The organism is Mannheimia sp. ZY171111, assembly GCF_017750945.1.
Lineage (GTDB): Bacteria > Pseudomonadota > Gammaproteobacteria > Enterobacterales > Pasteurellaceae > Mannheimia > Mannheimia pernigra.
On sequence record NZ_CP046532.1, the window covers coordinates 634385 to 692055 of the forward strand.

General features: G+C 39.8%; 57 protein-coding genes and 1 pseudogene (2 of these 58 running past the window's edge). 17 read left to right on the forward strand and 41 right to left on the reverse strand.

Annotated features, from left to right (window positions below; translation table 11 throughout):
- From recN to rnr, 19 genes are all read right to left on the reverse strand, one after another.
- Positions 1–1511 carry the 5' portion of a DNA repair protein RecN gene (gene recN, locus GM698_RS03000; protein ID WP_209289635.1) on the reverse strand. The gene continues 169 nt to the left of window position 1, outside the view, so only the first 1511 of its 1680 coding nucleotides appear in the window; it begins with the start codon at positions 1509–1511; the stop codon falls past the left edge of the window.
- Positions 1512–1685: 174 nt separating this feature from the next.
- On the reverse strand, positions 1686–2606 hold the full coding sequence (lpxC, locus tag GM698_RS03005; protein WP_176807475.1) for a UDP-3-O-acyl-N-acetylglucosamine deacetylase: 921 nt from the start codon (positions 2604–2606) through the stop codon (positions 1686–1688).
- A 37-nt stretch (positions 2607–2643) separates the two neighbouring features.
- Complete coding sequence (gene ftsZ / locus GM698_RS03010) at positions 2644–3843, reverse strand: cell division protein FtsZ (RefSeq protein ID WP_176812245.1); 1200 nt, start codon at positions 3841–3843, stop codon at positions 2644–2646.
- A 30-nt stretch (positions 3844–3873) separates the two neighbouring features.
- A complete protein-coding gene (ftsA, locus tag GM698_RS03015; protein ID WP_176807477.1) occupies positions 3874–5133 on the reverse strand; it encodes a cell division protein FtsA in 1260 nt (419 codons plus the stop codon).
- 13 nt (positions 5134–5146) lie between these two features.
- Complete coding sequence (locus GM698_RS03020) at positions 5147–5938, reverse strand: cell division protein FtsQ/DivIB (protein ID WP_176810370.1); 792 nt, start codon at positions 5936–5938, stop codon at positions 5147–5149.
- A complete protein-coding gene (locus tag GM698_RS03025) occupies positions 5938–6849 on the reverse strand; it encodes a D-alanine--D-alanine ligase (protein ID WP_176807478.1) in 912 nt (303 codons plus the stop codon). The genes GM698_RS03020 and GM698_RS03025 overlap by 1 nt, the downstream gene beginning before the upstream one ends.
- 37 nt (positions 6850–6886) lie before the next feature.
- The gene (gene murC / locus GM698_RS03030; RefSeq protein ID WP_176809627.1) at positions 6887–8314 is read right to left on the reverse strand and encodes a UDP-N-acetylmuramate--L-alanine ligase; all 1428 of its coding nucleotides are present in this window, start codon (positions 8312–8314) and stop codon (positions 6887–6889) included.
- 86 nt (positions 8315–8400) lie between these two features.
- Complete coding sequence (murG, locus tag GM698_RS03035; protein WP_176807480.1) at positions 8401–9456, reverse strand: undecaprenyldiphospho-muramoylpentapeptide beta-N-acetylglucosaminyltransferase; 1056 nt, start codon at positions 9454–9456, stop codon at positions 8401–8403.
- 119 nt (positions 9457–9575) lie between these two features.
- On the reverse strand, positions 9576–10754 hold the full coding sequence (ftsW, locus tag GM698_RS03040; protein WP_176809626.1) for a putative lipid II flippase FtsW: 1179 nt from the start codon (positions 10752–10754) through the stop codon (positions 9576–9578).
- Positions 10754–12055 carry a UDP-N-acetylmuramoyl-L-alanine--D-glutamate ligase gene (gene murD / locus GM698_RS03045; protein WP_176809625.1) on the reverse strand — a complete coding sequence of 434 codons (1302 nt, stop codon included), beginning with the start codon at positions 12053–12055 and terminating at the stop codon, positions 10754–10756. Before murD ends, ftsW begins: the two co-directional genes overlap by 1 nt.
- A gap of 57 nt (positions 12056–12112) precedes the next feature.
- Complete coding sequence (mraY, locus tag GM698_RS03050; protein WP_176807483.1) at positions 12113–13195, reverse strand: phospho-N-acetylmuramoyl-pentapeptide-transferase; 1083 nt, start codon at positions 13193–13195, stop codon at positions 12113–12115.
- A gap of 23 nt (positions 13196–13218) precedes the next feature.
- On the reverse strand, positions 13219–14613 hold the full coding sequence (gene murF, locus GM698_RS03055; RefSeq protein ID WP_209289636.1) for a UDP-N-acetylmuramoyl-tripeptide--D-alanyl-D-alanine ligase: 1395 nt from the start codon (positions 14611–14613) through the stop codon (positions 13219–13221).
- Positions 14614–14651: 38 nt separating this feature from the next.
- Entirely contained in the window at positions 14652–16151 is a 1500-nt protein-coding gene (gene murE / locus GM698_RS03060; RefSeq protein WP_209289637.1) for a UDP-N-acetylmuramoyl-L-alanyl-D-glutamate--2,6-diaminopimelate ligase, read from the reverse strand.
- Positions 16152–16159: 8 nt separating this feature from the next.
- Complete coding sequence (locus GM698_RS03065) at positions 16160–18220, reverse strand: penicillin-binding transpeptidase domain-containing protein (RefSeq protein WP_176807486.1); 2061 nt, start codon at positions 18218–18220, stop codon at positions 16160–16162.
- A gap of 3 nt (positions 18221–18223) precedes the next feature.
- Positions 18224–18535, reverse strand: a complete 312-nt coding sequence (gene ftsL, locus GM698_RS03070) for a cell division protein FtsL (protein WP_176807487.1) — start codon at positions 18533–18535, stop codon at positions 18224–18226.
- Positions 18536–18546: 11 nt separating this feature from the next.
- The gene (gene rsmH, locus GM698_RS03075) at positions 18547–19488 is read right to left on the reverse strand and encodes a 16S rRNA (cytosine(1402)-N(4))-methyltransferase RsmH (protein WP_159629101.1); all 942 of its coding nucleotides are present in this window, start codon (positions 19486–19488) and stop codon (positions 18547–18549) included.
- A gap of 19 nt (positions 19489–19507) precedes the next feature.
- Positions 19508–19966, reverse strand: coding sequence for a division/cell wall cluster transcriptional repressor MraZ (gene mraZ, locus GM698_RS03080; protein WP_159629100.1), 459 nt, complete (start codon positions 19964–19966; stop codon positions 19508–19510).
- A gap of 213 nt (positions 19967–20179) precedes the next feature.
- The gene (locus GM698_RS03085) at positions 20180–20446 is read right to left on the reverse strand and encodes a hypothetical protein (protein WP_176807488.1); all 267 of its coding nucleotides are present in this window, start codon (positions 20444–20446) and stop codon (positions 20180–20182) included.
- 2 nt (positions 20447–20448) lie between these two features.
- Positions 20449–22812 (reverse strand): ribonuclease R, encoded by a 2364-nt coding sequence (gene rnr, locus GM698_RS03090; RefSeq protein ID WP_209289638.1) that lies wholly within the window; start codon positions 22810–22812, stop codon positions 20449–20451.
- A gap of 204 nt (positions 22813–23016) precedes the next feature.
- Between rnr and GM698_RS03095 the strand changes: the two genes are divergently transcribed.
- Entirely contained in the window at positions 23017–23334 is a 318-nt protein-coding gene (locus GM698_RS03095) for a zinc ribbon domain-containing protein YjdM (RefSeq protein ID WP_209289639.1), read from the forward strand.
- Positions 23335–23437: 103 nt separating this feature from the next.
- Here the strand turns inward: GM698_RS03095 and znuA are convergent, their stop codons facing one another.
- Positions 23438–24400, reverse strand: coding sequence for a zinc ABC transporter substrate-binding protein ZnuA (gene znuA, locus GM698_RS03100; protein ID WP_176807491.1), 963 nt, complete (start codon positions 24398–24400; stop codon positions 23438–23440).
- A 136-nt stretch (positions 24401–24536) separates the two neighbouring features.
- On the opposite strand from znuA, the gene ubiD reads away from it, so the two are divergent.
- Positions 24537–26000: a 4-hydroxy-3-polyprenylbenzoate decarboxylase gene (ubiD, locus tag GM698_RS03105; RefSeq protein WP_176807492.1), complete on the forward strand. Its 1464-nt coding sequence runs from the start codon at positions 24537–24539 to the stop codon at positions 25998–26000.
- Between the two features lie 89 nt (positions 26001–26089).
- On the opposite strand, the gene GM698_RS03110 is transcribed toward ubiD, so the two are convergent.
- Complete coding sequence (locus tag GM698_RS03110; RefSeq protein WP_176807493.1) at positions 26090–26914, reverse strand: AraC family transcriptional regulator; 825 nt, start codon at positions 26912–26914, stop codon at positions 26090–26092.
- 133 nt (positions 26915–27047) lie between these two features.
- Here GM698_RS03110 and GM698_RS03115 point away from each other — a divergent pair, with 133 nt between their 5' ends.
- From GM698_RS03115 to GM698_RS03125, 3 genes are all read left to right on the forward strand, one after another.
- Positions 27048–27893 (forward strand): cysteine hydrolase, encoded by an 846-nt coding sequence (locus tag GM698_RS03115; protein WP_209289640.1) that lies wholly within the window; start codon positions 27048–27050, stop codon positions 27891–27893.
- Between the two features lie 454 nt (positions 27894–28347).
- A complete protein-coding gene (rne, locus tag GM698_RS03120; RefSeq protein ID WP_176812239.1) occupies positions 28348–31281 on the forward strand; it encodes a ribonuclease E in 2934 nt (977 codons plus the stop codon).
- Positions 31282–31379: 98 nt separating this feature from the next.
- Entirely contained in the window at positions 31380–31907 is a 528-nt protein-coding gene (locus tag GM698_RS03125) for a hypothetical protein (protein WP_176812238.1), read from the forward strand.
- A gap of 67 nt (positions 31908–31974) precedes the next feature.
- Here GM698_RS03125 and lysM read toward each other — a convergent pair whose 3' ends face one another.
- A complete protein-coding gene (lysM, locus tag GM698_RS03130; RefSeq protein ID WP_159629093.1) occupies positions 31975–32418 on the reverse strand; it encodes a peptidoglycan-binding protein LysM in 444 nt (147 codons plus the stop codon).
- 236 nt (positions 32419–32654) lie between these two features.
- On the opposite strand from lysM, the gene GM698_RS03135 reads away from it, so the two are divergent.
- From GM698_RS03135 to GM698_RS03175, 10 genes and pseudogenes are all read left to right on the forward strand, one after another.
- Complete coding sequence (locus tag GM698_RS03135; RefSeq protein WP_159629092.1) at positions 32655–33092, forward strand: DNA polymerase III subunit chi; 438 nt, start codon at positions 32655–32657, stop codon at positions 33090–33092.
- Positions 33086–33535 (forward strand): GNAT family N-acetyltransferase, encoded by a 450-nt coding sequence (locus tag GM698_RS03140; protein WP_209289641.1) that lies wholly within the window; start codon positions 33086–33088, stop codon positions 33533–33535. Before GM698_RS03135 ends, GM698_RS03140 begins: the two co-directional genes overlap by 7 nt.
- 2 nt (positions 33536–33537) lie before the next feature.
- Positions 33538–34464, forward strand: coding sequence for a restriction endonuclease (locus GM698_RS03145; RefSeq protein WP_176812236.1), 927 nt, complete (start codon positions 33538–33540; stop codon positions 34462–34464).
- 38 nt (positions 34465–34502) lie between these two features.
- Positions 34503–34673, forward strand: a complete 171-nt coding sequence (locus tag GM698_RS03150; RefSeq protein ID WP_209289642.1) for a hypothetical protein — start codon at positions 34503–34505, stop codon at positions 34671–34673.
- A pseudogene (locus GM698_RS03155) lies at positions 34663–35206 on the forward strand (hypothetical protein). Before GM698_RS03150 ends, GM698_RS03155 begins: the two are co-directional and overlap by 11 nt.
- Before the next feature lie 34 nt (positions 35207–35240).
- The gene (locus GM698_RS10555; RefSeq protein WP_245189281.1) at positions 35241–35627 is read left to right on the forward strand and encodes a Fic family protein; all 387 of its coding nucleotides are present in this window, start codon (positions 35241–35243) and stop codon (positions 35625–35627) included.
- Complete coding sequence (locus GM698_RS10560) at positions 35587–35889, forward strand: Fic family protein (protein WP_245189282.1); 303 nt, start codon at positions 35587–35589, stop codon at positions 35887–35889. The genes GM698_RS10555 and GM698_RS10560 overlap by 41 nt, the downstream gene beginning before the upstream one ends.
- A gap of 1 nt (position 35890) precedes the next feature.
- On the forward strand, positions 35891–36061 hold the full coding sequence (locus GM698_RS03165; RefSeq protein ID WP_167325175.1) for a hypothetical protein: 171 nt from the start codon (positions 35891–35893) through the stop codon (positions 36059–36061).
- 81 nt (positions 36062–36142) lie between these two features.
- Positions 36143–37216 carry a hypothetical protein gene (locus tag GM698_RS03170; RefSeq protein WP_176812234.1) on the forward strand — a complete coding sequence of 358 codons (1074 nt, stop codon included), beginning with the start codon at positions 36143–36145 and terminating at the stop codon, positions 37214–37216.
- Positions 37217–37232: 16 nt separating this feature from the next.
- The gene (locus GM698_RS03175) at positions 37233–40097 is read left to right on the forward strand and encodes a valine--tRNA ligase (protein ID WP_209289643.1); all 2865 of its coding nucleotides are present in this window, start codon (positions 37233–37235) and stop codon (positions 40095–40097) included.
- Between the two features lie 69 nt (positions 40098–40166).
- Here GM698_RS03175 and GM698_RS03180 read toward each other — a convergent pair whose 3' ends face one another.
- The 8 genes from GM698_RS03180 to nudE all read right to left on the reverse strand — a co-directional run bounded on the left by GM698_RS03180 (position 40167) and on the right by nudE (position 47515).
- A complete protein-coding gene (locus GM698_RS03180) occupies positions 40167–40760 on the reverse strand; it encodes an SGNH/GDSL hydrolase family protein (RefSeq protein WP_176807505.1) in 594 nt (197 codons plus the stop codon).
- 135 nt (positions 40761–40895) lie between these two features.
- A complete protein-coding gene (gnd, locus tag GM698_RS03185) occupies positions 40896–42350 on the reverse strand; it encodes a decarboxylating NADP(+)-dependent phosphogluconate dehydrogenase (protein ID WP_176807506.1) in 1455 nt (484 codons plus the stop codon).
- Positions 42351–42458: 108 nt separating this feature from the next.
- Positions 42459–43151: an aspartate/glutamate racemase family protein gene (locus GM698_RS03190; RefSeq protein WP_209289644.1), complete on the reverse strand. Its 693-nt coding sequence runs from the start codon at positions 43149–43151 to the stop codon at positions 42459–42461.
- 9 nt (positions 43152–43160) lie between these two features.
- Positions 43161–43757: a hypothetical protein gene (locus GM698_RS03195; RefSeq protein ID WP_209289645.1), complete on the reverse strand. Its 597-nt coding sequence runs from the start codon at positions 43755–43757 to the stop codon at positions 43161–43163.
- Positions 43750–44469, reverse strand: a complete 720-nt coding sequence (pgl, locus tag GM698_RS03200; RefSeq protein WP_209289646.1) for a 6-phosphogluconolactonase — start codon at positions 44467–44469, stop codon at positions 43750–43752. Before pgl ends, GM698_RS03195 begins: the two co-directional genes overlap by 8 nt.
- 82 nt (positions 44470–44551) lie before the next feature.
- Positions 44552–46042 (reverse strand): glucose-6-phosphate dehydrogenase, encoded by a 1491-nt coding sequence (zwf, locus tag GM698_RS03205; protein WP_209289647.1) that lies wholly within the window; start codon positions 46040–46042, stop codon positions 44552–44554.
- A gap of 78 nt (positions 46043–46120) precedes the next feature.
- Positions 46121–46939 carry a 3'(2'),5'-bisphosphate nucleotidase CysQ gene (gene cysQ / locus GM698_RS03210; protein ID WP_209289648.1) on the reverse strand — a complete coding sequence of 273 codons (819 nt, stop codon included), beginning with the start codon at positions 46937–46939 and terminating at the stop codon, positions 46121–46123.
- Positions 46940–46969: 30 nt separating this feature from the next.
- On the reverse strand, positions 46970–47515 hold the full coding sequence (nudE, locus tag GM698_RS03215; RefSeq protein WP_159629080.1) for an ADP compounds hydrolase NudE: 546 nt from the start codon (positions 47513–47515) through the stop codon (positions 46970–46972).
- Between the two features lie 99 nt (positions 47516–47614).
- Here nudE and hslR point away from each other — a divergent pair, with 99 nt between their 5' ends.
- Positions 47615–48025 (forward strand): ribosome-associated heat shock protein Hsp15, encoded by a 411-nt coding sequence (gene hslR, locus GM698_RS03220; RefSeq protein ID WP_159629079.1) that lies wholly within the window; start codon positions 47615–47617, stop codon positions 48023–48025.
- 164 nt (positions 48026–48189) lie between these two features.
- On the forward strand, positions 48190–49083 hold the full coding sequence (hslO, locus tag GM698_RS03225) for an Hsp33 family molecular chaperone HslO (RefSeq protein WP_209289649.1): 894 nt from the start codon (positions 48190–48192) through the stop codon (positions 49081–49083).
- Positions 49084–49164: 81 nt separating this feature from the next.
- Here the strand turns inward: hslO and hisIE are convergent, their stop codons facing one another.
- The 11 genes from hisIE to hisC form a co-directional block, all read right to left on the reverse strand.
- Positions 49165–49800: a bifunctional phosphoribosyl-AMP cyclohydrolase/phosphoribosyl-ATP diphosphatase HisIE gene (gene hisIE, locus GM698_RS03230; RefSeq protein ID WP_176807513.1), complete on the reverse strand. Its 636-nt coding sequence runs from the start codon at positions 49798–49800 to the stop codon at positions 49165–49167.
- Positions 49801–49822: 22 nt separating this feature from the next.
- Positions 49823–50563 (reverse strand): methylated-DNA--[protein]-cysteine S-methyltransferase, encoded by a 741-nt coding sequence (locus GM698_RS03235; RefSeq protein WP_176807514.1) that lies wholly within the window; start codon positions 50561–50563, stop codon positions 49823–49825.
- Between the two features lie 88 nt (positions 50564–50651).
- Positions 50652–51425 (reverse strand): imidazole glycerol phosphate synthase subunit HisF, encoded by a 774-nt coding sequence (gene hisF / locus GM698_RS03240; protein ID WP_176809606.1) that lies wholly within the window; start codon positions 51423–51425, stop codon positions 50652–50654.
- Positions 51407–52156 (reverse strand): 1-(5-phosphoribosyl)-5-[(5-phosphoribosylamino)methylideneamino]imidazole-4-carboxamide isomerase, encoded by a 750-nt coding sequence (hisA, locus tag GM698_RS03245; RefSeq protein ID WP_209289650.1) that lies wholly within the window; start codon positions 52154–52156, stop codon positions 51407–51409. Before hisA ends, hisF begins: the two co-directional genes overlap by 19 nt.
- 66 nt (positions 52157–52222) lie before the next feature.
- Positions 52223–52798, reverse strand: a complete 576-nt coding sequence (locus GM698_RS03250) for a phosphoglycerate mutase family protein (protein WP_176809604.1) — start codon at positions 52796–52798, stop codon at positions 52223–52225.
- 71 nt (positions 52799–52869) lie between these two features.
- Positions 52870–53712: a BRO family protein gene (locus GM698_RS03255; RefSeq protein WP_209289651.1), complete on the reverse strand. Its 843-nt coding sequence runs from the start codon at positions 53710–53712 to the stop codon at positions 52870–52872.
- Positions 53713–53813: 101 nt separating this feature from the next.
- Positions 53814–54407 carry an imidazole glycerol phosphate synthase subunit HisH gene (gene hisH, locus GM698_RS03260; RefSeq protein ID WP_176809602.1) on the reverse strand — a complete coding sequence of 198 codons (594 nt, stop codon included), beginning with the start codon at positions 54405–54407 and terminating at the stop codon, positions 53814–53816.
- A gap of 7 nt (positions 54408–54414) precedes the next feature.
- Positions 54415–55248, reverse strand: coding sequence for a hypothetical protein (locus GM698_RS03265; protein WP_176807518.1), 834 nt, complete (start codon positions 55246–55248; stop codon positions 54415–54417).
- Between the two features lie 150 nt (positions 55249–55398).
- On the reverse strand, positions 55399–56487 hold the full coding sequence (gene hisB / locus GM698_RS03270) for a bifunctional histidinol-phosphatase/imidazoleglycerol-phosphate dehydratase HisB (RefSeq protein ID WP_209289652.1): 1089 nt from the start codon (positions 56485–56487) through the stop codon (positions 55399–55401).
- 68 nt (positions 56488–56555) lie between these two features.
- Positions 56556–56840: a transposase gene (locus GM698_RS03275; RefSeq protein ID WP_256437773.1), complete on the reverse strand. Its 285-nt coding sequence runs from the start codon at positions 56838–56840 to the stop codon at positions 56556–56558.
- 113 nt (positions 56841–56953) lie between these two features.
- A protein-coding gene (gene hisC / locus GM698_RS03280) for a histidinol-phosphate transaminase (RefSeq protein WP_209289653.1) crosses the window boundary here: on the reverse strand, positions 56954–57671 show its 3' portion. 338 nt of this gene lie beyond the right edge of the window; 718 of the gene's 1056 nt are visible here — the last part of the coding sequence; the start codon falls outside the window, past its right edge; its stop codon occupies positions 56954–56956.

A 57671-nucleotide genomic window follows, 5' to 3' on the forward strand; every position in this document is an offset into this window, starting at 1 on the left:
TGTTGATTTCCGTAACTTGCAACTTGTGGTAAATGCGTAACACATAATACTTGGCATTTTTTGCCTAATTCACGTAACAATTTACCTACAGTTGTTGCTGCAGCTCCACTAATACCAACGTCTACTTCATCAAAAATAATCGTTGGAGTAGAAAGTTTATTAGCTGTTAATACCTGAACTGCCAAGGAAATACGCGAAAGCTCGCCCCCTGAAGCTATTTTTGCTAGAGGTTGGGCTTGTTGCCCCAGATTGCTTTGTAAGTTAAATTCAACAGAATCTGCACCGCTTGGTGATATTTTTTCAATATCATGCTCTACTTTAATGAAAAATTCACCATTTTCCATTGCTAAATATTTTATTTGCTTCGTAACTTGCTGAGCAAGTTTATTGGCTGCATCTATTCGCTTTTGATAGATTTCTTCTGCTAAGAATAAGCACTGTTCATATGCTTGTTTCTCATCTTGAATAAGTTGTTCTGCATTATCTTCAAAATCAAGCAATCCTTGTAACTCATTTTTTAATTTTGAGTGATACTGCCATAATTGATTAGGTTGAATATGATGCTTGCGGGCAAGCGAGATTGCTTGAGCAATACGATTATCTAATTCGTGCAATAATTCTGGATCTTGCTCAATTTTATTGGCCAATTGTGCTAGCTCAGAGCTGGCTTCTTGAACTTGAATCAGCGCTTCATTGAGCATATCCAACACACCTTGATAGTGCCCATCTACCTCAACTAAGCTTTCTGTATTGCGTAGAGCTTTATAAATAAGATCATTTGCATTAATGTCATTATTGCTTAGCAAGCTCATTATCTCATCTGAAACCTCAGTTAGCTCTTCTGAAGAAGATAAAACATTATATTTTTCTTCCATCTCTTCAAATTCATTTTCTTTAATTGCAAACTCATCTAATTCTTCAACTTGATATTGTAATAGTTGCTTACGAGCTTCATTTTCTTGACATTGCTGTCTGAAGTTTTTCACTCGTTTATTCAGTTCTTTCCAGCTCCCATATTGTTTTGCCATTTTAGCTAATAGAGGCTGTATAGCAGCATAATTATCTACGATTTCAAGCTGATATTCCTGTTTTAGTAATAATTGAGGGGCGTGCTGACCATTTAAGTGAATAAGATATTGACCTAGCTCCCTGAGCTGTGCAACAGGCAACGCTCTATTATTTACAAAAGCTTTTGAGCGTCCATCAACATTAATCATACGGCGTAAAATGCACTCTTGTGGATTATCTTCATCAAGAAGCTCGTGTTCATCTAACCACAAATAAGCCGGGCTATTTTTTTGCATAATAAAAGTGGCCGTAATATCCGCCCTATCTGCCCCGTTACGAATCATTCCACTTTCTGAACGATAACCTAAGCATAAACCTAAAGCATCAATTGCAATAGATTTGCCCGCCCCTGTTTCTCCTGTAATGACTGACATCCCTTCATTTAATTCAAGAACAAGATGACGGACAATCGCAAAATTATTAATAGTAAGTTGAGTTAGCATACTAAATCCCCACACGAATTAAATGTATAGGCGTATAGTACAACTGTTTTTTTGAACAGTAAATAGGAAAGGGAAAAAATTGTAAATTTACACCACTTACAAGCGGTCGAATTTTTACAAAAATTTGCAAAAGAAAAAAGACGAGCATCACTGCTCGTCTTTATTACTAATCTATTAGATAAAAATTTCTTGCTGAACTTGATAACCTTGTGGAATTTGCTGCTTATCTTCAAACGTTACAAATTCCCAAGCATTTTTATTTGCAAGCAAGGCACGTAATAATTTGTTATTCAAGCCGTGTCCTGATTTATAAGCGGTAAGCTCACCAAGGATATTGTAGCCACACATATATAAATCACCGATTGAATCTAACATTTTATGGCGTACAAGCTCATCTTTAAAACGTAAGCCGTTTTCATTGAGAATTCGATAATCATCCAACACAATTGCATTATCTAAACTACCACCTAATGCTAGACCAATAGATTGAAGATATTCAACATCTTTCATAAATGTGAAAGTTCTTGCACGACTTAACTGCTGAATAAAGTTCTGAGCAGAGAAGTCCATTGAATAGCTACATACATTATTAGAAATTAGTGGGTGCTTAAAATCAATCGTAAAGTTTAATTTAAACCCTTTATCGTAGGGTTTTAATTCTGCCCATTTGTCGCCCTCTTCCACTCGAACTATTTCCTTTATACGAATGAATTTTTTCGGGGCATCTTGCTCTTCAATGCCCGCATCTAATAATAAATAAATAAATGGGCTAGAACTGCCGTCCATAATTGGGATTTCAGGAGCATCTACTTCAACAATTAAATTGTCTAAGCCTAACGCTGATATTGCTGCATTCAAATGTTCTACTGTTGAGATACGCACGCCATCATCATTTACCATACATGTACATAATTGTGTATCACGAATAGAGTCTGCACTTGCAGGGAAATAAACTGCAGGCTCTAAATCAGTACGGGCATAAATAACGCCAGTATTAGCGGGCGCAGGGCGTAACACTAAAGTTACTTTTTTACCACTGTGCAAGCCAATACCTGTTACTTTTGCTGCTTGTTTTAATGTTCTTTGTTTAATCATTGTTTGTCCTTACTTTCCAAATGTTGGAAGCTATTGACTATTTTCTCATAAAACCTGGCATTGAGCTTGGATTAAAAATCTGTGCTGAGTCCACAGATTGTGGCTTTGGTGCTACAGGTTTTTGAACTTGTGGCTGCTCAAATTGATTAGATTGATTATAGCCTAATGGTTTTGTAAAGTCTGGGTGCGTTTGCTGAACAAACGGAGAATGTTTTTGACGCTCTTTATGAGCAAGATTTAGTGGTTCTTCAAGCTGCCCAATACCAGTTGCAACAAGTGTAACACTTACTTTACCATCCATTTCAGGATAATAGTTACACCCAAAAATAACATCTGCATCTTCAGAAGCACGCCCTTCAATTAGATCCATCATAGCATAAACTTCGTCTAAGGCGAAATCAGTACCTGCACTAATATTAATCAACATTCCTGTTGCACCAGTAATATCTACATTTTCAAGCAATGGACTTGAAATAGCCGCTTCCATAGCTGCTTCAGCTCTGCCCTCTCCAACTGCCCCTTCAGCAAAACCTGTACCAATCATCGCGATACCTTTGTCAGACATTACATTTTCAACATCTGCAAAATCAACATTAATATCAATACCCGTTGATCCGCCTGAGCTAGTAATCATATTACTAATACCTAATACGCAATTACTTAGTACATCATCAGCGGCAGCAAAAGCTTCAACCATTGAAATGCCTTTACCTAAAGTACGTAATTTATCATTTGGAATGACAATCAAAGAATCTACATATTGCGAAAGTTGGCGAATACCCTCTTCAGCATTACGCATACGCTTTCCTTGTTCAAAACGAAATGGCTTAGTTACCACGCCTACTGTTAATGCACCTTGCTCTTTTGCTATCTGAGCAACAATAGGGGCAGCTCCAGTTCCTGTACCGCCTCCCATACCAGCAGCAATAAATACCATATGTGCACCACTTAGTGCATTTGCAATAGCATCTTTATCTTCTAATGCAGATTTTTGACCAATTTCAGGTCTGCCACCAGCACCGCGACCACCAGTTAAGTTACCACCGATTTGAATAGTCTGGCTGACTGTTCTCGTTCTTAATACTTGAGCATCAGTATTAATGTCGTAAAATTCAACACCATTAATCCCTTCTGCTGAACGGCACATACTATTAACAGCATTACCGCCACCGCCGCCAACGCCAACAACCTTAATATTTACAATTTGTTGAGGTTGTTCATAAATAGGTTCAAACATTTTTATCTCCCTGCGTGTTTATTAACACTATTAAAATTTTGATTTTATGAAGTTTATAATTTTCTTAGCTCCAGCAAAGATATCTTCGTTAAGATCTGCTTTTGTACTCTGTTCAGTATCATTATAATGGCTATACTGTAGAAGACCCAATGCTGTTGCATACTGTGGTTTATTAACATAATCTGTTAAACCTGTAATATTTAGCGGATAACCAACACGCACCTGTGAGCCAAAAATGGATTTAGCACATTCTACAATATCTTCAATTTGTGAACCACCACCTGTAATAACAACACCTGCAATTAATTCTTGTCTTATGCCTTTTTGAAATAATTCATTGCGTAATTGTGCCAGTTCATCTTCCACCATTTTCAATAAATCGTTATAACATTGTGATGTTACCGTTGCAACTTGAGTTCGTGTGAAGGTTCTAGCCATACGACCACCTAATCCTGGTACTTCAATTTTTTTATCTGGATTATGAGTTGGTGGCGAAATTGCACTACCATAAGTTACTTTAAGGATTTCAGCTTCTGGACGAGAAGTGGTAAATACGCCAGCTAAATAATCAGTAATATTATTTCCGCCAAATGGAATAACTTTACTGTATCTCAAAACTCCGTCGGTATAGACCAACATATCCATCGTGCCGCCACCAATATCAATTAAGCAAACACCTAGCTCTTTTTCATCTTCTGTTAATACTGAATCACTTGATGCAAGACCTGAAAATATAACTTGATCCACTTTTAATTTTGCATGTTCAACTGCATTTTTTAAATTTTTAAGCCACGCTTGATTGCACGCAATTAAATGAGCTTGAACTTGTAAACGCATACCAGATAAGCCAAGCGGATTTTTCGTTGCAGGCAGTCTATCAACATGGTATTCCTGAGGCATCGTATGTAACGTTTCTAAACCATCTTGTAACTTAATTGCTCTTGCCATATCTACAGCACTGTTAATATTTTCCTGAGTCACAATTCCAGCCGATAATGTGGATGAACCAAACTCATTTAAACCAACAATATGCTGCCCTGAAATCGCTAAGGTCACACCCATAATTTGGCAATCAGCAATTGATTCAGCTTGCTCGATTGCACGCTGAATCGAATTTACAGCAGCCTCAAGATCAATAACACCACCACGATCAACACCCTTAGAAGGACAAACTCCTGCGCCCATTACATTAATAACACCATCAGGCAATACTTCGCCTACTACTGCCACAACTTTTGATGTACCAATATCAAGACCCACAATGATTTTTGATTCTGCTGCTTTTGTCATACTTTTTTACTTTTTAATTTTTTATAGGGCTAAAACCAACTGCCGCACCGTGAGGATAACGTAAGTCGACATAAGATAATCTATTGCCCTCTGGCACATTAATTTCAGGGAAAATTGTTACAAAACGATCAATTTTTGAGGTCCACCCTCCCCTGCCTAATCTTAATTCCACTTGATTAGATAGCCTAATTGTCCAAGAACCCCGACTATCTACAGACACAGAGGTCAAATCAAGCTTACGAGCATTTAGGTCTGCACGAATTTTATTCCAAGCCCCCAATACTTTTTTACCTTCAGTATCTGGGCCATACAACAAGGGAAGTTCCATTTTGCCTAATCTTTCTTTTGGTAAAGCAAAAATTGTCCCTTGATCTGACACAAAATAATTGTCATTCCATATCGCAAACGGCTTATGCTCAATCAAGGTAATACTTAAACGATCTGGATAAAGTTTACGAACAACCACTTCTTTTACCCAAGGAATAGATAAAAGCCTATTTTTGACCTCTTGAATATTTTGTCCAAAATATCCTTTGAGAGGCTCGCCTTTAGATAAAGCATTACGGATATCTGCATTTGTTGTAAATTGCGTTTTATGAGTTAAAGCATAAGCTCGAATTGGCGTCTTATCCCAACTTTCAAGCGTATTTTGCCAATTACTATATACACTAAATAAAAATAGTGCACATAATAACACAATTAATGGCTTTATGAATACTAGCCCTTTACGTGAAGAAGCCGAGGTATTTTGCTTCAAAACGTTTAAACGCACATTCGTGCTGTTTTTCTTACGGAAAATCGCTATCAAGCACTTAACTCCAATACACGCTCAACTAATTTTTCAAATGAAATACCCACTGTTGCTGCCGATTTAGGAAAAATACTATGGCTTGTCATACCTGGGTTAGTATTTACTTCTACTAAACGGAATTTACCCTCTCCATCTTCCATCACATCAATACGGCTCCAGCCTCGACAACCTACCACATCGTAAGCAGCTTTTACTAATCGCGCCACTTCAGCTTGGCGGTCATCATTTAATACAGGCACAACATATTGAGTATTATCTGATACATATTTTGCGTGATAATCATAAAATTCACCATCTGGAATAATTTGCACCGCTGGCAAAACTTCACCATCTAGAACAGGCACTGAATACTCTTTACCCGCTAAAAATTCTTCCACTAAAACAATAGAGTCAAATTTTAATGCCTCACAAATTGCAGGTTCTAGCTCTTCTTGGGTTTTTACTTTAAAAACGCCCACGCTTGAACCTTCGCAAGAAGGCTTTACAAATACAGGCAAGCCCAATTTTGCAATAATTTCATCAAAATCGACCGCTTGTCCACGCTGTACAACCACCATATCAGCGGTTGGCAAGCCTACTGCATTCCATAACAATTTAGTACGAAATTTATCCAACGTTATCGCTGATGCCATTACGCCACAACCCGTATAAGGAATGCCCATTTGCTCTAATGCACCTTGTAATACACCGTTTTCGCCAATACCGCCATGTAAAATATTAAATACTCGCTGAATGCCTTTTTCTTTTAATTTTTCAATAGGAAATGCTTTGGTATCAATCCCTTGCACATCATAACCTAAGCTTTTTAAAGCGGTTGTTACCGCAGCACCTGAATTGAGGGAAACTTCACGCTCTTGAGAAACACCACCAAATAATACTGCAATTTTTTCGTTTTTAATGCTCATTTTGAATCCTTCGATATACTCTCTTGCCAGAGAAAGGCTATTTTTTCCAACTTTCTGCTAAACCACGAGAAAGGCGGCTCACGCTACCTGCACCTTGAGCTAAAATTAAATCACCATCTTGAATAATTTGATCTAGCACCTCGCCAAGTTGATCTGTATCTGAAACTAAAATCGGATCCACTTTCCCCAGATTGCGTATAGAACGTGCCAAAGCTTTACTGTCTGCACCAACAATCGGGGATTCACCAGCCGCATAAACATCTAATAAAACTAACGCATCAACTTTAGAAAGCACCTGAACAAACTCATCGAATAAATCACGCGTACGTGAGTAACGATGCGGTTGGAAAATCATCACGACACGCTTCCCCTCCCACCCTTGACGGGCGGCTTGAATAGTCACATCTACTTCTGTCGGATGATGACCATAATCATCAACCAACATAATTTTACCATTCGGGCGAATAAATGAACCTAGTGGATCAAAGCGACGACCTGCACCTTGGAAATCAGCTAATGCTGCCAAAATTGCTTTATTTTCAATACCTTCTTCTTTAGCAACAGCTAAAGCGGCAGTTGCATTTAACGCATTATGCTTACCTGGCACGTTGAGCAATACATCAATACGCTCGCCCGTTGGGCAAATCACCGTATAATGCCCCTGAAAACCTGTTTGCTGATAATCTTCAATACGATAATCTGCTTTTTCGCTAAAGCCATAAGTAATCACTTGACGACCAACACCCGGAGCAATCTCCATTACCGTTTCATCATCGGCACACATCACCGCTAAACCGTAGAAAGGCAGATTACGCAAAAAACGAACATAGGTATCTTTCATTTTTTCAAAATCACCGCCGTAAGTATCCATATGATCCGGCTCAATATTTGTTACAACCGATACCATTGGCTGCAAATGCAGGAAAGAAGCATCGCTTTCATCCGCCTCAGCAATTAAATAACGGCTTGCCCCTAAATGGGCATTTTTACCAGCTGATTTAACCAAACCGCCATTTACAAAGGTCGGATCTAATTTTGCCTCGGTATAAATCATTGAAATCATTGCTGTTGTGGTTGTTTTTCCATGTGTGCCAGAAATTGCAATACCATGACGGAAACGCATAATTTCTGCCAACATTTCTGCTCGGCGGATAACAGGGATTCTCACTTCACGAGCAGCAATAATTTCTGGATTCGTTTCATCAATTGCAGTTGAAACCACAACCACACTTGCATTTACAATATTTTCTGCTCGATGCCCAATAAACACCTTGGCACCAGCAGCCGACAGGCGTTGAGTGACAGTACTCTCAGCAATATCCGAACCTGAAATTTGATAGCCCTCGTTAAGTAGTACTTCTGCAATTCCGCTCATCCCTGCACCACCAATGCCAATAAAGTGAATCTGGCTTACACGACGCATTTCTGGCACTAATTTCTTTATCTTATCTTGGAAATTTTTCATTTCTAACCCTACTCGTTACCTGACAAGCGGTGATTTTTTTCAAAATTTTTGCAAAAAACAGTAAAAATTTGACCGCTTGTCTCTCATTAATTCGCTTCTTGAATAATCACTTCTGCCACACGTTGTGCCGCGTATGGCATTGCTTTGGCTCTGGCTTTGATTGCCATATCTAATAATTTTTGGCGATCGGCAATTAATGGCTGTAACGTGTTCAATAATGATTGGGCATTAAACTCCTCTTGCTCAATAATCACTGCAGCTCCAGATTCCGCCAAATAATTCGCATTTAAAAATTGTTGTCTATCTTTATGTTGGAATGGGACGAAAATAGCAGGCAAGCCAACGGCAGCAATTTCACAAACCGTTAAAGCTCCTGAACGGCAAATAACTAAATCTGCCCATTCATACGCCACTTTCATCTCATCAATAAATTCTGAGGCAATGCCGTTGCCCGTTTGTTGATATATTTCTTTGATACCAACTAAATTACCTTTACCAACTTGGTGGCTAATAAACACATTGCTACCCAACACTTTCGCTACTTCTGGCACGGTTTGATTCATCACTCTCGCCCCTTGGCTGCCGCCCATTACTAAAATATTGATAGGATAGTCTCGTTTGGCAAAACGCTCATTTGGTAAAGGCAAAGACAATAAATCTTCACGCACAGGATTGCCTACTACTTCTGCATTATTAAAAGCGGTTGGAAAGGCTTGCAACACCTTGCGAGCAATTTTTGAAAGCCATACATTCGTTAAACCTGCTACGGCATTTTGCTCGTGTAAAATTACGGGTACACCGCATAATTTCGCTGCAATACCACCTGGTCCAGAAACATACCCACCCATACCTAGCACTGCATCTGGCTGATAGTTTTTAATGATTTTACGAGCCTGCATCACCGCTTTACAGATCGCAAAAGGAGATTTCAGTAATGCACCGAGCCCTTTACCTCGCAAGCCTGAAATTTCAATAAAGTCAATTTCTATGCCATATTTTGGAACAAGAGTGGCTTCCATTCTGTCTTTCGTACCTAGCCAACGAATTTGCCAGCCCTGTTTTTGCAACTCTCGTGCGACAGCTATTGCAGGAAAAACGTGTCCGCCTGTACCACCTGCCATCACTAATAATTTTTTAGCCATTTTTAATTCTTTTAATATGAAAACGCATTATTCTACTTGATTTACCTCTTCTTAAGTAAATACAAGCGGTTAAAATTTCCGATTTTTTGCAATTTTTAAGTAAAAATAGACCGCTTGTACTATAGGGTTTTTATTTTGGCATGACCAATTCGCTCAGCCCGATTTTCATGATCTATTCTCAACAATACCGCAATAGCAGTGGACATAATCACCAAGCTTGAGCCACCATAGCTCACTAACGGGAAAGTTAAACCTTTAGTAGGCAATAATCCTGATGCTACGCCCAAATTCACAAATCCTTGCAAGAAAATCCAAATCGCAATACCAAATGCCATATAGCCTTTGAAACGCTCTTCTAAAATTAAGGATTCTCTGCTGATTTTTAATGCTCTCATCGTCAATAGTAATAATAAAAGCACGATGCAAATAATACCAAAGAAGCCAAATTCTTCCCCCGCTACAGCCATTACAAAGTCAGTGTGAGCTTCAGGTAAATATTCCAATTTTTGTACTGAATTTCCTAAGCCTTGTCCCCAAAATTGACCTTGTCCAAATGCCATTTGGGAATTAGAAAGCTGGAAACCATCCCCATAAGCATCTGCGAAAGGATCCATAAATGAGGTAACGCGTTTTAGGCGATATTCAGAAGTTAATATCAGCACAGCAAATAATACCGTTCCGACTACCCCTAAAAACATAAATTGCATAATTTTCGCTCCGACGATAAAGAGCATTGAAAATGTAAGTACAAATAATACAAAAGTACTGCCCAAATCGGGCTGTAAAATGAGTAGAAAACCAAATACAAATAAAATCACTGCTGGCCGCCAGAAACTGGCTTTTTCCTTACGAATTTCATCATATTTACGCACATAAAAACTCGCAAAATAGCAAATTACGGCTAATTTAGCTAACTCTGCTGGCTGGAAATTAAGAATGCCTAATGGGATCCAACGCACAGCCCCATTAATCGATCGACCAAAAATCAGTACGGCGATCAAAAAACTAATGGAGATAAAAAATAGCACGACATTATATTTTTCCCATTTTTCGACGGGAATCTGTACAAAAACATAGCAAAAAATAATGGAGACAATAATATATAAGCCATCACGCACCGCAAAGTAGAACGGATCATCATTTAATCTTGTACTGATGGGAATAGAAGCGGACGTAACCATAATAAATCCGATAACAAGTAACCCTAAAAATAGCCAAATTAGGGTTCTGTCATACAGTGAATTAGAAGGCGTTAATCTGACCCATTTATCCCATTCTGTTTTAAATTTCTCTAACATTATACGTCTTGCTCTTGTGCCAACGAAACAAATACCTCACCACGCTGTTCAAAGTTTTTAAACTGATCTAAGCTTGCACAGGCAGGAGAGAGTAAAACCATATCACCTTTTTTAAGCTGTGAACGAATAGCGGCAATCGCTTCTTGCATCGTTTCCCTTAACACACTCTGCTCACTTAATTTAGCTAGCTCTTGACCATCTTTCCCAAAGCAATAGCAAACAATATTTGGTTTATTAATTAATGGTTTAAGTGCTGAAAAATCAGCAGATTTGCCATCACCGCCTAGTAATAAATATAGTTTACCCGCCACTCTCAGCCCATTTAATGCCGCTACGGTACTCCCAACATTGGTTGCTTTGGAGTCGTTTATCCAACGCACTCCATCATTTGTGGCAACTATTTGAAAACGATGAGGTAGCCCTCCGTAAACTTGCAAACCTTTCACAATGCCTTCACTTGGTATATGTGCCGCCTCTGCCAAGGCGATTGCAGCGAGTGCATTCATCTCATTATGACGACCACTAATTAACATTTTGTTGGTGCTAATAATGGCAGTATCTCCTGAATAAATTATGCCATTACGTATTGAATATTCTGCATTTTGTTCTGCAAAACGAATTAAATTTTTGACCGCTTGTTCAGGGTAAGTTTGAGCATCTTCACCATTTACAATGATGTGTTCCGCATTTTCATAAATACGCAATTTAGCGTTGCGATAATCTGCGAGAGAACGGTAGCGATCCATATGATCTTCGCTGATGTTTAAAATAGTCGCGGCTTTTGCTTTAAGTGAGTAGGTGGTTTCAAGCTGAAAACTTGATAATTCCAGCACGAAAAGATCATAATCTTCTTCTAATAAGCTTAAAACAGGCACACCAATGTTACCGCCCATTCCAACTTTTAGCCCTGCTTGTTTTGCCATTTCAGTGGTTAATGTTGTCACCGTGCTTTTACCATTTGAACCAGTGATCGCAATAATTGGGGCTTTAGCTTCACGGCAGAACAATTCTACATCGCCGACAACTTCAATACCCGCTTGAATGGCTTGCTGGATTTCTGGTCTAGCCACGGCTAAACCTGGGCTAATTACAATCAAATCAGAATTGAGTAACCATTCGCTCTTTAAACTACCTGTATATAACGGAATATTCTTATCTAATTGCTCTGCACCTGTCGGATTTTCTCGTGTGTCGATCACCTGTACGGTTGCTTCTTTTTGCCTAAAAAAATCAACACAAGACAACCCTGTTTTGCCTAATCCAATCACCGTTATAATTTTATCTTTATATAGGTTTTGCATATTTTTCTCTAAATTTTAAAACAGCATAAGGTACATTCATAAAATGCACCTTATCAATTAACGTAATTTTAGTGTGACTAAACCGACTAGCACCAACATCAATGTAATGATCCAGAATCGGACAATCACTCGAGGCTCAGGCCAACCTTTTAGTTCAAAGTGATGGTGAATCGGAGCCATTCGGAAAATGCGTTTTTGGCGTAATTTGTAAGAGCCTACCTGTAAAATGACTGAGAGAGCTTCCACTACAAACACACCGCCCATCACTACTAATAATAATTCTTGGCGAACCAATACCGCAATAACCCCTAATGCTCCACCTAATGAAAGTGAACCTACGTCGCCCATAAAGACTTGAGCAGGGTAAGTGTTATACCATAGAAAGCCTAAGCCAGCGCCTACAATTGCAGTACATAAAATAACTAATTCAGATGTTTTTGGAATAAACGGAATATGCAAATATTGTGCAAAGTTAAAATTACCGGTTGCCCAAGCAATTAATGCAAACGCTGAGGCGACTAGAATAATTGGCATAATCGCCAGCCCATCTAGACCATCGGTCAAATTAACCGCATTACTGGTACCAACAATCACGAAGTAAGCTAAAATAATATAAAATAGACCTAATTGTGGCATCACATCTTTAAAAAATGGGACAACTAATTGTGTTGCTGCGGTGCCTTTCCCAATGGCGTACATACCAAATACAGCTACTAATGCGATGGCTGATAACCAAAAATATTTCCAGCGGGCAATTAAACCATCCGTATTTTTACGAACAATTTTACGATAATCATCCACAAAGCCAATCGCACCATAACCAAATAAGACAAATAAAGTAAACCAAATATAAGCGTTTCGCAGATCCGCCCAAAGCAATGTACTTACACCGATAGCAGCAAGAATCATCACGCCCCCCATTGTTGGAGTGCCGCGTTTTTTAAAATGGCTTTCTGGACCATCGTTACGCACTTCTTGACCAAATTTTAAGATCTGCAAACGGCGAATCACTTTCGGTCCAATCCAAAGACCAATTCCCATTGCTGTTAATAACGCCATAATGGCACGAAAAGTAATATAAGAGACAACGTTAAACGCTGTATTATATTGCACCAAATATTCAGCAAGCCAAACCAACATTGTTTAGTCCTTAAAAAATTAAATTAAAAATTGATATGAAACTGATGACAAAGCTCGGAAATCACGGTTTCCATTTTTTGACTACGAGAGCCTTTTGCTAATAATACAAGCGGTTGTTTTTGTTCAATTTTTTGCAAAATAATCGTCATTAAAAATTCAACCATTTGTTGTTTATCAATAAAATGATGTTGTGGATTTTGGCTGATAACCGCACTCTCTTTACCAAAACTGACAATTAAATCTAACTCCGCTTGTTGAGCAAAATCCGCCACGTCTTGATGACATTGAGTACTTTCTTCGCCTAATTCAGCCATATCGCCTACGACGAAAATTCGATATGCAGGATAGTGTTGTAATACGGAAATGGCTGACCTCATTGAATCCACATTGGCATTATAAGTATCATCAATAAATAAGCAGTTCTCATTAATTTGTAAAGGATACAAACGCCCTTTTACCATTAAACGTTGCTCAAGCCCTGCTTTAACTGCGGCTAATGTTGCCCCAACTGACATTGCCAGTGAGGTTGCTGCTAACGCATTACTCACATTATGGCGACCCAAATAAGGGAGTTCGACCTTGATGTCTCCTTGTGGTGTATGGATTGTGAAGCGTGAGCCATTTAACAACAATTCAACCTCATCTGCCCAATAATCGGCGTAAGAATCAGAATCTGAACCAATATACGAGAAAGATTGAATTTCATTTGAACCTATCTCTTTCTGCCACTGCGGATAATAAAAGGCTAAATTCACAATCGCTTTGCCGCCGTCTTTTAAACCACGATAAATTTCCCCTTTCGCCTTTGCAACACCGTCTAACGAACCAAAACCAGCTAAGTGAGCGGCTGCCACATTATTCACTAAACAAGCATCTGGCTTCACTATTTCAGTGGTATAAGCAATTTCACCGATGTGATTTGCCCCTAACTCAATTACCGCATATTTATGCTGTTCCGTTAAACGCATTAGGGTCATCGGCACACCTAAGTCATTGTTTAAATTACCAAAAGTATATAAAACGTCCTCTTCACAAGCGGTCATTTTTTGCAAAATTTTTGCAGTCATCTCTTTTACGGTAGTTTTGCCAGAAGAACCTGTCATTGCTACCGTTTTCGGATTCAGTTTTGCTTTTAACCACTTCGCCAATTCACCGAATGCAAGGCGAGTATCTGCCACCACAATTTGTGGCACATCAATATCACTCTCACGCTCAACGACAACTGCCACACAACCTTGCTTCACGGCACTTTTAAGATAATGATGTGCATCAAAATGTTCACCTTTTAATGCAAAAAATAAACCATTTTCGACCGCTTGACGTGTGTCGGTGCTGGTGGTTTCAACCATAATATCACCGCTGCCGATAAGTTTGGCATTAAGAATGTCAGCGATTTGTTGGGTGGTTAGTTTTATCATTTTGTTTTCTTATATAAATCATTAAGTATGAGCGTAGATTAAGATGCTAAATACTTCCTTGCTGTTTCCTGATCCGAAAAATGCAATTTTTCCGTGCCAATAATCTGATAATCTTCGTGTCCTTTGCCTGCAATTAAAATCACATCGCTTGCTTTTGCCTGCTTAATCGCGGTTTTAATGGCTTGTTCACGGCTATGGATCACTTGTACCGCAGATTGGTTTTCAAAACCTTTAAGAATATCCGACATAATTTTTTGATTGTTTTCGGTTCTTGGATTATCGTCTGTCGCAATTACTTTATCTGCTAATTTTTCCGCAATAGCTGCCATCAGAGCGCGTTTTCCTGCATCACGGTCGCCTCCACAGCCAAAAATACAATACAGTTCACCTTCGCAATGTAAACGTGCTGCCTCTAATGCTTTTTCTAATGCATCAGGTGTGTGAGCGTAGTCCACAATTATCATAGGTTTATTTGGGCTTGTTATACATTCCATTCTGCCCGCCACACCAACTAATTGCGGAGCTGTTTTGATGAGCGTTTGAATATCAAAACCTAATGCAAGTAAACCTGCAAAAGCGGTCAAAATATTGCTTACGTTGAAAGCACCAATTAAGCGGCTGTGTAATTCGCCATTTCCCCAGCTTGATTCAAAATGAATAACGGCACCTTGTAAGGTAAATTTTACAGCAGTTGCTTTTACAAATTTATGATTACTATTGAAATTTGGCTTAGCACTTACAGCCACTGCATTCGGTAATTTTGAAAGCCATTTAGCGCCAATTTCGTCATCGGCATTAATTACCTGTACTTTAGTTTCAAATTCACGAAACAAACGGAATTTTGCTTCGGCGTATTCTTCCATTGTGTTGTGGTAATCGAGGTGATCTCGGCTTAAATTAGTAAAAATGGCTAAATCAAATTCTAAGGCTTCCGCTCGAAATTGTGCCAAACCGTGAGAGCTCACTTCCATTGCGCAGAAATCTGCTCCAAGCTCTACAAAATCAGCAAGATTACGTTGAATCTCAATTGCTGAGCCTGTGGTATTTACCGCTTCTTGTACTTTGCCGTATAAGCCGTTGCCAATCGTGCCCATTACTGCTGATTTTCCACCGAATAAATTACGCCATTGTGCAAGCAGTTGGGCTGTCGTCGTTTTACCATTCGTGCCAGTAATGCCTGCTAAAACTAATTTTTGTGAGGGATTATCGTAAAAAGCCCCTGCAATAGCAGAAAGCCATTTTGGCAGCTGAGGCACCGAAATGACTTTACAACAAGCGGTACGATCTAGGTTAAATTTTGCAAATTGTGGATCAAGCTCTACTTCGATTTGATCTTCTTCCGCTTCGGCTAAAACAATTTTTGCCCCGTTCTCAATCGCATTTAGGATAAATTTTCTGCCATCAACTTGATGACCTTTAAGGGCAATAAATAAGTCGCCTTGTTGTATTTGGCGGCTGTCTAATGTCATTTGCTTTAGCTCGGTAAGCTCTTCAACCCAAGCATCAAGTGTTGTAATGAAAGGGAATAAACGTTTCATAACTGACCTTAATTCATACTACGTTCTAATTTGATTTCACGCACGGCACTTTGAGTGTCTGACGTTAAGTTATCTGGCTTAACATTACGTTGTTTAAGCGTATAACCCATAATGCGAGAGAATAGCGGTGCCGAAACAAAACCACCATAATAGTTGCCCGCTTTGGGTTCATTAATAAGTACCACTAACGCGAAACGTGGATCACTCGCTGGAGCAAGCCCTGCAGTATACGCAATATATTTCTCTACATATTTACCATTTTCGAGCTTACGAGCTGTACCTGTTTTAATTGCCACACGGTAGCCATCAACGGCTGCTCGATGCCCACCTTCGCCTTTTGCAGCAACACTTTCCATCATTTGTACTACATCACGAGTAGTTTTTTCAGGCAATACTCGTTCGCCAATCACAGGCGGATCAACTTTTGTGATAGAAAGTGGGCGATAAATCCCAAAGCTACCTAGCGTTGCATAAGCACGAGCAAGCTGAAGGGGGGTAACATTCAAGCCGTAGCCATAAGAAAGTGTTGCTCGTTCAATATCAGCCCAGCGTTTACGGTCTCCGTTTGTACCTCGCTGTTCGCCTAAACCTAAACCAGTATCTTTGCCAAAACCAACTTTGGTGTAGGTATCTACTAATTTAGTAGCAGGCATTCTGAGTGCTAATTTACTCACACCAATATTACTGGATTTCTGCAAAATACCAGTAAGCGTTAAGCTATCTCGTGGTGCAACGTCTTTGATTGTATAGCCATTAACTACAAAAGGCCGTGTGTTAATGACTTCCTCTTTGTCAGTAACTTTATGATGCAGGGCTGTTAAGACAGTAAAAGGTTTAACCGTTGAACCTGGTTCAAAAGTATCTGTAATTGCACGATTACGCATTAGTTCTGGTTTAAAGCTATCACGCTTGTTCGGATTGAATGAGGGGGCATTTGCTATCGCTAAAATTTCACCCGTTTGGACATCTACTAATACCGCTGTACCTGATTCAGCATTATTCTCTTGTACCGCTTTTTTAATTTCGCCATAAACCATAGATTGCAGCTCTTCATCAATACTGAGCATAACATCTTGAGGGTCGTATTGTTTTTCCGAACGAATATTTTCTACTGTATTTCCCTTAGCATCTTTACGGATAATTTGTTTACCGTTTTTACCTACCAGTAAAGAATTAAAACTACGCTCTAAACCTTCCGAGCCTGTCATATCATCTTTATCAGTAAAGCCAATAAGTTGAGAGGCCTCTTCTGCTAGAGGATAAAAACGGCGAGATTCCACTTTAATAACAAGTGCATCTATATCTAATTGTTTCGCATATGTACTAATTGCTTCTGATTGATGGCGGGATAAATAGACGAATCGTTGGCGATTTTTATTATAAAGCTCGCTCATTAAATCATTATAAGACTGCCCAATTTCCTTACTTAATGCTTGGAATTTCTCACGTTCTAACATTGCAGTTTCATCATCTAAATGCACAAAAACAGAGTTTGGATTATTACGCACTTTTTCAATTAACGTGTTGTAATCTAAACCCGTTACTTGTGCAAGTTGAGTCCAATAACCCTCGCTTTGGGTATTGAGAATAGAGCGGGGGTCAAAATCAACTTTCTCTTTTGACACATTTTTTCTTTCAATAAATTTATTCACACTGGCTTCAATTTTACTTTTTGAAGTGCCCATTTCGATAGCTAACGCACGCCAGCTTGCATTGGAACGACGTAACTTAGTATCGAAATATTCCCTTGGATCAAGTGTTAGAGAATACATAGGCACGCTAATAGAAAGGAAACGACCATTACGATCGAGGATTCTGCCACGCGTGAATTGTAATTCTTGAGTTCGAAGTGAACGATTATTTGCTTCTTTAATTAATCTTTCAGAATCAATAAGTTGAATATAAGCAGTTTGTGCTAATAAGCCTGCAACCATTAAAATCATAAAAAAAGCAACAACCCAAAAGCGTCCAGGTAAAAAACTCGGTAATTTTTTACTCTCTGTCTTTTGAGGTTCTGATTTTTTTACGCGAGTTTCTTGTTTGCGTTTTAATTTAACTGACTTAACCATTTTTTATTCAACTAAAATAATTTCTTGTTCTTTTTCAATTGGCTGGAGCCCAAAAGATGTTGCAGCGGCATCTATTCTTGCTCTACTACTTCTACTGTTTTCTTCCAATTGTAAATTAGTATATTGATTCTCAAGTTTTTGATTTTCTTGAATTAACTGTCCTCGCTCGCTCACAGAGAGTCGGGTTTGGTGAGTTATCCAAATTGTGGTAATAGCCGAAATAACAATGCCAATAAGTAATAAAAGTGCTACTTTATTATAGCTAAAAATATCATCAAGAATAATTTGATGTAACGGATAACGTTCATTTGACATACTAAATCCTATTATGAGCGTTTCTCAGCAATCCGCAGTACGGCACTACGTGAGCGAGGATTGGCTTCAATTTCTGCCTCACTTGGCATTATTGCTTTTCCAATCGTTTTAAGAGGAATATTCTTATTAAGTTCAGATTCTAAAATAGGTAAACCTCTAGGTACTTCCATACCTTTACTGTGTTTACGCATAAACTGTTTTACCATACGATCTTCAAGCGAATGGAAACTGATAATCGACAAACGCCCTTCTGGAGCTAATACTGTTAATGCTGAACTAAGTGCTTTTTCCAGTTCGTCTAATTCACTGTTGATAAAAATCCTAATCGCTTGAAAAGAGCGTGTTGCGGGATGTTTGTGTTTATCTTTAAACGGCACAGCATCGCTAATAATTTGAGCCAGATGTAAGGTGCGAGAGATCTTTTCACTTGCAGATTTATTATAAAAAACGACCGCTTGTGCAATACGTTTGGCAAAACGTTCTTCGCCAAACTCCTTAAGAACCCAAGCCAGATCTTCAACGGACACTTGTGATAGCCACTCTGCGGCAGATAATCCTTTTGTGGTGTCCATACGCATATCCAACGGCCCATCACGCATAAAACTAAAGCCACGTTCTGCCTCATTTAACTGAGGAGAAGATACGCCTAAATCTAATAAAATTCCGTCAATTTTTCCAACAAGCCCCATTCGCTCACATATTTCAGGAATGGCAGAAAAAGCAGTATGTTCAATTTGAAAACGAGGATCATTGATAGTTTTCGCCTCTGCAATCGCTCGTAGGTCACGATCTGTCGCAATTAAACGCCCATTTTCACTAAGTTTAGATAGAATTAAACGAGAATGGCCACCTCGCCCAAAAGTGCCATCAATATAGATGCCGTTAGGCTTAATTGCCAAGCCATCAACGGCTTCGTGCAATAATACTGTAATATGTTTTGAGGTGTCGCTCATTTTTATTATTATCCAATTACTATAGCGATAAATTTTTTAAGGCATCACAATTAAGCATTTCAATTGAACTGCCAAAAGCAAGATCTTCAGCAATTTGAGTTTGCCATTGCTTATCTTGCCAAATTTCAAATTTATTTAATTGCCCCACTAGCATAATTTGTTGTTCTAATTGGGCATGTTGGCGGAGAGTAGGGCTGAGTAAAATGCGACCTGCAGAATCCATTTCACATTCGGTTGCAAAACCTTGCATTACTCGCTGAATACGGCGTTGAACAGGGTCAAAATTAGATAAGGCCAATAATTTTTGCTCAACAATTTCCCATTCATATAATGGGTAAAGTAACAAACAGGGCTGACGGATATCAACGGTGCAAACTAAAATACCGTGATGTTTTTCAAGCAGCTGTGCACGATAACGGGTCGGAATGGTTATTCGCCCTTTATTATCAATGCTAATTGAACTTACGCCACGAAACATTTTAATGATTCTCTCCGCCAAATAATATCAAATATAAGAAAAAGATCCACAATTCACCACTTTTTCCCACTTTAATTGAGTGATTTTATCTATTAGTGGTACATCTATCAAGGAGTTTTATCTTCTTTTACAAACGGAGCAAAACAAAAGACCTACCGAGAAGATAGGTCTTATATAATGAGTTGCAAATTTTTGATCAAATTAAACCGCTTGTTAGCGTTTTAATAGTGACTTCATCACCGCTAGCAAACCATATGCAGCCCAGTAAAATAGGATAGAACAAAAAAACAAAGTCGTAGTATGAGGTAGCCAGTAATAAACACCTAAAACTTCCTCGGTGCGACAGTCCAAACGCTGATAATCGGTCAATTTAGTCAAATCACTACAATCATAAGGCTGATAAGTGAACACAACATAACTGATCATTGCCATAAACAGTGCAAACAAAATGCTGTATAAAATCTGTTTTTTATAATCCATTTTTACTTCTTAGCTGGCTTACTAGCGGTTGTTTTCTTTGGTTCTTTTGCAGATTTTGATGCCTTTTGCCCTGCAGCTTTCTTAGATTTTCTTAACGTTTTCGGTTCTTTAAAAATGGGTTTGGCTGCTGCTTTCGACTTTTTCTTAGCCGTTTTACCGTTACGGTTATATTCGGTAAGTAACTCAAAATCAATTTTCTTTTCGTCTAAATTCACGCTGATAACTTTAACTCGAACGGCATCACCTAAACGATAAATCGTACCGCTTCCGCCAACTAAACGCTGTCTATCTGCATCATAATGGTAGTAATCGTTATCTAAAGTTGAAATATGAACTAATCCATCAATAAACAGTTCGTTAAGTTTCACAAATAAACCAAAGCCTGTTACGCTTGAAATGACCCCATCAAACTCTTCGCCGATGTGATCTTGCATAAATTCACATTTTAGCCAATCTGCTACATCACGAGTGGCCCCATCAGCACGACGTTCGGTTGCTGAACATTTATCGCCAAATTCATCTATATCATCTAACTGGTAGTGATAGCCACCGCCATCGGTATAATGACGTGTATTACCTTTGCCTTTTTCAATTAAATACTTAATCCCTCGATGCAACAATAAATCGGGATAACGACGAATGGGTGAGGTAAAGTGGGCATACTCAGTTAATGCCAAACCAAAATGCCCGATGTTATCTGCGGCATAAACCGCTTGTTTAAGCGAGCGAAGTAACATAGTTTGAATTAACTCTTTATCGGCACGCTCAGCAATCTGATCTAACAATATACCATAATCTTTAGGTTGTGGATCTAACCCCACCTCCCACGTTAATCCACATTCACGCACAAACGATTTAAAGCTCAGTAATTTTTCTTCACTCGGTTTGTCGTGAATACGGTATAAAGCAGGCTCATTAGCTTGTTCGACAAAACGTGCCGCCGCAATATTGGCTAAAATCATACACTCTTCAATCAATTTGTGAGCATCGTTACGAATAAGTGGCTCAATGCGTTCAATTCGTCCTTGTGGATTGAAAATAAATTTATTTTCAATGGTTTCAAATTCTATCGCACCACGTTGTTGGCGTGCTTTAATTAAGGTTTGGAACATCGCATAAAGTTCTTCAATATGCGGCACTAATAAAGCATAACGCTCACGCAGGGCTTCATCACCCTCTAAAATTTTCCAGACTTTGGTGTAAGTGAGACGAGCGTGTGAATTCATTACTGCTTCGTAGAACTTATAATCTAGCAGCTCTCCGTTATGCAAAACCAACATTTCCGCAACCAAGCAAAGGCGATCAACTTGCGGATTTAATGAACATAAACCATTTGAAAGCACCTCTGGCAACATTGGAATCACTCGATTTGGGAAATAAACCGAGTTACCCCGATTGAACGCTTCCAAATCTAACGCCGTTTTCGGGCGAACATAGTAACTTACATCAGCAATCGCCACCCATAAACGCCAACCGTTATCCTCTTTTTTCGCAAAAACCGCATCATCAAAATCACGTGCATCTTCACCATCAATTGTCATCAACGGTAAGTTGCGTAAATCAATACGCCCTTGTTTGGCTTCTTCTGGCACCTCTTCACGAGTAAATTGACGAATTTGTTTTTCTACGCCTTCAGGCCAAATATGTGGAATATCGTGGTTGCGTAAGGCAATTTCAACTTCCATACCTGGTGCTAGGTTATCACCAAGAATTTCGGTAATAAAACCAACAGGGCGGTTAAAACTTGCTTTGCGTTCTTGCAATTGTACAACCACAACCTGCCCCATTCTTGCACCCATACGGTGTTCTTCAGGAATTAAGATATCTTGATTAATACGACTATCATCTGGCACAACAAAGCCAATACCACTTTCAAGGAAAAAGCGACCAACAATCTGTTTTTTACGCGCTTCAAGCACACGCACAATCCGTACCTCTTTACGCCCGCGTCTGTCTGTGCCATTAGGTTGTGCGAGTATAAAATCACCGTGCATTACTTTGGCCATTTGTGAGTTAGAAATAAACCAATCCTCACTTTTTGTAGCCAGTTTTTCGTGGCCTTCAACTTGTAGAAAACCATAGCCATCACGATGACCTATTACTGTACCTTTCAATAAATCCATCTTTTCAGGTAAGGCATAACGTTTACCTTTGGTAAAAACCAGCTCCCCCTCATTTTCCATTGCCCGTAAACGGCGACGAATGCCTTCAATACGCTCCTCATCATAAATATGGAAAACGTTCAATAGCTCATCACGGCTCATTGGGGCGTTATGCCCACGAATGGTATTTAAAATAAGCTCTCGGCTCGGTACTGGGTTTTCATATTTTTCTAATTCTTGTTGATAATTAGGATCGACTATCATAGCGGCCTCCTTTATGACTTAATCTTTATGACTGACCGACTTTATCGCTCCTGTGCTAAAAAATCAACATAAACCCTAATATTTAAAGGTATTCTTTAGCTAATCACATCAAAAATTGCAAATTTTTAATAAAAATCGACCGCTTATCTTTTCACGCTTTTTTACTATATAATAACGTCTCTAATCATTATTTAAGGAAATATTATGACATATCCTGTATGCCCTGAATGCAAAAGCCAAAATACTTATCACGACTCTATTCAATTTGTTTGCCCAGATTGTGCGTATGAATGGAATGGCCAGGAAGCTACTGAAGAAGAGCAATTAATTGTAAAAGATAGTAATGGCAACTTATTATTTGATGGAGACGATGTACTCTTAATTAAAGATTTAAAATTAAAAGGCTCCTCAGAAGTTCTAAAAAAAGGAAGCAAATTCAAAGGGATACGTTTAGTACAAGGCGATCATAACGTAGATTGTGGTAAAATTATGCTAAAATCCGAATTCTTGAAAAAAGCCTAATCTATTTCGCGACAAGCGGTCTTTTTTCGTTAACATTTTGCATTTACCTATGGTATAAAAAACAAACCCCATTTAAATGAGCTTAAATGGGGTTTGTTTTAGCTTATTTTGATAAACATTGGCTGAATTCATCGGCTAAAGATTGCAAAAACTCAGGATACGCATTTGCACTTAATTGAACTTTAGCACCTAACGGGTCTAGCTGACCTACGCTCACTTTTGCTTCTCTTGCTAGAGTTTCAATCACTTTCGGCGTAAATTGAGGCTCAGCAAATAAACATTGTGCTTTGTTTTTAGCAATATTTTTCTTAATTGCTGCCAACGTTTTCGCACCTGGTGCAACGGTTGGATTAATCGTAAACGAACCGAATGAATTTAAGCCATACTCTCTTTCAAAATAGCCATAAGCATCGTGGAAAGTGTAATAGCCTTTTGCTTTAACTGGCTCAAGTTGCTTTGCAATTTCTGCTTTTTTAGCGGTTAAATTTGCTTTAAATTTTGCAAGATTTTCCGCAATTTTCGCTTTTTGTTCTGGCAACTGCTCACTTAAACGCTCTGCAATTTGTTCAGCAATTAACTCGCTTGCCTCACCAGATAACCAAATGTGCCAGTCTTCATCATGGCTGTGACCGTGGTGATCATCGTGATCGTGCTTGTGGCTATGTCCTTTGTGTTCGTGTTTATGGCCGTGCGAATGCTTATGATCGTGGTCGTGATCATCTTCTTTTTTATCGCTCGCTTTTTCTACTAGCTCTTCGATCGCGTCCACATTCTCAAGCGTTAATACTTTCTCTTTCGGTAATTTATCGATACTTTTCTCTAAAAAACCTTCTAATTCCTCACCTACCCAAACCACTAATTGAGCAGATTGCAGCTGGCTCACATCTGATGGCTTCAAGCTGTAATCATGCGGAGAAGCCGTTACGGGTAATAATACTTTAGTTTCAGTTACGCCATCAGTAATCGCATTGGCAATAAAACCTAAAGGTCTGATACTGGTTAATACGTCCGCTTGAGCAACACTAGCACCTAAAACGGCTAAACCAATTAATGTTTTCTTAAACATAAAATTCCTCTTTTGTTATTAAGTCAAAGTGCCGCTATTCTAACAAAACCAAACAAAATTTCTATAATTTTTTTATGGGTATTTTTCATCAGCTTTTTTTTATATACTTGCAAAAAAATTCAGAAATATGACCGCTATGAAATATAAAAACTTACGAGAATTCCTAGATTTACTTGAGGCACAAGGCGATTTGGTTCGTATTACACAAGAAATTGATCCTTATTTAGAAATGACGGAAATTGCAGACCGTACCTTACGCAAAGGCGGGCCTGCATTACTTTTTGAAAACCCGAAAGGGAGCCAAATTCCTGTGTTATGCAATTTATTCGGCACACCAAAGCGTGTGGCGATGGGAATGGGGCAAGAAGATACCAAAGCCCTGCGTGAGCTAGGCAAACTGCTCGCCTTTTTAAAAGAGCCCGAACCACCAAAAGGCTTTAAAGATTTAATCGGGCAATTACCGCAATGGAAACAAATTCTCAATATGCCACCTAAAGTGTTAAACAGAGCGGAATGTCAGCAAATAGTGATTACGGGCGATGAGGTCGATCTAACCACATTGCCTATTATGCACTGCTGGAAAGGCGATGTTGCCCCACTGGTCACCTGGGGCTTAACGATCACGCAAGGCCCTTACAAAAAACGGCAAAATCTAGGTATTTATCGCCAGCAGTTGATCAGCAAAAACAAGCTGATTATGCGTTGGCTCTCTCACCGTGGCGGAGCATTGGATTTCCAAGAATGGAAAGCAGAAAACCCTGATAAACCCTTTCCTGTTTCAGTAGCAATTGGGGCAGATCCTGCGACCATTCTGGCAGCGGTCACGCCAATTCCCGATACGCTTTCGGAATATGCGTTTGCAGGGCTCTTGCGTGGGCATAAAACGGAAGTGGTGAAATCCATTTCTAACGATTTAGACGTGCCAGCAAGTGCGGAAATTGTGCTAGAAGGTTATATTGATCTCAATGAAACCGCCCTTGAAGGCCCTTATGGCGACCACACGGGCTACTACAACGAACAGGAATATTTCCCCGTATTTACTGTTACGCATATCACAATGCGAAAAGATGCCATTTACCACAGCACCTACACAGGCAGACCGCCTGATGAACCAGCGGTATTGGGCGAAGCGTTGAATGAAGTGTTTATTCCAATTTTGCAGAAACAATTCCCTGAAATTGTGGATTTTTATCTTCCGCCAGAGGGCTGCTCCTATCGCCTTGCGGTGGTGACAATCAAAAAACAATACGCAGGGCACGCCAAGCGAGTGATGATGGGGGTTTGGTCGTTCCTTCGCCAGTTTATGTATACCAAATTTGTGATTGTATGCGATGACGATGTGAACGCTCGTGATTGGAAAGATGTGATTTGGGCAATAACTACCCGCTGCGACCCCGCTCGAGATACCACAATGATTGAACACACGCCAATTGATTACCTCGATTTTGCCTCTCCAGTTGCTGGTTTAGGATCCAAAATGGGCATCGATGCTACTAATAAATGGACCGGAGAAACCACCCGAGAATGGGGAACACCCATCGAAAAAGATGACAATGTGGTAAAACGCGTTGATGAGATTTGGGATTCCCTTGGTATTTAGGGCAATATTTAACCGCTTGTTAAACATAAACAAGCGGTTAAATTTTTTAAGATTTTTACCCTTCTGCTCTACATTCGATTCGAATAATGTTACGTCTCTTTATTTTGTGCCAGCCATTCGGTTGGCGAAAGTCCTAATTCTCGCATAAAAACACGGCTGAGTGCAGCGTTATGGCTGTATCCAACCTGCTCTGCCACTAACGCCACTGGCATACCTTTTTTTAATAAATGTTGTGCCACTGCAAGTCGCCAGTTGGTGAGGTAATCCATCGGTGAAATACCCATAATTTGTTTAAAATAAGCTGCAAATCGTGAGCGAGACATCAATGCAACATTTGCTAAATCCTCAACATTCCAATCTTGTGCTGGTGCATTATGAATGGCTAAGAGCACTTTCCCTAGTTGCTTATCAGCCAAACCTTTTAACAAACCAGTCTGAATATACCCTTTTTCTAAACATTGACGGGCGACTTTCAACGTAAAATAAGCACACAAATGGTGGATTATTGCCTGATAACCACAGCCTTTCTGATTCACTTCACTAAAAATTTGATCGGCTAAAACGCCTAATTCAGGGTACTCTACCAAATCTAAGATCACAATATTATGCAAGGTATGCGTTAATGGATTTCGAATCCCTTTCCCAAAATCAAAATTAATGCAGAAGATATCTAACCCACTATCATCTAAGGGGTGCAAACTGTGCAAAATATTGGTCGGTGAAAAAATAATCGCTGGACGTTCAATCGCAAGAGGACGTTCAGCAGCTTGATTTAACATAAAACGCCCTTGACGCACAAAATGTAAATAGCCCTTATTCTCTTCATTAAAAGTCCCAATTTGACATAACTGACCAAGATGAAATAAATCCGTACGAAACTGAAATTGGGTAAAAAGGTGTGTCAAACTATCCACATTAAGCTCCTTGGGTAAACAATCAAGACGAACGGTTAAAACAAAATATATGTAGCCACTATAATAGCAATCCGTTCGATAACACAAGTTATCGTTACAATTTGTATATCTATTTAATTTAATTGGGAGAGTAATGATGTCACAAGCACAATTTGAAGAAATCAACCAAGCACGCCGTCAAGCACTTAACCACGGCTCTCGTATTGCAATGGCAGCTGGCGTATTAGGTGCATTAGGGATTGCCTCAAGTGCAAATGCCAAACAAGCCACTGTAGAAAAATCACCTTATGCCGAGCCAGAACAATATGGTTTAAAACGTCATGGAATGACGATTGATCCAACACGCGTGGCATTAGTCATCGTTGATCCACAAATTGATTTCCTAAGTCCGAAAGGTATTATGTGGGGCGTGTTAGGTGATTCTATCAAAGAGAATAACACAGTAGCCAACATTGAAAGTTTATTCAAAACAGCAAAAGCGGTAGATATGCCAACATTTGTTTCGCCACACTATTATTACCCAACCGACCACAAATGGGAATTTGGTTCGCCAGGCGAACATTTTATGCACGATAGCGGAATGTTTGCAAGAAAAGGACAATACACGATGGAGGGCTTCGAAAACTCAGGTGCGGATTTTATGCCTGAGTATAAACCATACATTTTTGATGGCAAAACGGTGATTACCTCTCCACATAAAGTCTTTGGCCCAGAAACTAATGACTTAGTATTACAGCTTCGTAAACGTAAGATAGACCAAGTTATTTTAGCTGGTATGGCTGCAAACTTATGTATTGATTCACATTTGCGTGAGTTAATTGAACAAGGTTTTGAAGTCACAGTTGTGAAAGATGCAACAGCAGGTCCCCGTATTCCTGAAGGTGACGGCTATCTTGCCGCATTAACTAACTATCGCATTATCGCTAATGACCTATGGACCACTGAAGATGCAGTGAAAAAAATGACAGCAAAAGCATAATATTATGCCTTACAAGCGGTTGAATTTCGCTCTTTTTTTGCAAATTTAACCGCTTTTATATCATTCTTATCTCCCAATATTTACAACAAATCTCATTTTTCCTTTAATTCTCCTATTTCGACTTTTGCTATATTCATACCCATAAAATAACAGCTACCATTGAATAATTACCTTGCTTTTAAAAGGCGTAAAATGCGATAATACACCGTTATTTTTGCCTGCAAAAAGCAACAGAACAATTGCAAAAATTTAAGTGAAAATAACCGCTTGTAAAAGCGTTTTACCAACTATAAGTGATTGATTTTGCAGTTTCTTTGAGACAAGAAAAAGTAAACGTAAGACAAATATCCGCACTTTTTATTGGGAATTTAGACAGTCGTGAGATAGACGCAAAAAATAATTCCTGTGAAATGGGTAAAAGCCCGTATAAAAATCAAAATAATGAGAAAACACAATGAAAAGAATGTTAATCAATGCAACTCAAAAAGAGGAGTTGCGTGTTGCCCTTGTTGATGGGCAACGTTTATTTGACTTGGATATTGAAAGTCCAGGCCACGAACAGAAAAAATCAAATATCTACAAAGGTAAAATTACCCGTGTTGAACCAAGCCTTGAAGCAGCATTCGTAGATTATGGTGCAGAACGCCACGGCTTCCTACCTTTAAAAGAAATTTCCCGTGAATACTTCCCATCAGGCTATGTGTTTAATGGTCGTCCAAATATCAAAGATATTATCCAAGAAGGGCAGGAAGTTATCATTCAAGTCAGCAAAGAAGAGCGTGGTAATAAAGGTGCAGCCCTAACTACTTTTATCTCACTTGCTGGCAGCTACTTAGTGTTAATGCCAAACAATCCTCGTGCGGGTGGTATTTCTCGTCGTATTGAAGGCGATGAGCGTTTAGAATTAAAAGAGGCTTTAGACTGCCTAGATGTGCCTGAAGATGTTGGCTTAATCGTACGTACCGCTGGTGTAGGCAAATCGCCAGAAGAGTTACAATGGGACTTAAAAGTGCTATTGCATCACTGGGATGCAATTAAAAAAGCAGCAGAATCTCGCCCTGCTCCGTTCTTAATCCATCAAGAAAGTGATGTGATTGTGCGTGCAATTCGTGATTACCTACGCCGTGATATTGGCGAAATACTCATCGATAACAAAAAAGTGTTTGAAAAAGCAAAAAACCACATCCGCTTGGTTCGCCCAGATTTCATCAACAGAGTTCGTTTGTATGAAGGCGAAGTACCGCTTTTCAGTCACTATCAAATCGAATCACAAATCGAATCAGCTTTCCAACGTGAGGTCCGTTTACCGTCTGGCGGTTCAATTGTGATTGATGTCACTGAGGCACTGACAGCCATTGACATTAACTCTTCACGTTCAACCCGTGGTGGCGATATTGAAGAAACAGCACTTAATACCAATTTAGAAGCGGCAGATGAAATTGCTCGTCAATTACGTTTGCGAGACTTAGGCGGGTTAATTGTCATTGATTTCATTGATATGACACCTATTCGCCACCAGCGTGAAGTAGAAAACCGCATTCGTGAAGCGACTCGCCAAGACCGTGCAAGAATCCAATTTGCTCGCATTTCTCGTTTCGGCTTACTTGAAATGAGCCGTCAGCGTTTAAGCCCTTCGTTAAGTGAGGCATCATCGCATATCTGCCCTCGCTGCCGGGGAACAGGTAAAGTCCGTGATAATGAATCTATCGCGCTTTCTATCTTACGTTTATTGGAAGAGGAGGCAATTAAAGAAAACACGGCTCAAGTTCATACAATTGTGCCAGTACAAATTGCAACGTATTTGTTAAATGAAAAACGTAAAACGATTTCAAGCATTGAAAAACGCCACGATGTTCAAATTATGGTTGTGCCATCTGAAAGTATGGAAACCCCGCACTTTGCAGTGTATCGTCTGCGTGAAAATGAAGTAACGCCAACTCTAAGTTATGATTTAACTAAACATTACGAAGATCATTCTGAAGAAGAACACTGTCATCACCATCACCAACAAGATGATGTTTTAGTGACTCGTAATGAGCCCGTTATTACCGTTGAATCTGTATTACAAAGCACGGAATTAAATCTCCAATCAGCTCCAACGCCAGCAAAACCGACTAAGCCATCGTTACTAAGCCGTTTAATGACAAAAATTAAAGCCTGGTTCAAAGAGGAAGAAGAAGAGAAAAAACCAAAAGCGAAAACACGCAACCATCGTGATCGTCGCCAACGCCGTGAACGCCCTAGCCGTCAGACTAAGGCTGAAAATCAAGAGCGTAAACAACAGACTCAAACAGTTGTACAAGAAGAAAAACCAGCTCGTACTGAGAAAAAACAACGCCGTGCAGTGGTAGAAGAAATCACAGCTGTAACTGAAACTCAAACAAGCCGTACGAATCATCAGCAAAATCAAACTGAGCGTCGCCAACGCCGTGAGTTACGCAAAAAAGTCCGAGTAGAAACGGCAGATGCCTCAAGTGAAAATGTAGCACTTTCAAAAACAGACACTTCCACCGTTAAAGTGAATGATGTTGAACAAGTGCAAAAAAATATGGAAATTCAACCGCTTGTAGCAACAACAGAAACAGTCACAGAAACTCGTGATAACAACCGCCAGCGTCGTTTACCTCGCCACTTACGTGTAGGTAATCAGCGTCGCCGTGAAAATCAGCCTAGCAACCTAGCTCCGTCAATACCATTAGTGGCAGCAGTTGCTTCCCCTGAACTTGCTAGCGGTAAAGTTTGGATACAATTTGCAACCCCCGTAAAAACAGAAGAAAAAGCACAATTTTTATCCGTTGATCAGATGCTTGAACAACAAGAGAAAAAATCTATTCTTGAAGAAAAGCAAAAAGTAACCGAAAAGAAAGCCCATTCTGTGAGCCCGCTAGGTGGATTTGTAACACAGCCAACTCACCGTGATTTGGTTAAGGAAAAGCAAGCAGAACAAGCCAATCCACCAGCAGAAAAAACGTCTGAACTAGACGTGCAAAAAGCAGAAGTAAAAGAACATATTGCACCATTTGGCAATGTGGTCACCCAACTTTCTGAGCGTGATTTAGTTAAAGAAAAGAATGAGCGTGTTGGCAAGTTCCAATCAAAGGCAACTATTGCACCAGCCATTGAAGCAGATCCACAACAAGCGATTGAAATACCAGTTTCAAACTATGAAGGTAGCTATAGTTTTAATGGTCGATTAGGCACATTCTCTCGTGCTGAACACACCAAAGCAGAAATGACAGTGACCACACTACCAACCGAAAATTTAGACACTTTTGCTATCACCGAATGGCAAAATTCTAAATACTATTTCTACGGTAAAGGTTTCGGTGGCTACAGCGGTGCAGTGAGCCAAGTGCAGTCCGCTCCTCGCTCAACGGGTGTTGAATAAACATTTAGCCATTTTTTAATATTGAACTTTTTATAGTTTAATTAAACTAAGCAAATACATTAACAAAATGTGTTTACTTTTAATTTAAGGAATTCGGAATGAAAAAAACCTTTTTATCTTTATTAGTGTTAAGTGCCACATTGGCACTTGCAGCTTGCGATCAAGCAAAAGAATCAGCAAAAACAACATCAGATAAAGCAGATGAAGTTAAAGCAGCGGTAACTGAAAAAGCAACTGAAGTTAAAGATGCAACGAAAGAAGTTATTCAATCAACCGCTAATAAGACAGAAGAAACTAAAAATGCAGTTGTTGAAAAAGCAGCAGAAGCAAAAATAGAGGCGGATGCTAAAATGGCAGAATTAAAAGAAGCCGTACAAGATGCTACACAAACTGCTTCAGATAAAACTGAAGAAACAAAAAATGCAATTGTTGAAAAAGCAGCAGAAGCAAAAGCCGCGACAGACACTAAAGCAGCTGAATTAAAACAAGCAGCCCAAGATGCCACACAAGCTACCGCGGAAAAAGCTGAAGCAGCAAAAAATACAGTCATTGAAAAAGCTGCCGAGTTAAAAGAAACAACAAAAGAGAAAATAGAAGAAGTGAAACAAGCTATAGAAAATAAATAATCTTATTTATACATTTCTGTTTTGATAAAAAAGAGCTAAACTCTAATAAGTTTAGCTCTTTTCTTATTTATAGATTTTTCGGAATACGAATTTTCTGACCTGGGAAGATTTTGTTTTCATCTTTAATCACTTCTTTATTTGCCTCAACAATCGCCTTATATTTTGCACCATTGCCGTATGCTTTTGCTGCGATTTCCCATAATGTATCGCCTTTTTGAATCACATAGAACTCATCATCGCCAGCTAACTGCGCTTCTCTTGCAAGTTGTATAGCATCGATATTTACATTAGTAATACCTGCCACATTTCCTGCCATTAATACCGCTTTTTCCACAGCAGCTGCCGTTGAGGCTATACCAGAAATCTTCGCCACACCATTTTCAACCGTTACGTTCATATTTTCAACGCCTGGATTATCTTGGCTTATATGCTCAGTTACCGCTTTTGACGCATCTTCTTCTTTGTTAAATAATTTACGACCGATGTCGCCCACAAAATCAAATAAACCCATAGTAAATTCCTTATAAAATATTGAATAAGAGTAACATTCTACACATTTCCTACCATTGAAATAGTGTATTACCTATTTAGAACAAACAAAATGTAATTAGTTCCACCTTTAATCCTAATACAAGCGGTGCGTTTTCGGATATTTTTTGCAAAAATAGCGGCTTAGATTTTATATTTCCTCGATTTTCAGCTAAAATCTAAGGCATAAATAGCTTTTAGATTTTCTAGGAATATTCTGTGAAACAAGTGCAATTTTATCTTTTAAGCCAAACCGATTCAGCCAACATTTCAGCCGCTGAAGATCAGGCTTGCGAACTGGCAGCTAAAGCTTGGCGATTAGGTAAGCGCGTGCTTATTGCCTGTGAAACAGAACAACAAGCACTGAATATTGACGAAGCACTTTGGGCAAGAGATCCTGATTCCTTTGTGCCACATAATTTATCGGGAGAAATCACGGCTTACCCAACACCGATTGAAATTTCTTGGAAAGGCAAACGCAACGCACAACATCGAGACTTACTCATCTCGCTACAAACAGATCTCCCCGATTTTATTAACAGCTTCCATCACATTATTGATTTTGTGCCAGTTGAAGAAACCGCTAAAGCACAAGCTCGTGAACGCTATAAACAATATCGCCAACTAGGCTGGCAGTTGGAAACGGTGCAATGTTAAACACCCTAAATTGGCAAATTAAGACTTTTAAGCAACTTTCTACTCAAGAGCTGTTTGAAATCTACCAAGCTCGCACAGCAGTTTTTGTGGTAGAGCAACATTGCCCGTATCAAGAGGTTGATGATAAAGATTTGCAAGCGGTGCATTTCTTTGCAAAAAATGCAAAAAATCTGACCGCTTACTGTCGCTTAATCCCCGATTCAGATGGCATTCACCTCGGCAGAGTATTAGTAGTGAAAGAATATCGTAGAGCAGGCTTAGCAAGGGAATTAGTACAAAAAGCGATGGATTACAGCCGAAAGCATTTCTCAGGCCTACCAATTCACGCCCAAGCCCAAAGCTACCTGCAAGAGTTTTATGAGAGCTTTGGTTTTCGGGCAATTTCGGGCGTATATTTGGAAGATGGGATTGAGCATTTGGATATGATTCTAGCAAAGGAATAGAAATGAAATTTGAAGCAATGAACAGAAAACAGCAAGAAGCATTTCTAATGCCTATTCTTGTTAAAATACTTCAAAATCTTGGTGGCGAAGCACAAAAGAAAGAGTTGATTAAAGAGCTGAAAGAATCCGTCAATCAAATTCCCGAGTATATTATTGAAGAAACAAAACCAAGAAATAAAAGAGATGGTACTTATCGCCCTTTTTACTTTGTATTAAATTTTAGTATTACTAATTTAGAAATGGCAGGCTTCTTAACTCGTCCACAAAGAGGTGTGCTTGTTTTAACACAAAAGGGACTCACTTGTAATATAGATCATCTTAAAAATAATCTTGATCGAGACGTTTATGCAATTTCCAATTTAGCCTGGAAAGCCAGAAGTAAAATTAATCAAGCTAAAATAAATATTTCTATTCCAAATGAAGAGTTTGATGAAGATGATGATAGTGAGATCATTAATAGTTCTGAACAATGGAAAGCTCAATTAAAACAGCTTCTCTTTTCAATGCCTCCACAAAAGTTTGAAATTTTCTGCCGTGCCTTAGTCAAGAAAATGGGTGTAGATATTGATGAAAGTAAAGGTGTATCCGCTAGTAGAGATGGAGGCTTGGATGGATATGGTTACATCACTTCTGACGAGTTTCGCACTACTCGAGTAGCTATTCAGGCTAAACGTTGGAATGATAATACTAAAATTGGCACACCCGAAATTGATAAATTTGCAGGAGCAATGTCATATAGCAATGCTGAGTTCGGTATTTTTATTACTACCGCAGACTTTACCCGAGATGGAATAGAACGAGCAAGAAGCGGACAACGCCCAATTACACTTATCAATGGCGATAAAATTATTGACTTAGTTGAAAAATATCAACTTTATATTAAGCCTATAACGACTTTCCAATTAGAAAGTTTTTATACTGAATTATAAATAGTTTTAGATAGCCACTTTTATTTAGGAGGATATAAATGACAAGTCGTGAAGAATTACTCAAAAAACAACGTGAGCTGGATATTCTCTTTACTGCGTGGTTTGAAGAAAAGAAAAAGCACGAAGTGCTGACCTACCGCCGTGAAAATGGGGATTTGATTGAACATTATCCAGATGGTACGGAAAAAGTGATTGAATATGCACAATAATCTGGCAATTTTTTACTGTGGCACAAACGGGGCTGGAAAATCTACTTTACGATTTTTTTAATCAAGATAAAGTCGAAATTGTGATTGATTCCGATAATATTGCGATGCAGATTAACCCGACTAATCCAAGATTAGCCGATATTGAAGCAGGCAGAAAAGCGATTGAGTTATTTCAATTTGCGGTAAAAAATCAGATTGCGTTTTCAATGGAATCCACGCTTTCTGGCAAGTCTATTTTAAAAAGAATGGAAAATGCCAAAGCAGAAAATTTCAGAACTCGATTAAATTATATTGGTGTTGATGACCCTGATATTAACATTGAACGGGTAAAGGCACGAGTGAAAACCGGCGGACATTTTATTGATGCGATTTTTATCAATGATGAAACGCTGATTTATGATAATTCAGACACAAAGCCGAATTTGATTTTGCAGATTACAAATAAACAGATTATTCAAATTTCAGTGAAATTGCCAAAATGGTGTGGTGATCTTTGTGATGAGTTATCAGACTTAGGATTTAAGGTTATGTAGTACAAGCGGTTAGATTTCTAGGAAAATTTGCAAAATGAATCATAAATTAGCCCAAATCGATCAGCTAAAAAATCAGCTTACGCAATATCGCCCGCTTTCTGAATCCGAAGTAAAGCGTTTGCGTGAAGAATTTATTATCGAAAGTTCATATAATTCCAATGCGATTGAAGGTAATACGATTACCTTGCGTGAAACCGTGCTGATTTTAAAAGAGGGAATGACGATTGCGGAAAAGCCGCTGCGGGAACATTTGGATATTATCGGTTTTAAAGATGCGTTTAATTATATTTATGCATTAGTTGCCAATAATGAACCGTTGAGCAAGCGAACGATTAAAGATATTCATTCGTTGGTATTAATGAATAATGCTGAAAGCCGAGGTGTTTATCGCAAAATTCCGGTGCGAATTAGAGGCGATTAGTTGGTTACATTTAGCCTTTGAAAGCATTCATCCATTTATTAACGGCAATGGGCGAACTGGGCGATTACTGATTAACTTTGAATTATTGAAACACGGCTATTTGCCTGTGGATATAAAATTTACCCATCGAGCAAACTATTACCAATGTTTTGATGATTTCCATAAAAATCAGCAAGATATCAGTAGTTTGGTTGAATTGATTAGTCGGTATGAATTAACTGAATTGGAAAGGTATTTGGCGATTTTGAAACATAGGACATAAAATGACAAGCCGTGAAGAATTACTCAAAAAACAACGAGAGCTGGATATTCTCTTTACCGCGTGGTTTGAAGAAAAGAAAAAGCACGAAGTGCTGACGTATCGCCGAGAAAATGGAGATTTAATCCAGCATTATCCGGACGGTACAGAAAAAGTGATTAAATATGCACAATAATCTAAGAATTTTCTACTATGGAACGCATAGCACAGATAAATTTTGAGAGATTTTTGTGAAAAAGCATTAACTGGAGGGGTTATGTCTGAAAATTTAGAATCAACAATAAAATCAATAGATCTTATAAAGGGTGAAATTATTATTAATGGCATTAATAATAACCAAGACATCTATTGTAAAAAGTATTTTTATGAACAATGTTTCTCAGCAAAAGAGTTAGAAATTTTAACTGTTGGTACTAAAGTTAGATTTAATATCACAAAAAAAGGAAATTACCTTTATGCAAATAGTTTAGAAATAATAAGTGTTACTTCAACAATCAAAAGCATAAAGGAAAATTTAATTATCAACAAAGTCAATGAACAGCAAGAGAAAGATTTTGTTTGTTCAGCATCATATTATGAGAAAACCCTGACTGAGGAACAAATCAGTAAACTTAAAATAGGTGATACAGTTTCTTTTAAACCTATTGTTAATGAAAAAGGATATTTTGCACAAAATTTAGTAATTCATAGCAAACCTAGTAATCCCATTGAAGACGTATCTAAAGTTGTACTAAAAGCAATCAATACAAAAGCACTGGCAGATGAACTCAATAGTAAAATTTTAGATAGCTTTGAACATATTAAAAAAGGCGATGAATTTGAAGATTTCTGTTTATTTATTTTTAGATTATTAGGTGTTTCAGAACTCTATGCAATACCTCGAAATAATGCTGCAGGCAAACCTGATGGAATGTTTAAAGTATATAACGCTTCAACTAATACCCCAAGATTAGAGGTAATATATGATTGCACTCTCAATACTGAATGGAAAAAGATCAAAGAAGTTCAATTAAAAAATTATGTTAATCAGATCTGTAATGAATATATACAAATCGAATATACATATCAATCGCATAGTATTGATAAGAATATTAAAGAAAAAATCTTATTAAGTAGTAATGCCGATAAACAAATTTGGGTTGTAACAAAGAATAAAAGTAGAACTATTTCCAAAGAGCAGATCAAAGTGAAAGAAAATGAGATATCTATTTCAATAAAAGAAATTTCCATTATAGATTTGATCTCTCTTACCTATAAAAAATATTTAGATCATACATACACAAGGATGGATGAGCTAGCAGATAAATTAAAAAATTTAGGTAGTAATTAATTATAGAGAAACCCCAATGACAAAACAATTCACAATGGAAGACCGTTTTAACCCTTCCGCCGTAGAGCAAGCGCTCTACCAACACTGGGAATCGCAAGGCTATTTCAAACCGAGCGAAGATGTTAATGCACCAAGCTACTGTATCGCTATTCCGCCGCCGAATGTGACAGGTAGCTTACATATGGGGCACGCGTTCCAGCAAACCTTAATGGATACGCTGATCCGCTTTAACCGTATGGAGGGTAACAATACCCTTTGGCAGGCGGGCACTGACCACGCGGGAATTGCAACCCAAATGGTGGTGGAGCGTAAAATCGCTGCTGAAGAGGGTAAAACCCGCCACGATTATGGGCGTGAGGCGTTTATCAATAAAATTTGGGATTGGAAAGCCTATTCAGGCGGGACGATCAGCCAGCAAATGCGTCGTCTCGGTAACTCGATTGACTGGGATCGTGAGCGTTTTACGATGGACGAAGGCTTGTCTAATGCGGTGAAAGAGGTGTTCGTTCGCCTGCACGAAGAGGGCCTAATTTACCGTGGCAAACGCTTGGTAAACTGGGATCCAAAACTGCACACCGCCATTTCTGATTTGGAAGTGGAAAACAAAGAGAGCAAAGGCTCGCTTTGGCATTTCCGCTATCCGCTCGCTAACGGAGCGAAAACTGCTGAGGGCTTGGATTATTTGGTGGTAGCGACTACTCGTCCTGAAACAATGCTGGGCGATACTGCGGTTGCCGTTCACCCAGAAGATGAGCGTTATCAATCGCTGATTGGTAAAACTGTCGTGTTACCACTTGCCAACCGTGAAATTCCGATTATTGCCGATGAGTATGTGGATCGTGAATTTGGTACCGGCGTGGTGAAAATTACCCCAGCACACGATTTCAACGACTATGAAGTGGGCAAACGCCACGGCTTGCCGATGGTGAATATCCTCACCTTAAATGCGGATATTCGTGATACAGCAGAAATTATCGGCACAGACGGCAAACCTTTGCAAAATTACACCGCAAACATACCGCTTGATTATCAAGGCTTAGAGCGTTTTGCGGCTCGTAAAAAAATCGTGGCGGATTTTGAAGCCTTAGGCTTGCTCGATCAAATCAAACCGCACGACTTAAAAGTGCCTTATGGCGACCGTGGCGGCGTGCCGATTGAGCCGATGCTGACCGACCAATGGTATGTTAGCGTGAAACCGCTTGCGGAAGTCGCCACCAAAGCGGTGGAAGACGGCGAAATCCAATTCGTGCCGAAACAGTACGAAAACCTTTATTTCTCGTGGATGCGTGATATTCAAGACTGGTGTATCTCTCGCCAACTTTGGTGGGGACACCGCATTCCAGCGTGGTATGACGAGCAAGGTAACGTCTATGTCGCTCGTGATGAAGCCGAAGTGCGTACAAAACACAACTTACCTGCGGATTTAGCCTTAAAACAAGATGAAGACGTGCTGGATACTTGGTTTTCCTCTGGTTTATGGACGTTCTCAACCCTCGGCTGGCCAGAACAAACCAAAGAATTGAAAATGTTCCACCCGACCGATGTATTAATCACGGGCTTTGACATCATCTTCTTCTGGGTTGCTCGAATGATTATGTTCACAATGCACTTCATTAAAGATGAAAACGGCAAACCGCAAGTGCCGTTCAAAACCGTGTATGTAACGGGCTTAATCCGTGACGAGCAAGGGCAGAAAATGTCCAAATCGAAAGGTAACGTGCTTGACCCGATTGATATGATTGACGGCATTTCCCTTGAAGATCTCTTGGAAAAACGCACAGGCAATATGATGCAGCCGCAACTTGCCGAAAAAATCGCCAAAGCGACCCGTAAAGAATTTGCGGACGGCATTGTGGCACACGGTACGGACGCTCTGCGTTTCACGCTTGCAGCTCTAGCAAGTAACGGTCGAGACATCAACTGGGATATGAAACGCCTTGAAGGCTATCGTAACTTCTGTAACAAATTATGGAATGCAAGCCGCTATGTGCTAACCAATGACAAGCTCGATTTAAGCGAAGGCGAAGTGGAATGTAGCCTCGCAGATCGTTGGATTCAAAGCCAATTTAATAGAACAGTAGAAGCTGTTCGTTTAGGGCTTTCGCAATACCGTTTTGACTTGGTGGCGAATGCGATCTACGAGTTCACTTGGGATCAATTCTGTGACTGGTACTTAGAGCTAACCAAACCGATCTTCTTCAAAGGCAACGACGCACAACGCCGTGGGGCAAGCCGTACATTGGTAAATGTGTTGGAAAAATTACTGCGTTTAATCCACCCAGTAATGCCGTTCATCACCGAAGAAATCTGGCAGAAAGTCAAAGGCTTCTTGGATATTTCCGCCGATACCATTATGTTGCAAAAATTCCCACAATTTGACCCGCTTACGATTGACGAACAAGCCGAAAACCAAATCAACTTCATTAAAGAAGTGATTGTGGCAGTGCGTAATATTCGTGCAGAAAGCAACATCGCCCCAAGCAAAGGCTTAGATCTGATTGCTCGTAACTTCTCGAATGATGAAGTCACCATTCTCAACGCCAATGAAGTCTTGCTTAAATCAATGGCGAAACTGGATAGCGTGAAAGTGCTGGAAAATGGCGAAAACGCACCGCTATCTGTCGCGAAATTAGTGGCAAATGGCGAGATCTTGATCCCAATGGCAGGCTTTATCAACAAAGATGCCGAACTGGCACGTTTAACCAAAGAGATGGATAAACTCAAAGGTGAAGTAGCTCGTATTGAAGGCAAACTCGCAAACGACGCCTTCGTCGCGAAAGCCCCAGAGCAAGTGATAGCCAAAGAGCGTGAAAAAATGCAAGAGTATCTGAGTGGATTGGAGAAATTGCAGGTGCAGTATCAAGAAATTGAGGCACTGTAATTGATAACAAGCGGTCAGGATTTTATCAAATTTTGCAAAAATCTGGACCGCTTGATCTTTTATTAAAAACTATAAATTAGCTTCCAAAATCGCTTTTAAGCGATCATATCCCGCCTGAGTAAAATGCAAGCCATCGTGGCATAAGTTCAGATCAAGCTTGCCTTCTTCATTTTCAAAATGTGTCCAGCTTTTCACATAAGTGAGATAAGACGGGCAATTTGCCTCAAAATAGGCGTTCATCTCTTTAATTGCTGGGTTATCGGTAGTGGCGATATTATTAACTGGTGTTGCCTCTAACAAGAAATAGCGGGAACCCGGTGAAATAGCTTTTAGGCTTGCCACAATTTCCTCAATCCAATCTAACACTTGTTTTGGTGAATAGTCTGGCTCTTTAACGATGTCGTTCACACCAAGAAAAATAAAGACGTTTTTGCCTACATATTGAATACGGTTTGGCTTAATAATCACATCTAAATATTGGCGGGTGCTGGTACCGGACAAACCTAAATTCGCCACGCTCTGTCCTGCCAAACTTGGCGTACCTTGTTCCATATCGTCCCACATATCGAACAAAGAGTGTCCGATAAGCGTAATATCCGCTTGCTTCTCAAATTCAGCTTGTTTAGTTTGATAACGATTAAAAATATCTTGATCGGTTAGCATAGGTTCTCCTTATATAGTCTTGAAATATTACTCCATTATTATACACCTTTGAAAATATTTACTCCAAGATATATTAACAACAATTCACCATAAAAAAGCCACTTAATGTTTACATCAAATGGCTTGGAAAATTAATTACACGTCATAAGTGGTTGATGCAGTATTACCACCACGGCCTGTCCAGTTAGTGTGGAAGAACTCACCACGTGGTTTGTCGGTGCGTTCATAAGTATGAGCTCCGAAATAGTCACGTTGAGCTTGTAGCAAGTTCGCTGGCACACGCTCTGAAGTATAGCCATCTAAGAACGTAATTGCAGATGCCATACAAGGTACTGGTAAACCAATTTCAATTGATTTTGCTACCACTTTACGCCAATCCGCTAAGCAATTTTCTAAAATTTCTTTGAAATATGGATCTGAGCCTAAGAACACTAAGTATGGATTTGCTTCATACGCATCACGGATATTGCCTAAAAAACGGCTACGAATAATACAACCTTCACGCCATAATAACGCTGTGCCACCGTAGTTGATGTCCCAACCGAATTGCTCAGATGCCTCACGAATTAACATAAAGCCTTGTGCGTAAGAAATAATTTTTGAAGCTAATAACGCACGGCGAACGGCTTCCACCCACTCTTTTTTATCACCTTCAACTTTGCCAATCTCTTTGTTGAACAATCTTGAAGCTGCCACACGCTGATCTTTAAATGCCGATACACAACGAGCAAATACCGATTCGGTAATCAAAGTTAATGGAATACCGAAATCAAGGGCATTGATACCCGTCCATTTACCTGTCCCTTTTTGACCTGCCGTATCAAGAATTTTTTCCACTAATGGCTCACCATCTTCATCTTTATAAGCAAGAATTTCTGTGGTGATGTCCACTAAATAACTGTCTAATTCCGTGTTTTGCCACTCTTTGAAAATATCGTGCATTTCAGAATACGATAAACCTAAACCATCTTTTAAGAACTGATAGGCTTCACAGATTAATTGCATATCACCATATTCGATACCATTGTGAACCATTTTCACGAAATGACCAGAACCATCACGGCCAACCCAGTCACAACAAGGCTCACCTTGCTCAGTTTTTGCTGAAATTGCTTGGAAAATCGGTTTTACATATTGCCACGCAGATTCATCACCACCTGGCATAATTGATGGTCCGTGACGTGCACCTTCTTCACCGCCTGAAACACCAGAACCGATAAAACGAATGCCTTTTTCTGCCAAATCTTGGACACGACGGTTAGTATCTGGATAATTTGAGTTACCGCCATCAATAATGATGTCGCCCTCTTCCAAATGGGGTACCAACGCCTCAATAAATTGATCTACTACCTCACCAGCTCGAACCATTAACATTACACGACGAGGCTTCTCAAGCTTAGATACTAAATCTTCTAACGAATACGCCCCGATGATGTTGGTGTCTTTTGCAGGACCAGCTAAAAACTCATCGACTTTTGAGGTCGTGCGGTTATAGGCAACGACTTTAAAGCCGTTATCGTTCATATTTAAAATAAGGTTTTGACCCATTACGGCGAGTCCAATCACGCCGATATCGCCTTTTTGTGACATTCTTTGCTCCTGTTGGTTTTTAATTCTGTACAAGCGGTTGGATTTGATTAAAATTTTGCAAAAAATTTAATCAATTTGACCGCTTGTAAATATCAAACTATCTCTTATTTAGTGACCTAAAATAAACTGCACCGCCATTTGGCTATGCAATTCTGCGGTATCAAAAAACGGTAATTCGCTGTCTGATTGTTTAATCAATAAACCAATTTCAGTACAGCCTAAAATAACACCTTCTGCCCCTTGTTCCTGCAGCTTCTTAATGGTTTCAAGATAAAACGATTTTGAACTTTCTTCAATTTTCCCTAAGCATAATTCATCAAAAATAATCCGATGAATCTCTTTTTGCGTGCTTTCGTCTGGCACAATAGGCGTAATACCCCGCTCAAGTAAACCATCACGATAAAAATTATCGCTCATTGTAAACTGTGTGCCAAGTAGAGCAACTTTACTCATTCCTCTTGACTGAATTGTATCGGCAACACAATCTAAAATATGCAGAAATGGAACCGAAATAGGATTGCTAATTTGATCAGCTATTTTATGCATTGTATTAGTTGCTAATAAAATGCCCTCAGCTCCTGCTTGCTCTAATAATCTAGCCTGCTCTGCAAGCACTTCTCCTGAGCGTTGCCAATTCCCTTGTTTTTGGTATTGAACGATTTCTTCAAAATTCACACTTGAAACAAGCATTTTTGCACTGGTATTTCCACCTAATGCTTGATTAACAGCACGGTTAATATGTATATAATAAGAAACCGTACTTTCTGCACTCATTCCACCTAAAATACCTAATGTTTTCATATATATTCCTTATTTCAGTATAATTATATTTGTGAATTGCCTACTATTTATTTTATGTTCCATTTCTTTAAATTCATATTTGAATTTATCTAGTTCAAATTTCAAAAGTAAACAAATTTCTGTAAAAGCCATCAAAACTAACAGAGATATAGCCGATTGTATTGTATCTATTTTAGACTGAATTATTGTCCCTATTATAAATAAAATAAGAAAAAGTATAATATAGAGAAACTTATACCCTTTTAAACTAAGCTTAGGCTCTTTTCTCAAAAAAAATTTGTTGTCTTTATAAGACAATAGTTTATTTTTATTCAATTTTGTTACAACTATCAATTCAGATAGAGGAACTCCACTTGCGATTAATTGTTCAACTTGTTCAAAAGAATAAGATCTAAAATAACTAATCGTTCGACAGAATGCATCCTGAACTAGAGGCTTTTGCTTTTGTAATCTTTCCCAATTTTTTTCTTGTAATATAAATTTAGAAATTTGATCAAAATCTTTAAAATTTCTTTTATATATAAATTCAATTTGGAATTTGTATATAGCAAATATAAATGTTAATGCTGATATAATATACGGCATCATTTCAGTAATCTCATTCATTGCTATCTCTTATTACAACAGCCTTCGCCGCATCATTATCCAAATACCATTCCGTCACCCCATCTTTGGCTTTGATTTTAGCGGCTGGGTAAGGTAAATCTTCTGCCGGTGTGATTTGGATTTCTTTTACAATTTCCGCTTTTGAACTGCCTGTTACCAAATAAGTAATGCGTTTGGCTTTTTCAATGAGTGAAGCGGTTTTAGAAATACGAATTTGCCCTGTTTCAGGGTGTTTGGCAATTACTGCCACATTTTGATCGTCAAAATTGGTTTGGTGAGGGAAAAGTGAGGCTGTGTGACCATCATTCCCCATACCTAAAATAATCCAGTCAAATTCAAGGTTTGGCACGCAAGCGGTTAATTCTTGTGAAAATCTTACAAGCTCCTGCTCTACATCTTCTTCACCACGAATACGGTGGATATTTTCTTCGGGGATTTCGATATGGTCGAATAACAATTTTTGCACTTCACCGTAGTTACTTTCAGGATCAGTTGGGTGAACCATTCGATCATCACCCCACCAAAAATGGAGATTTTGCCACTGAATTTCGGTGTTAAATGGAGCTTGAGCCAACGTTTTAAATAATAATTTCGGCGTTGAACCACCAGAAAGTGAAATATGCACTGGGCGGTTTTGTTCGCTGTAGGCTTTAAACTCTTTAGCGATTTGCTCGACTGCAGATTGTGCTGTTGGGAAAATCTTAGTTTGCATCATCATTTCCTTGTAAGGTGTATGTCATACACCCATTACAATATTTCGGGCATGCGATGCACGCCGCTATATTGATTATTTATTAAACCTTTTTCTTCATCATTCCTGATGGTTTACGCCATACTCTGCCGTGTTTTGCAATGAGCTTATCCGCTTCTGTCGGACCCCAAGTGCCAGATTCATATTCATAAACACGACCACGATTTGCTTTGTATTCCAAAATCGGCTGCACAAATCGCCAGCAAGCGTGAACTGCATCGGTACGAGCAAAAAGTGTTGCATCGCCTTTTAACGCATCTAACAATAAGCGTTCATAAGCCGTTAATAGGCTTGAAGAAGAGCTTAGATCTGAATAGCGGAAATCCATCGAGACTTCCTTCGCCTCAAAACCAGCCCCTGGTTTTTTTAAGCCAAAACGCATTGAAATACCTTCATCAGGTTGAACACGAATAATGAGTTTATTCTCTGGTGCATTTTGGCTAAATACTGGATGTGGCGTAGTTTTAAAGTGAATTACAATTTCAGTAATACGTGTTGGTAAACGCTTACCCGTACGCACATAGAAAGGCACGCCAGCCCAGCGCCAGTTATCAATCTCACATTTTACCGCCATAAAAGTTTCCGTGTTTGAATCTGGAGGCACGCCATTTTCTTCTACATAAGCAGGTAACTCTTTACCATCAACCGTGCCACGTGCATACTGCCCTAACACCACGTTATTTTTAACATCTTCTTCGGTTAATGGATGCAAACAGTGCAACACTTTCGCGACTTCATCACGCATTGAGTTGGCGTTAATAATCGCAGGCGGTTCCATTGCTACCATTGCTAACACTTGCAATAGATGATTTTGGAACATATCACGCATTGCCCCCGAATCATCATAATAACCGCCACGATCTTCTACGCCTATAGATTCCGCACCAGTAATTTCCACATAATCAATAAAGTTGCGATTCCAAAGCGGCTCAAATAAACCATTTGAAAAGCGTAACACAAGCAAGTTTTGTACCGTTTCTTTACCTAAATAGTGGTCAATACGGTAGATTTGATGTTCTGCAAAGTATTTATGAATTTGAACATCTAATTTTTTTGCGGTTTCAATATCATAGCCAAACGGTTTTTCAACAATAATACGCTTCCAGCCAGTTTCTTCAGTCGTCAAATCGTGAGCGGCTAAACATTCAGGAATCGTACCGTATAAGCTCGGTGGTGTTGAGAGATAGTAAAGCGTGTTACCTGCGGTTTGATATTTTTCGTGTAATTCACCAAGACGAGGAAGTAATTTGGCATAATCTGCCGCATCAGAAGTATTTAATGCTTGATAATAGAGATGTTCACAAAATGAATCTAATTCACCTCCTTCTGCTTTCTCAAATTTTACTAACGCATCACGCATTTTTTTACGAAAGGTTTTATCGGTTAAATCAGAACGAGAAACGCCTAATACCGAGAAATGTTCGCCCAATCTTCCAATTTTGTATAAATTATAAAGTGCAGGAATCAGTTTACGAAAGGTTAAATCGCCAGACGCACCAAAAATGACCACGCAACTATTTTCAGCATTATTCATTTATATAATCCTATTAATTCTAATTGTTAAAATATTGTTGAGTGCAAGATTATCATAAAAATTGCTAATGGGAACTACCTATTTGAATAAAAATATTTTATCCCAATTTAGTGAGCTGTTTTTAACCATCACAAAGTAAGGATTAATAAAGGTTTCACGCAGGTTATAAGTTAATGGCGAGAAATCAAAGTCGAACACAGCTCCCCCCACTTCTTTAAGCAACACTTCTGCCACAGCGGTATCCCACTCGCCAGTATCACCAAAACGAATATAACAATCCGCTTTACCTTCCGCCACCAAGCCTGCTTTTAAGCTACTTGAACCATATTGCAAAAACTGAACCTCACGCCCACCTACAGTTTGCAAGGCTTTATCAGCTTGAATTTGGCTACCAACAGTAATTACTAACGGTTTTTCCTCACAGTAAGGCGTGCTTACAAGCGGTCGAGTTTTGCCATTTTCTTGCAAAAATGCACCGCTTGCTTCCATAGCAAAATAGAGTTTATCCACGATTGGCGCGTAAATTACGCCCAACACAGGCTGATTTTTCTCGCCTCTTTTCTGCACCAAGCCAATCACAATCGAAAACTGATCTGTACGGTTAATAAATTGCTGAGTGCCATCTAACGGATCGATAATCCAATATTCCTGCCATTGATTACGCTCAGACAAGGCAATATTGCAACTTTCCTCAGACAAAACAGGAATATCTGGCGTAAGTTGTGTTAAACGTTCGGTTAATAATTGGCTAATAAACAGATCTGCCTCTGTCACTGGGGTATCATCTGGCTTAATTTTCACCGCTACCGAACGAGTGTAGAGCTGTATTAAGTGCTCACCAGCCTCTTTCGCAATGGCGATAATATTATCAAGTAGTTGTTGGTTTAACGTTTGCATTTTGCCCCCGAAAGGCTTGTTCTTTTTCGCTTATTTATTTTTCAAATAATCTCTTAACATAAACAACGCAGATAAATTACGTGATTCTGCAAAACAGGGATCTGCTAATAAATCATCAATTTTATCTAACGGATAACGTACTATTTCCAATGGTTCAGGCTCATCACCCTCTAATTTAGAAAGGTAAAGATCTTCTGCCACAAAAACGTGCATTAAACCATACATATGGCTTGGAGAGCTGTAAAGTGAACGCAAAAAATCTAATTTTTTCGCCCCAAAACCTATCTCTTCCTGCAATTCTCGGTTAGCACTCTCAATCGGCTCCTCGCCTGCATCAACAATACCTTTTGGAAAACTTAACTCATAACGCTCAGAGCCAACGGCATACTCTTTAATCATAATCAATTCATTATCTTGAATTGGCATTACCAGCACCGCAGAACGACGCTGTGGTGTTAAACGTTCGTAAACCCGCTCTTCTCCATTAGAAAAACGCAGATCAATAGATTGCACCTCGAAAATACGTGTTTTCGCAAGCGTGGTAATTTTTAGAATGTCAGGAAGCTGTTTTCTCATTTTTCTCTCACCTTTTTATTAGGGTGTGTTTTCATTTTAGTTGAAAAAACACATTTTTGCTCTAATATTTCAACTATTGTTTTGATTTTAAGGCAGAAAATGAAAAATAAAAACGAAAAAGAAAAACAGGAAATCCGTTTAGACAAATGGCTTTGGGCAGCTCGCTTTTACAAAACACGCACCATTGCAAAGGCGATGATTGAAGGTGGAAAAGTGCATTATAACGGGCAACGAGCGAAAGTAAGTAAAGCGGTAGAAATTGGTGCAACCATCAAACTCCGTCAAGGCAACGAAGAAAAAGAGATCGAAGTGTTGGCATTAAACGACCAACGACGCGGAGCCTTAGAGGCACAACTGCTCTATCAAGAAACGGAAAAAAGCGTCAAGCACCGTGAGGCAATGGCATTTGCCCGTAAAGCGAATGCCCTTTCTATGCCACACCCAGATCGCCGTCCAAACAAAAAAGAGCGGAGAGAGTTAATCAAATTCAAAGAACAAGAATTTGGCTAATTACCGAATGAATTTGCCCTTGCAATCAAAAAAATAATCCTTATATTGAGAGCATCTTACAGCGGTGAGCAGTTGGCTCACCTTTTATTTTTACAAGCGGTTACATTTCCACAAAAATGTGCAAATTTTCAGCCAAAATCGACCGCTTGCAACGAGGAATCACAATGAACTACACCAAAGACAACGACAAACTCTATCGCTATTTATTCAAAGATCGTGCGGTGCGTGGCGAATGGGTGCGTTTAAATAATACGTTCACGGAAACGCTCAACACCCACGCCTATCCCAAAGCCGTACAAAATTTGCTAGGCGAAATGCTCGTTGCCACCAGCCTTTTAACCGCCACAATGAAATTTAACGGCACGATCACCGTGCAAATTCAAGGCGATGGTCCGTTAAAATTAGCGGTGGTAAACGGCAACGATAATCAACAACTACGTGCTTTAGCCCGTGTTCAAGCAGACATTCCAGACAATGCCACATTAGCAGAGATGCTAGGCAACGGCGTGTTGGTCATTTCGATTATCCCAACAGATGGCGAACGCTATCAAGGCGTAATTGCCTTAGATAAACCCACGATTCGTGAATGTTTGGAAGATTATTTTGAGCGTTCAGAACAGCTACAAACGCACCTAATTATTCGCAACGGCGAATATGATGGCAAAGCAGTGGCGGCTGGAATGTTGCTACAAATTATGCCAGATGGCACAGGAACTCGTGATGATTTCGAGCATTTAGCCACCTTAACTGAAACGGTAAAAGACGAAGAATTATTCGGCTTGGAAGCAGAGGAATTGCTTTACCGCCTCTACCACGAAGAACAAGTGGAAATCTATCCGCCACAAGATACCGAGTTCAAATGCGGTTGCTCAAGAGAGCGTTCAGGCTCAGCATTACTGCTCGTGCCAGCAGACGAAATCGACGAGATGTTAGCGGAAAAACAAGGCGTGATCGATATGCAATGCGAATGCTGCGGCACCCAATATTTCTTTGATAAAACAGCGATTGAAAGCTTTAAAGAAGAGGCAGAAAAATTAAGTCAATTAGGCTTAAATTAATCTCTCTACTAAAACAAGCGGTCAAATTTCGATGATTTTTTGCAATTTGTAAAAAATAGAAGAAATTCGACCGCTTGTGCTTTATTTATTTGAACCCTCAGGGTGCAAGCCAATCCCTTTATGGCGTTCTTTCAATTTTGCATTCACTTCCGCCCAAGAGAGATCTGCGTTGTGCAATAACACCGTTAAATGGTAAGCCAGATCCGCCACTTCGCTTACTAACTCTTCCCGATCATTTTTCATTGCTGCAATCACGCTCTCCACCGCTTCTTCTCCCACTTTTTGAGCAATTTTCGGCGTGCCTTTGGCGTAAAGTTTAGCCGTATAAGAACTATCTGGATCCGCATTTTTACGCTCTGCGATCATTCGCTCGAATTTAGAGAAAAAGATCCAATCGGGCTGTTCTTGTTCAAATTGATGAAAACAGCTCTCTGCCCCGGTGTGACAAGTTTCACCAATCGGATTAGCAAGAATGAGCAGGGTATCGTTGTCGCAATCAAGGCTGAAATCCACCACATTCAAAAAATTGCCCGAGGTTTCACCTTTTGTCCATAAGCGTTGCTTGGTGCGAGAGTAGAACGTCACTCGTTTTTCATTGAGCGTTTTTTCTAGGGCTTCGGCGTTCATATAGCCAAGCATTAACACTTCGCAGGTTTGGGCATTTTGGACGATAACGGGCAATAAACCGTCCACTTTTTGCCAATCAATATTTTGCATGTTCACTTCTCTCTATTGGTCATTAATTAAAAGTCTTTTCTAATTTCAGTAAGGCTCTCTTTCGATCAACTCCACCGCCATAACCTACTAAATCACCATCGCTACCTATCACACGATGGCAAGGAATAATAATAGAAATTTGATTTCGCCCATTAGCTGCAGCTATGGCTCTAATCGCACTGAGTTTACCCATAGACTCTGCTTGCAATTTATAGCTGCTGGTTGACCCATAAGGAATATTCAGTAACGCTTGCCAAACACTTTTTTGAAATTCTGTGCCAATAATATCAAGAGGAATGCTAAAATTTTTTCTTTCTCCAGCAAAATATTCACTAAGCTCTTGCGTAAGTTGAATACTTTGTTCGGTGGTTTGAAAAATAAAATTCGCTTTGAGATTTTTTTGTAAAGCCAACAGCTCGCTTTCTAACATTTTTCTATCGCAGAACTCTAATAAACACAGGCCTTTTTCCGAGAATATGGCTAACATTTCACCCAAAGGAGTCTCAATATAATTAGCACTTAAGGCTTGTTTAAACTTTTCGTTGATTTGATGTAATAAATAATCAACACGTCTTAAACGCACATATTTTCCTAAAGATATGCCAAGTGCTTTTTGAAAATCTTTTTTAAATACCAATAATTCAGCCTCTGAATTAAAGGGAAAAAGAGAATAAGATTTTGGCGGATTATTTTGGGTAACCAACCAATCGGCTATCGTTTTCCACTGACTTGGTAAAGCGGAAACTATATCCCATATTTGCATTTTTTACTCCTTTTTTGACCGCTTACAAAATTTGCGTAGGGGCAAGTTTCAACTCGCCTATCGGGAGGGTTAAAACCCTCGTCTACGATTATCTACGAACCTCAACCCCTTCCGCCGCCAAATACGCCTTCAGCTCACCAATATCAATAATCCGCTTATGAAACACACTTGCCGCCAAGGCTCCATCAACTTTTGCATCAATAAAAGCATCACGGAAATGCACCATTTCGCCTGCACCGCCTGAGGCGATGAGTGGGACTTGGCAAACTTCACGCACTTTTTTCAGCTGCACCAAATCGTAGCCATTACGTACACCGTCTTGGTTCATCATATTCAGCACGATTTCACCTGCTCCACGTTTTTGCACTTCTGCCACCCAGTCAAGCAACTGCCAGTTGGTTTGGCGAGTGCGTTTTTCATCGCCGGTGTATTGATTGACCCAGTATTTGCCCGTTTCTTGCTCGAACCAGCTATCAATGCCAACCACGATTGCTTGCACGCCAAAACGATCTGCCAAACGGCTAATCAAATCAGGATCAGCAAGGGCTGGTGAATTGATCGAAATTTTATCCGCCCCGAATGCAAAAATTTGCTCAGCATCAGCAATGGTTTTAATCCCACCCGCCACGCAAAACGGAATGTCAATCACCTGTGCCACACGCTCCACCCAGCTTTTATCCACCGTGCGACCGTCGCTTGATGCGGTGATGTCATAAAACACCAGCTCGTCTGCACCCTCGTCTGCATAACGCTGGGCGAGCGGCACAATGTCACCAATAATTTCATGATTGCGAAACTGCACGCCTTTAACGACCTGTCCGTCACGCACGTCCAAACAAGGAATTATCCGTTTTGCCAACATTCTATTGCCTCCGCTACATTAAATTTTCCTTCAAGCAACGCTCGCCCCACAATCACGCCCGCCACACCTGTGCCTTTTAAGGCTTCAATGTCGGCAAGCGAGCCAATACCGCCTGAGGATTGGAACTGAATTTCAGGATATTTGGCACAAATTTCTTTGTATAAGTCCACATTCGAGCCAGCCAGCGTGCCGTCCCGAGAGATGTCGGTGCAAAGCACGTGCTGCAAACCAACCGTTTGAAAGTCTTCGATCAGCTCTTCGAGCAACACACCACTCGCCTCTTGCCATCCGCTAATTGCGATGTTTTTTTGACCGCTTGCGTCAATATTCACATCAAGGGCAAGCACGAATTTTTCCGCCCCATATTTTTTAAACCAGCCTTTCACCATTTCAGGCTGTTTGACCGCAGTCGAGCCAATCACCACACGGTTCGCTCCAACAGAAAGCAAATCCGCCACATCTTGCTCGCTACGAATACCGCCACCGACTTGAATTTTGCAGTTCGTGGCATTAATGATGTTGCCGATTAAGGCAGTTTGGCGTTTGGCTGGATCTTTCGCCCCGGTCAAATCTACCAAATGCAGCTGCTCCGCCCCTTGGGCAAGATAATCAGCAAATTGAGCGATAGGGTCATCGCTGTAAGTGGTCTGTTTGGCATAATCGCCTTGGTGCAACCGCACCACTTGCCCGTCGATTAAGTCGAGGGCGGGGATAATTTCAGATGGTTTCATATTTTTTTCCTGTATATCTTAAATAATTTTGGATCATCATTATCTTATGAGTGACAAGTTTCTTGGCTAAGTTAATTTAGCAGAAATAGGTTCTAAATAAAAAATCTCGACTTGAAAACAACCTTGTTTATAAAAAAATGTACGTTGGAATTTATGTTTCTTTAACGATTTTCTTATTTCCCTTAATACAAAACCATGTGCAACAATAATGGAATTGTCTTTTAAAATTTCCCTAAAGGTTGATTTTACTCTTTTTATTTCTTCCGAAAGATTATAGGTTGTCTTATTTATACCTAAAAGCCATAATACTCTTGACAGCACAAGCCAATTTTTTAAAGTCAATTTGATAAAAGGTATCTTGAAAATACTTAAGTTAAATTCTTGCAACGAATCTAATACAGTATAGTTTTTCTGAGGAAAAATATATTCTGCTGTTTTTGTCGCTCGTTTCAATGGGGAAACAAAAATATGTTCTATTTTTAATATCTCCTCATATTCCTTTGTTTTTAAAAAAGCATCTGATTCATTTAATAGAATATTGTCCGTTAAATTATACTGAATTAAACCTTCTTCAGCTTGTCTGTAAAAACACTTTTTTCCATTAACATTTGGTGTCGCATGCCTCATTAAGACAATTTTCATTCAATAACCCTATTTGGTAAGCCTTACTAGCGGTCAAATTCTTTCAAAAACTTGCAAAAATCCGACCGCACTTATTTTTTCCTTACTTTGTTCGCCACCTGCTCAATCACCGCCGCAAAATCAATCGCATTTTGTTGCGTAATCACAGGCTTGCCGGTCTCGGCTTCTAAGGTTTCACGGGCGACTTTTGCCACATTGCCGCCACGTTTCGCTATGGTTTTGTTCTCTTCCAAACCTTGTGGGTGGCTGATTTGGGTAATATCTTTGGTCGCCGCCTCAGCCAGCATATTCAACACCAGCTCGGTGGTACTCATATTGTCACGCAGGTTTTCCTTTTTCAGCCCTTTGAAATCCTTGTATTGGCGAGTACTCATTCCGCTCCACGCCTGCGTAATTTCGTTAGTTAAAATAGCGAACTCACGCCCTGCTTGCACACCGTGATCTTGCCACGTATCCGTCAGCTCTTTTCGCACCTGAATGGCTTGCAATCTCTGGTTAATCCACTCTCGGGAATAACCTTTCTTCAAGTAGGTTTCCAACGCACGATCAATCGTCAATTCCGGATCGACAATCTCATCAATCCGTTCTTTTCCAACTTCCGCCAGCCACATTTTCAATGGCTCGGCTTTGGGGCTTGGCACAGATTGGATAATACGGAAAATGCCTTGTAAATCAGCCGCTTGCACATTGCGTTTTTTGCCATCTTTCCCCAACATTGGAACAGGGGTACAAATTGTACCCCACTTGCTATTCAGCTCAGGGTCACGGCTCCGCATTTTCTTAACATACTGTTTGGGGTCGGCACTATCCGTTAGCACTTGCACCACATCTACCACCGAGAAAAACCACTCTTCTTTTTCGCTGTCCCACACAGAGCGGATTTGGCTGTTTTCAAATAGCTTGATTTCGTTCATCGCTTGTCTCTTAAAATAACTGGTTAAATTTCCAGCTATTTTAAGCAAAACCTTGGCATAATCAAGCCACTTTTTCCAACTTTGCGATCGGCGTCACAAAATTAGACATTCTCCACAAAATTCCGCAACAACTTCGCCCCTGCTGCCCCGGAGCGCTCAGGGTGGAACTGTACGCCGTAGAAGTTTTGGCTAGCAATCGCTGCCGAGAAATCCACGCCGTAATTGCAGGTGGCGATGGTGTTTTTGTTCGGCAGCACGCCAAAACTATGCACAAAATAGAAGTGGCTGCCTTGCTCAATACCGTGGAAAAGTGGGTGGTCTTTGGCGTAATTGACCTTGTTCCAGCCCATATGCGGCAAGGGCAAGCCGGTGTTTGGTAAGCGTTCGGTGTTGCCACTCATCAAGCCGAGCGTGGTAACCTCGCCTTCGCTGGAAAATTCGGTCATCAGCTGCATCCCCAAACAGATGCCTAGCATTGGTTGGGTAGCATTTTGGATCGTTTCAATCAGCTTGCGATCGTGCAGGTTTTTCATCGCTGCGATTGCCGTTCCCACACCGGGGAGCAAGAGTTTATCGGCGGATTGGATTTTGTTGAGATCTCGGGAGATCTCCGCCTGAATGCCAAGGCGGTCAAAAGCAAATTTGACCGAAGACAGGTTGGCACAGCCTGTGTCGATGATTACTAAGTTTGTCATTTTAATCCTATGTAAATAATTCAATAACAGCAAGAGCAATACCTATAATGGCAAAACATAAATTCCATTTTTCTTGTTTAGATTGCTTTTCTTTTTCTTGTGTCACTCTTTTATTTTCTGAATCTAAATTTAAAATATAATGAACATTAGATAGTTGTTCTAATAATTCTTTTGATGAAACATCAATCTCAAATACTCTATCTATTTCTTTCCATGTCTCAGTTAAACTGGCTTTATCTATCAATACTGGTTGATGAAATAAGAAAATAGAGTTAAATTTAGCAGCTTCAATGTACAGCTTATTAAGCTCATCAATATCGCAATTTGCACAATTTACTTTCTGAGACAAATTATTGGAAATATATTCGATCGCACCAAGATAAGCATAAGCCAAAGATAATAAAATAACTTGTCTATAAAAGTTATCTTTTTGATTTTCAATTTTCGAAAAAAATGAAAGACCTCTGCCATCAATATGTGCATAATGTGAAGGATATTCTATAAAATCACATTTCTTAATTGACTTAGATCCTCGGATAGATATAGATAGCTTTTCAGCATCAACATCACCAAATTCATTATTACAAATAAAACTAGCCGTCGTTAGCTTTTTGAATACTTTAAAATCTGGCTCATCCCTACTAACATAAATATGTTGCTCATAAGGCTTACCTTTAAAAAAATTAAGAATCCAACTCCCTTTTTCATCCTCTAAAAAATCAGAATTAACTAATAGAATCTCTCTCAAAAAACCGATCTTCCCTCCAATTTTGAGTTGATTAAGGCTACTTGTATCAAATTTTCTATCTGTCCTATAAATGATAAGAGTTTCATGTTTCATCTTATATCTCACCCTACTTATACTGAATACAAGCGGTCAAATTCTCCCAAAAACTTTGCAAAAATCAACCGCAATTTTGCCCTATCCCTCCGAAAATCCTGCGGATTTTCTCCACCCTGTTCCATAAATGGGAGAGGGAAAAGCGAGAAATTACAACACCCCTTTTGAACTCGGTAATTCATTCCCTTCAATGCGGATACACTGTCTTAGCGTTCTGCCAAACACTTTGAACAAACTTTCGATTTTGTGGTGGTCGTTGTCGCCTTTTGCTTTGATGTGGAGCGTGGCGAGCAGGGTAAAAGCGATGGATTGGAAGAAATGTTCGGTCAGTTCAGTGCTGAAATCACCCACTTTGTCACGTTTGAAATCGGCTTTGAATTTGATGAACGGTCTGCCCGATAAATCCATCGTACATTCCGCTTTGCATTCGTCCATCGGCAGCACGAAGCCGAAGCGGGCGATGCCACGTTTGTCGCCGATGGCTTGTTTTAACGCCGTGCCGAGGGCGAGGGCGGTGTCTTCGACGGTGTGGTGTTCGTCAATCCAGAGGTCGCCTTTGGTGGTGATGTTCATTCGGAAGCCGCCGTGGGTGGCGATTTGGTCGAGCATATGGTCGAAAAAGCCCACGCCCGTGCTGATTTCGTTCGTGCCGGTTTCGTCCAGCCAGACTTGCACTTTGATGTCAGTCTCTTTGGTTTTACGCACGACTTCCGCATAACGTGGCGTGCGGTCGCCAATGTTGGTAACGGCTTCGCCCAACAGTTTTTCGGTGATTAAATCCCAGTTCAGCTTTTCAGGGTTATATTGCAAGGCACGAATGCCGAGATTTTCCGCCAGTTGCACATCGGTAGCACGGTCGCCAATCACAAAGCTGTTGGCTGGGTCGAACAGTTGGCGGTCAATGTATTTTTGCAGCAGTTTGGTGTGTGGTTTACGGCAATCGCAGCCGTCTTCAGGCTTGTGAGGGCAAATCAATACCTCATCAAATTCAATGCCTTGTGAATTGAACACCGCCATCATTGCGTTATGCGGTTTGTCAAAATCGTCCTGTGGGAATGAGCTGGTGCCTAAGCCGTCTTGGTTCGACACCATCACAAAACGGTATTTGCCTTTTAGTTTTAGCAAGGCAGGAATAACGTTTTTCTCGAATTTGAGTTTTTCCAAGCTGTCAATTTGAAAATCAGTTTTCGGCTCGTCAATTAACGTGCCGTCACGGTCAATGAAAAGAGTGGGTTGCATATTTTTCTCCTGTAATTGCCTAGCACCCTCGTGCTAGGTTACGCATAATATCGATGCTCTACATCGGGTTATAAGTCTTTTTCAAAAAATTGTTCGTTTATTTCAATTCCAGCTTCACGCAAGAGGAATTTGGTTTCATCCATAAAACTCTGCGTTTTATGGTGTTCTTTTTGGTTTTTAATATAGTTGATGATTTTCTCTTTATCTCGTTCGCAATAAGTGAGCGAGCAATATCCCCTCGACCACGCATAGAAATCGGGAAATAACGCCTTATTTTCATCAATCCATTTGTGCGTGGTGGTTTTTAATTTCTGCACAAATTCCGCCACCGCAAGGCTTGGGTGCAGTTCCACGAAAAGATGAAAATTCCGCAGACCTTGGTCTGCGGTTACGCATAGTATTGATGCTCCACATCAATTCGGACACTATCGTCGCAGAGCGACGACACTATGCCTAACCACATACGTTAGTATGTGGCTGAGAGTGCTTTTACTACCTTCAAATTCTCCTCCACTGTACCAATCGTAATCCGAATGCAGTTTTGTAAGCCCAACGCCTTGTGCTGATCCCGCAAAATAATCCCCTGATCCCAAAGCGCTTTGAACACTTTCTGCCCGTCTTGGCATTTGAACAAGAGATAGTTGGCTTCGCTGTCAAAAACTTTTTCTACAAGCGGTAGGTTTTCGAGATTTTTTTGCAAATCGGTACGCAGGGTAATCACTTCTGCCACGCGCTCACGCATTTGTTCAATGCCTTGTGGAGAAAGGGCTTGGGCGGCAATGTCGGAAACTGGCACAGGCAGCGGATAGGGGGCGATGACTTTTTGCAGCACGCCGATCAACTCCGCATTCGCCAAAGTAAAACCACAACGTAAGCCAGCCAGTGCAAATGCTTTGGAAAGCGTGCGGATAATCGCCAAGTGCGGATAATTCGGCAGTTCGTTCGCCAACGTCGCTTTAGGGCAGAATTCGATGTAGGCTTCATCAACCACCACAATCGCTTTGCCTGCAGTGATTTGCAAAAGTTCAAGTAAATCTGCCCGCTTGATAAGATTGCCCGTCGGGTTGTTCGGGCTGCAGACGAAGACGATTTTCACGCCGTCCAAATTGCGTTTAATTTCAGGCAGATTGAGTTGAAAATCCGTGGTCAGCGGCACGGTTTTGGTGTTGATGCCACAAGTGTCG

What these genes read in the sequence shown, in the direction of transcription:
- murC (WP_176809627.1), bottom strand. Translation starts at nt 8,314, where the DNA reads ATGAAAAATTTCCAAGATAAGATAAAGAAATTAGTGCCAGAAATGCGT.
- rnr (WP_209289638.1), bottom strand. Translation starts at nt 22,812, where the DNA reads ATGATAGTCGATCCTAATTATCAACAAGAATTAGAAAAATATGAAAAC.
- nudE (WP_159629080.1), bottom strand. Translation starts at nt 47,515, where the DNA reads ATGAGAAAACAGCTTCCTGACATTCTAAAAATTACCACGCTTGCGAAA.
- hisF (WP_176809606.1), bottom strand. Translation starts at nt 51,425, where the DNA reads ATGTTGGCAAAACGGATAATTCCTTGTTTGGACGTGCGTGACGGACAG.
- GM698_RS03190 (WP_209289644.1), bottom strand. Translation starts at nt 43,151, where the DNA reads ATGAAAACATTAGGTATTTTAGGTGGAATGAGTGCAGAAAGTACGGTT.
- GM698_RS03065 (WP_176807486.1), bottom strand. Translation starts at nt 18,220, where the DNA reads ATGGTTAAGTCAGTTAAATTAAAACGCAAACAAGAAACTCGCGTAAAA.
- GM698_RS03250 (WP_176809604.1), bottom strand. Translation starts at nt 52,798, where the DNA reads ATGAAAATTGTCTTAATGAGGCATGCGACACCAAATGTTAATGGAAAA.
- hslR (WP_159629079.1), top strand. Translation starts at nt 47,615, where the DNA reads ATGAAAAATAAAAACGAAAAAGAAAAACAGGAAATCCGTTTAGACAAA.
- GM698_RS03115 (WP_209289640.1), top strand. Translation starts at nt 27,048, where the DNA reads ATGATGTCACAAGCACAATTTGAAGAAATCAACCAAGCACGCCGTCAA.
- GM698_RS10555 (WP_245189281.1), top strand. Translation starts at nt 35,241, where the DNA reads ATGAATCATAAATTAGCCCAAATCGATCAGCTAAAAAATCAGCTTACG.
- GM698_RS03170 (WP_176812234.1), top strand. Translation starts at nt 36,143, where the DNA reads ATGTCTGAAAATTTAGAATCAACAATAAAATCAATAGATCTTATAAAG.
- zwf (WP_209289647.1), bottom strand. Translation starts at nt 46,042, where the DNA reads ATGAATAATGCTGAAAATAGTTGCGTGGTCATTTTTGGTGCGTCTGGC.
- ftsW (WP_176809626.1), bottom strand. Translation starts at nt 10,754, where the DNA reads ATGTTAGAGAAATTTAAAACAGAATGGGATAAATGGGTCAGATTAACG.
- ftsA (WP_176807477.1), bottom strand. Translation starts at nt 5,133, where the DNA reads ATGACAAAAGCAGCAGAATCAAAAATCATTGTGGGTCTTGATATTGGT.
- murG (WP_176807480.1), bottom strand. Translation starts at nt 9,456, where the DNA reads ATGGCTAAAAAATTATTAGTGATGGCAGGTGGTACAGGCGGACACGTT.
- GM698_RS03145 (WP_176812236.1), top strand. Translation starts at nt 33,538, where the DNA reads ATGAAATTTGAAGCAATGAACAGAAAACAGCAAGAAGCATTTCTAATG.
- pgl (WP_209289646.1), bottom strand. Translation starts at nt 44,469, where the DNA reads ATGCAAACTAAGATTTTCCCAACAGCACAATCTGCAGTCGAGCAAATC.
- ftsZ (WP_176812245.1), bottom strand. Translation starts at nt 3,843, where the DNA reads ATGTTTGAACCTATTTATGAACAACCTCAACAAATTGTAAATATTAAG.
- znuA (WP_176807491.1), bottom strand. Translation starts at nt 24,400, where the DNA reads ATGTTTAAGAAAACATTAATTGGTTTAGCCGTTTTAGGTGCTAGTGTT.
- mraY (WP_176807483.1), bottom strand. Translation starts at nt 13,195, where the DNA reads ATGTTGGTTTGGCTTGCTGAATATTTGGTGCAATATAATACAGCGTTT.
- GM698_RS03095 (WP_209289639.1), top strand. Translation starts at nt 23,017, where the DNA reads ATGACATATCCTGTATGCCCTGAATGCAAAAGCCAAAATACTTATCAC.
- GM698_RS03265 (WP_176807518.1), bottom strand. Translation starts at nt 55,248, where the DNA reads ATGAAACATGAAACTCTTATCATTTATAGGACAGATAGAAAATTTGAT.
- ftsL (WP_176807487.1), bottom strand. Translation starts at nt 18,535, where the DNA reads ATGTCAAATGAACGTTATCCGTTACATCAAATTATTCTTGATGATATT.
- hslO (WP_209289649.1), top strand. Translation starts at nt 48,190, where the DNA reads ATGAACTACACCAAAGACAACGACAAACTCTATCGCTATTTATTCAAA.
- hisIE (WP_176807513.1), bottom strand. Translation starts at nt 49,800, where the DNA reads ATGCAAAATATTGATTGGCAAAAAGTGGACGGTTTATTGCCCGTTATC.
- lysM (WP_159629093.1), bottom strand. Translation starts at nt 32,418, where the DNA reads ATGGGTTTATTTGATTTTGTGGGCGACATCGGTCGTAAATTATTTAAC.
- murF (WP_209289636.1), bottom strand. Translation starts at nt 14,613, where the DNA reads ATGATAAAACTAACCACCCAACAAATCGCTGACATTCTTAATGCCAAA.
- GM698_RS03235 (WP_176807514.1), bottom strand. Translation starts at nt 50,563, where the DNA reads ATGCAAATATGGGATATAGTTTCCGCTTTACCAAGTCAGTGGAAAACG.
- rsmH (WP_159629101.1), bottom strand. Translation starts at nt 19,488, where the DNA reads ATGAGCGACACCTCAAAACATATTACAGTATTATTGCACGAAGCCGTT.
- GM698_RS03125 (WP_176812238.1), top strand. Translation starts at nt 31,380, where the DNA reads ATGAAAAAAACCTTTTTATCTTTATTAGTGTTAAGTGCCACATTGGCA.
- GM698_RS03195 (WP_209289645.1), bottom strand. Translation starts at nt 43,757, where the DNA reads ATGAATGAGATTACTGAAATGATGCCGTATATTATATCAGCATTAACA.
- GM698_RS03025 (WP_176807478.1), bottom strand. Translation starts at nt 6,849, where the DNA reads ATGAGCATTAAAAACGAAAAAATTGCAGTATTATTTGGTGGTGTTTCT.
- mraZ (WP_159629100.1), bottom strand. Translation starts at nt 19,966, where the DNA reads ATGTTTCGTGGCGTAAGTTCAATTAGCATTGATAATAAAGGGCGAATA.
- hisH (WP_176809602.1), bottom strand. Translation starts at nt 54,407, where the DNA reads ATGACAAACTTAGTAATCATCGACACAGGCTGTGCCAACCTGTCTTCG.
- ubiD (WP_176807492.1), top strand. Translation starts at nt 24,537, where the DNA reads ATGAAATATAAAAACTTACGAGAATTCCTAGATTTACTTGAGGCACAA.
- hisA (WP_209289650.1), bottom strand. Translation starts at nt 52,156, where the DNA reads ATGAAACCATCTGAAATTATCCCCGCCCTCGACTTAATCGACGGGCAA.
- GM698_RS03175 (WP_209289643.1), top strand. Translation starts at nt 37,233, where the DNA reads ATGACAAAACAATTCACAATGGAAGACCGTTTTAACCCTTCCGCCGTA.
- rne (WP_176812239.1), top strand. Translation starts at nt 28,348, where the DNA reads ATGAAAAGAATGTTAATCAATGCAACTCAAAAAGAGGAGTTGCGTGTT.
- gnd (WP_176807506.1), bottom strand. Translation starts at nt 42,350, where the DNA reads ATGTCACAAAAAGGCGATATCGGCGTGATTGGACTCGCCGTAATGGGT.
- GM698_RS03085 (WP_176807488.1), bottom strand. Translation starts at nt 20,446, where the DNA reads ATGGATTATAAAAAACAGATTTTATACAGCATTTTGTTTGCACTGTTT.
- GM698_RS03255 (WP_209289651.1), bottom strand. Translation starts at nt 53,712, where the DNA reads ATGAACGAAATCAAGCTATTTGAAAACAGCCAAATCCGCTCTGTGTGG.
- murD (WP_176809625.1), bottom strand. Translation starts at nt 12,055, where the DNA reads ATGCAAAACCTATATAAAGATAAAATTATAACGGTGATTGGATTAGGC.
- cysQ (WP_209289648.1), bottom strand. Translation starts at nt 46,939, where the DNA reads ATGCAAACGTTAAACCAACAACTACTTGATAATATTATCGCCATTGCG.
- GM698_RS03180 (WP_176807505.1), bottom strand. Translation starts at nt 40,760, where the DNA reads ATGCTAACCGATCAAGATATTTTTAATCGTTATCAAACTAAACAAGCT.
- GM698_RS03140 (WP_209289641.1), top strand. Translation starts at nt 33,086, where the DNA reads ATGTTAAACACCCTAAATTGGCAAATTAAGACTTTTAAGCAACTTTCT.
- murE (WP_209289637.1), bottom strand. Translation starts at nt 16,151, where the DNA reads ATGAAACGTTTATTCCCTTTCATTACAACACTTGATGCTTGGGTTGAA.
- GM698_RS03165 (WP_167325175.1), top strand. Translation starts at nt 35,891, where the DNA reads ATGACAAGCCGTGAAGAATTACTCAAAAAACAACGAGAGCTGGATATT.
- lpxC (WP_176807475.1), bottom strand. Translation starts at nt 2,606, where the DNA reads ATGATTAAACAAAGAACATTAAAACAAGCAGCAAAAGTAACAGGTATT.
- GM698_RS03150 (WP_209289642.1), top strand. Translation starts at nt 34,503, where the DNA reads ATGACAAGTCGTGAAGAATTACTCAAAAAACAACGTGAGCTGGATATT.
- hisB (WP_209289652.1), bottom strand. Translation starts at nt 56,487, where the DNA reads ATGCAACCCACTCTTTTCATTGACCGTGACGGCACGTTAATTGACGAG.